47 protein-coding genes, 1 pseudogene and 1 riboswitch (2 of these 49 cut by a window edge) are annotated in these 57,671 nt (G+C 66.4%); of the genes and pseudogenes, 22 read left to right on the top strand and 26 right to left on the bottom strand.

The window, feature by feature from the left end:
• Nucleotides 1–330 carry the 5' portion of a follicular epithelium yolk protein subunit gene (locus GGR61_RS06245; RefSeq protein WP_184620818.1) on the bottom strand. Its footprint begins 528 nt before the window's first position, so 330 of the gene's 858 nt are visible here — the first part of the coding sequence; it begins with the start codon at nt 328–330; the stop codon falls past the left edge of the window.
• A 569-nt stretch (nt 331–899) separates the two neighbouring features.
• On the opposite strand from GGR61_RS06245, the pseudogene tagK reads away from it, so the two are divergent.
• Nucleotides 900–1,600: pseudogene (gene tagK, locus GGR61_RS06240) on the top strand (transcriptional regulator TagK).
• Between the two features lie 144 nt (nt 1,601–1,744).
• Here the strand turns inward: tagK and GGR61_RS06235 are convergent.
• The 4 genes from GGR61_RS06235 to GGR61_RS06220 all read right to left on the bottom strand — a co-directional run bounded on the left by GGR61_RS06235 (nt 1,745) and on the right by GGR61_RS06220 (nt 7,347).
• Nucleotides 1,745–2,191 carry a universal stress protein gene (locus tag GGR61_RS06235; protein ID WP_184620816.1) on the bottom strand — a complete coding sequence of 149 codons (447 nt, stop codon included), beginning with the start codon at nt 2,189–2,191 and terminating at the stop codon, nt 1,745–1,747.
• A 106-nt stretch (nt 2,192–2,297) separates the two neighbouring features.
• On the bottom strand, nt 2,298–2,879 hold the full coding sequence (locus GGR61_RS06230) for a sugar O-acetyltransferase (RefSeq protein WP_184620815.1): 582 nt from the start codon (nt 2,877–2,879) through the stop codon (nt 2,298–2,300).
• A 396-nt stretch (nt 2,880–3,275) separates the two neighbouring features.
• Nucleotides 3,276–5,462 (bottom strand): DNA helicase II, encoded by a 2,187-nt coding sequence (gene uvrD, locus GGR61_RS06225; protein ID WP_184620814.1) that lies wholly within the window; start codon nt 5,460–5,462, stop codon nt 3,276–3,278.
• A 496-nt stretch (nt 5,463–5,958) separates the two neighbouring features.
• Nucleotides 5,959–7,347: an FAD/NAD(P)-binding protein gene (locus GGR61_RS06220; RefSeq protein WP_184620813.1), complete on the bottom strand. Its 1,389-nt coding sequence runs from the start codon at nt 7,345–7,347 to the stop codon at nt 5,959–5,961.
• A 162-nt stretch (nt 7,348–7,509) separates the two neighbouring features.
• On the opposite strand from GGR61_RS06220, the gene GGR61_RS06215 reads away from it, so the two are divergent.
• Nucleotides 7,510–7,905: a VOC family protein gene (locus GGR61_RS06215; protein ID WP_184620812.1), complete on the top strand. Its 396-nt coding sequence runs from the start codon at nt 7,510–7,512 to the stop codon at nt 7,903–7,905.
• A gap of 10 nt (nt 7,906–7,915) precedes the next feature.
• Here the strand turns inward: GGR61_RS06215 and cls are convergent, their stop codons facing one another.
• On the bottom strand, nt 7,916–9,334 hold the full coding sequence (gene cls, locus GGR61_RS06210) for a cardiolipin synthase (protein WP_184406506.1): 1,419 nt from the start codon (nt 9,332–9,334) through the stop codon (nt 7,916–7,918).
• Nucleotides 9,335–9,347: 13 nt separating this feature from the next.
• Nucleotides 9,348–10,658 carry a LysR family transcriptional regulator gene (locus GGR61_RS06205; protein WP_184406507.1) on the bottom strand — a complete coding sequence of 437 codons (1,311 nt, stop codon included), beginning with the start codon at nt 10,656–10,658 and terminating at the stop codon, nt 9,348–9,350.
• 101 nt (nt 10,659–10,759) lie between these two features.
• Between GGR61_RS06205 and GGR61_RS06200 the strand changes: the two genes are divergently transcribed.
• The 3 genes from GGR61_RS06200 (at nt 10,760) to GGR61_RS06190 (ending at nt 14,047) form a co-directional block, all read left to right on the top strand.
• Nucleotides 10,760–11,431 carry a 4-carboxy-4-hydroxy-2-oxoadipate aldolase/oxaloacetate decarboxylase gene (locus GGR61_RS06200; protein ID WP_184406508.1) on the top strand — a complete coding sequence of 224 codons (672 nt, stop codon included), beginning with the start codon at nt 10,760–10,762 and terminating at the stop codon, nt 11,429–11,431.
• On the top strand, nt 11,424–12,479 hold the full coding sequence (locus tag GGR61_RS06195) for a 4-oxalomesaconate tautomerase (protein ID WP_184620811.1): 1,056 nt from the start codon (nt 11,424–11,426) through the stop codon (nt 12,477–12,479). The genes GGR61_RS06200 and GGR61_RS06195 overlap by 8 nt, the downstream gene beginning before the upstream one ends.
• Before the next feature lie 545 nt (nt 12,480–13,024).
• Nucleotides 13,025–14,047 (top strand): amidohydrolase family protein, encoded by a 1,023-nt coding sequence (locus tag GGR61_RS06190; RefSeq protein ID WP_184620810.1) that lies wholly within the window; start codon nt 13,025–13,027, stop codon nt 14,045–14,047.
• A gap of 635 nt (nt 14,048–14,682) precedes the next feature.
• Here the strand turns inward: GGR61_RS06190 and rpmG are convergent.
• From rpmG to GGR61_RS06175, 3 genes are all read right to left on the bottom strand, one after another.
• Nucleotides 14,683–14,850, bottom strand: a complete 168-nt coding sequence (rpmG, locus tag GGR61_RS06185; RefSeq protein WP_002809462.1) for a 50S ribosomal protein L33 — start codon at nt 14,848–14,850, stop codon at nt 14,683–14,685.
• Between the two features lie 13 nt (nt 14,851–14,863).
• Nucleotides 14,864–15,100 (bottom strand): 50S ribosomal protein L28, encoded by a 237-nt coding sequence (rpmB, locus tag GGR61_RS06180; RefSeq protein WP_002809459.1) that lies wholly within the window; start codon nt 15,098–15,100, stop codon nt 14,864–14,866.
• Between the two features lie 201 nt (nt 15,101–15,301).
• Nucleotides 15,302–18,487 (bottom strand): CusA/CzcA family heavy metal efflux RND transporter, encoded by a 3,186-nt coding sequence (locus GGR61_RS06175; protein WP_184620809.1) that lies wholly within the window; start codon nt 18,485–18,487, stop codon nt 15,302–15,304.
• 143 nt (nt 18,488–18,630) lie between these two features.
• Here GGR61_RS06175 and GGR61_RS06170 point away from each other — a divergent pair, with 143 nt between their 5' ends.
• Nucleotides 18,631–18,789 (top strand): hypothetical protein, encoded by a 159-nt coding sequence (locus GGR61_RS06170; protein WP_184620964.1) that lies wholly within the window; start codon nt 18,631–18,633, stop codon nt 18,787–18,789.
• 259 nt (nt 18,790–19,048) lie between these two features.
• Here GGR61_RS06170 and GGR61_RS06165 read toward each other — a convergent pair whose 3' ends face one another.
• The 5 genes from GGR61_RS06165 to rsmG all read right to left on the bottom strand — a co-directional run bounded on the left by GGR61_RS06165 (nt 19,049) and on the right by rsmG (nt 25,900).
• A complete protein-coding gene (locus tag GGR61_RS06165; protein WP_184620808.1) occupies nt 19,049–20,311 on the bottom strand; it encodes an efflux RND transporter periplasmic adaptor subunit in 1,263 nt (420 codons plus the stop codon).
• 209 nt (nt 20,312–20,520) lie between these two features.
• Nucleotides 20,521–21,792 carry a TolC family protein gene (locus tag GGR61_RS06160; RefSeq protein WP_184620807.1) on the bottom strand — a complete coding sequence of 424 codons (1,272 nt, stop codon included), beginning with the start codon at nt 21,790–21,792 and terminating at the stop codon, nt 20,521–20,523.
• Nucleotides 21,793–21,847: 55 nt separating this feature from the next.
• On the bottom strand, nt 21,848–22,231 hold the full coding sequence (locus tag GGR61_RS06155) for a hypothetical protein (protein ID WP_184406514.1): 384 nt from the start codon (nt 22,229–22,231) through the stop codon (nt 21,848–21,850).
• Between the two features lie 800 nt (nt 22,232–23,031).
• A complete protein-coding gene (locus tag GGR61_RS06150; RefSeq protein WP_184620806.1) occupies nt 23,032–24,858 on the bottom strand; it encodes a DUF885 family protein in 1,827 nt (608 codons plus the stop codon).
• Between the two features lie 400 nt (nt 24,859–25,258).
• Complete coding sequence (rsmG, locus tag GGR61_RS06145; RefSeq protein WP_184620805.1) at nt 25,259–25,900, bottom strand: 16S rRNA (guanine(527)-N(7))-methyltransferase RsmG; 642 nt, start codon at nt 25,898–25,900, stop codon at nt 25,259–25,261.
• A 301-nt stretch (nt 25,901–26,201) separates the two neighbouring features.
• Here rsmG and GGR61_RS06140 point away from each other — a divergent pair, with 301 nt between their 5' ends.
• Nucleotides 26,202–27,830 (top strand): alkaline phosphatase D family protein, encoded by a 1,629-nt coding sequence (locus GGR61_RS06140; protein WP_184620804.1) that lies wholly within the window; start codon nt 26,202–26,204, stop codon nt 27,828–27,830.
• A gap of 272 nt (nt 27,831–28,102) precedes the next feature.
• Entirely contained in the window at nt 28,103–29,674 is a 1,572-nt protein-coding gene (locus GGR61_RS06135; RefSeq protein WP_184620803.1) for an alkaline phosphatase D family protein, read from the top strand.
• Between the two features lie 270 nt (nt 29,675–29,944).
• On the opposite strand, the gene GGR61_RS06130 is transcribed toward GGR61_RS06135, so the two are convergent.
• Complete coding sequence (locus GGR61_RS06130) at nt 29,945–30,541, bottom strand: 4'-phosphopantetheinyl transferase superfamily protein (RefSeq protein WP_184620802.1); 597 nt, start codon at nt 30,539–30,541, stop codon at nt 29,945–29,947.
• 126 nt (nt 30,542–30,667) lie between these two features.
• On the opposite strand from GGR61_RS06130, the gene GGR61_RS06125 reads away from it, so the two are divergent.
• A complete protein-coding gene (locus GGR61_RS06125) occupies nt 30,668–30,919 on the top strand; it encodes a GlsB/YeaQ/YmgE family stress response membrane protein (protein ID WP_101364965.1) in 252 nt (83 codons plus the stop codon).
• Between the two features lie 53 nt (nt 30,920–30,972).
• On the opposite strand, the gene GGR61_RS06120 is transcribed toward GGR61_RS06125, so the two are convergent.
• The 5 genes from GGR61_RS06120 to GGR61_RS06100 all read right to left on the bottom strand — a co-directional run bounded on the left by GGR61_RS06120 (nt 30,973) and on the right by GGR61_RS06100 (nt 35,859).
• Entirely contained in the window at nt 30,973–31,410 is a 438-nt protein-coding gene (locus tag GGR61_RS06120) for a GFA family protein (protein WP_184620801.1), read from the bottom strand.
• Nucleotides 31,407–32,186, bottom strand: coding sequence for an exodeoxyribonuclease III (xth, locus tag GGR61_RS06115; protein ID WP_184620800.1), 780 nt, complete (start codon nt 32,184–32,186; stop codon nt 31,407–31,409). Before xth ends, GGR61_RS06120 begins: the two co-directional genes overlap by 4 nt.
• 166 nt (nt 32,187–32,352) lie before the next feature.
• Nucleotides 32,353–34,080: a cation acetate symporter gene (locus GGR61_RS06110; protein ID WP_184620799.1), complete on the bottom strand. Its 1,728-nt coding sequence runs from the start codon at nt 34,078–34,080 to the stop codon at nt 32,353–32,355.
• Entirely contained in the window at nt 34,077–34,394 is a 318-nt protein-coding gene (locus GGR61_RS06105) for a DUF485 domain-containing protein (RefSeq protein ID WP_184406523.1), read from the bottom strand. Before GGR61_RS06105 ends, GGR61_RS06110 begins: the two co-directional genes overlap by 4 nt.
• A 76-nt stretch (nt 34,395–34,470) precedes the next feature.
• A complete protein-coding gene (locus GGR61_RS06100) occupies nt 34,471–35,859 on the bottom strand; it encodes a DcaP family trimeric outer membrane transporter (RefSeq protein WP_184406524.1) in 1,389 nt (462 codons plus the stop codon).
• 295 nt (nt 35,860–36,154) lie between these two features.
• Here GGR61_RS06100 and acs point away from each other — a divergent pair, with 295 nt between their 5' ends.
• Both acs and GGR61_RS06090 read left to right on the top strand, forming a co-directional pair.
• Entirely contained in the window at nt 36,155–38,098 is a 1,944-nt protein-coding gene (gene acs / locus GGR61_RS06095) for an acetate--CoA ligase (protein ID WP_184406525.1), read from the top strand.
• Between the two features lie 258 nt (nt 38,099–38,356).
• Nucleotides 38,357–39,025, top strand: coding sequence for a response regulator transcription factor (locus GGR61_RS06090; protein WP_016901792.1), 669 nt, complete (start codon nt 38,357–38,359; stop codon nt 39,023–39,025).
• Between the two features lie 295 nt (nt 39,026–39,320).
• Here the strand turns inward: GGR61_RS06090 and GGR61_RS06085 are convergent, their stop codons facing one another.
• Nucleotides 39,321–39,656 carry a hypothetical protein gene (locus tag GGR61_RS06085; protein ID WP_260287019.1) on the bottom strand — a complete coding sequence of 112 codons (336 nt, stop codon included), beginning with the start codon at nt 39,654–39,656 and terminating at the stop codon, nt 39,321–39,323.
• Between the two features lie 529 nt (nt 39,657–40,185).
• Here GGR61_RS06085 and GGR61_RS06080 point away from each other — a divergent pair.
• The 7 genes from GGR61_RS06080 to GGR61_RS06050 all read left to right on the top strand — a co-directional run bounded on the left by GGR61_RS06080 (nt 40,186) and on the right by GGR61_RS06050 (nt 46,846).
• Nucleotides 40,186–40,749, top strand: a complete 564-nt coding sequence (locus GGR61_RS06080) for a TlpA disulfide reductase family protein (RefSeq protein WP_184620953.1) — start codon at nt 40,186–40,188, stop codon at nt 40,747–40,749.
• A 3-nt stretch (nt 40,750–40,752) separates the two neighbouring features.
• Entirely contained in the window at nt 40,753–40,956 is a 204-nt protein-coding gene (locus GGR61_RS06075) for a hypothetical protein (RefSeq protein ID WP_184406527.1), read from the top strand.
• Nucleotides 40,957–41,475: 519 nt separating this feature from the next.
• Nucleotides 41,476–42,483, top strand: a complete 1,008-nt coding sequence (locus GGR61_RS06070) for an aldo/keto reductase (protein WP_326520230.1) — start codon at nt 41,476–41,478, stop codon at nt 42,481–42,483.
• Nucleotides 42,480–43,352: an amidohydrolase family protein gene (locus tag GGR61_RS06065; protein ID WP_184406529.1), complete on the top strand. Its 873-nt coding sequence runs from the start codon at nt 42,480–42,482 to the stop codon at nt 43,350–43,352. The genes GGR61_RS06070 and GGR61_RS06065 overlap by 4 nt, the downstream gene beginning before the upstream one ends.
• Complete coding sequence (locus tag GGR61_RS06060; RefSeq protein WP_184406530.1) at nt 43,349–44,119, top strand: SDR family oxidoreductase; 771 nt, start codon at nt 43,349–43,351, stop codon at nt 44,117–44,119. Before GGR61_RS06065 ends, GGR61_RS06060 begins: the two co-directional genes overlap by 4 nt.
• A gap of 160 nt (nt 44,120–44,279) precedes the next feature.
• Nucleotides 44,280–45,137 carry a fumarylacetoacetate hydrolase family protein gene (locus GGR61_RS06055; RefSeq protein ID WP_184406531.1) on the top strand — a complete coding sequence of 286 codons (858 nt, stop codon included), beginning with the start codon at nt 44,280–44,282 and terminating at the stop codon, nt 45,135–45,137.
• A gap of 386 nt (nt 45,138–45,523) precedes the next feature.
• Nucleotides 45,524–46,846: an L-fuconate dehydratase gene (locus GGR61_RS06050; protein ID WP_184620797.1), complete on the top strand. Its 1,323-nt coding sequence runs from the start codon at nt 45,524–45,526 to the stop codon at nt 46,844–46,846.
• A 151-nt stretch (nt 46,847–46,997) separates the two neighbouring features.
• Here the strand turns inward: GGR61_RS06050 and GGR61_RS06045 are convergent, their stop codons facing one another.
• Nucleotides 46,998–47,357 (bottom strand): L-fucose mutarotase, encoded by a 360-nt coding sequence (locus GGR61_RS06045; protein ID WP_184620796.1) that lies wholly within the window; start codon nt 47,355–47,357, stop codon nt 46,998–47,000.
• 2 nt (nt 47,358–47,359) lie between these two features.
• Nucleotides 47,360–48,658, bottom strand: a complete 1,299-nt coding sequence (gene fucP / locus GGR61_RS06040; RefSeq protein WP_184620795.1) for an L-fucose:H+ symporter permease — start codon at nt 48,656–48,658, stop codon at nt 47,360–47,362.
• A 181-nt stretch (nt 48,659–48,839) separates the two neighbouring features.
• On the opposite strand from fucP, the gene GGR61_RS06035 reads away from it, so the two are divergent.
• The 4 genes from GGR61_RS06035 (at nt 48,840) to GGR61_RS06020 (ending at nt 53,350) form a co-directional block, all read left to right on the top strand.
• Entirely contained in the window at nt 48,840–49,589 is a 750-nt protein-coding gene (locus GGR61_RS06035; protein WP_184620794.1) for a helix-turn-helix domain-containing protein, read from the top strand.
• Nucleotides 49,590–49,689: 100 nt separating this feature from the next.
• The gene (locus tag GGR61_RS06030) at nt 49,690–50,817 is read left to right on the top strand and encodes a helix-turn-helix domain-containing protein (protein ID WP_184620952.1); all 1,128 of its coding nucleotides are present in this window, start codon (nt 49,690–49,692) and stop codon (nt 50,815–50,817) included.
• A gap of 143 nt (nt 50,818–50,960) precedes the next feature.
• On the top strand, nt 50,961–52,427 hold the full coding sequence (locus tag GGR61_RS06025; protein ID WP_184620951.1) for a S41 family peptidase: 1,467 nt from the start codon (nt 50,961–50,963) through the stop codon (nt 52,425–52,427).
• A 164-nt stretch (nt 52,428–52,591) separates the two neighbouring features.
• A riboswitch (yybP-ykoY riboswitch) is annotated at nt 52,592–52,719 on the top strand.
• A gap of 46 nt (nt 52,720–52,765) precedes the next feature.
• On the top strand, nt 52,766–53,350 hold the full coding sequence (locus tag GGR61_RS06020; RefSeq protein WP_184620793.1) for a manganese efflux pump MntP family protein: 585 nt from the start codon (nt 52,766–52,768) through the stop codon (nt 53,348–53,350).
• A gap of 334 nt (nt 53,351–53,684) precedes the next feature.
• Here GGR61_RS06020 and GGR61_RS06015 read toward each other — a convergent pair whose 3' ends face one another.
• Nucleotides 53,685–57,134, bottom strand: coding sequence for a PAS domain-containing hybrid sensor histidine kinase/response regulator (locus GGR61_RS06015; protein ID WP_184620792.1), 3,450 nt, complete (start codon nt 57,132–57,134; stop codon nt 53,685–53,687).
• A gap of 505 nt (nt 57,135–57,639) precedes the next feature.
• Nucleotides 57,640–57,671: the final stretch of an NdvB protein gene (locus GGR61_RS06010; protein ID WP_184620791.1), read on the bottom strand. 2,368 nt of this gene lie beyond the right edge of the window; the window shows 32 of its 2,400 coding nt (coding positions 2,369–2,400); its start codon lies beyond the right edge, outside the window; the stop codon is at nt 57,640–57,642.

Raw genomic sequence — 57,671 nt, 5'->3', positions numbered from 1 at the left:
CACACTGCTGAAGTTCTCGAATATCTGGGAAGCGACTACCGCCGGCTCCGAGGTGACCCCAAGCACCGTAGCGCTGACGACGGAGAACAGCGTCTGCACCTGCGGCCAGCCGTAGGTTTGATAGAGATCACCCCACGGGGTTGGGCTGCAGACGTAGGCGTCGTCGGGAGCCTCGCCGAAGTACGTGGCAATGGCGCTCTTCAATGCAGCATCCTGAATATTGAATGCGGTTCTCTCGGCATCGCTGATCACGTGCTGGATGGTTCCGGTCGCGACGACACTCGATGAACTCGCAGCTGGCCCGGCATTGATTCCGACTGAAATTGCCATTTCTTTCTCCTGGTTGGATACCGCCTACTGTCACTGCATCCATGCGGCGGTATAGCCATGGACACCCGATCGTGCAGCCGTTGGTGCTTGGGTGATGGAAGGCGCACGCGCAGTAGCCGTCACCTGCGCATGCCGTTAAACAGGTCTGCCTCTGCCAGATGCTGGTAGACGGACGCATCGCCGATCGGGCAACCCCACAGCTCCCCAACGGTTCGTCCGTCTTGCTATTCGTCGATCTTCTTGACTATCTGCCTCTGATACAGCTCGCGCTCTTTTCGCGCTTGAGTCCCTTGCCCGGTTCCGCTTGCAGGCGATGAACTTCTGAGGGTCCACCACACCCGGCGTCCAATTTCGGATTGCCAGTTACCCGGGTGCACGGCTCTGCCCGCTTGCTGATGACATTGGATGCTGCCGGCTTGGTGGCCGGCAGCCACGTGCGAGGTCGGCCAATCCGCGCCAACCGCACATAAGGACAGAGGTAGCAGACGGTGCGATGACGCTTCCTCAAAACTGCGATGAAGTGTAGAGACGCCCCGCTGGACCACCCGACCAATCGTCTCAATCGCCCGATGTGTGATGGAGCGCAGAGTTGGTACAGGAGCCGTGATGGGTTTGACCCGCTTTTCCCGGTTGATCGTGGGACAGGCCCCGAGACGTGGGCCGCAGGCGGCAGCACATGAGCATGACCGACTACAGCGCTATCGTTGCGCAACCGCGCTCCTCAACCGGTGAGACGCACACGCAGCTGATGATCGATTTGCTGTCGTACATCCAGCAGCACATCGGCGAAACAGAGTTGGGCACCGCGTCCCTGCTGCGCGCATTCTCCCTATCGCGCGCGTCGTTGTACCGCTTGTTCCAGTCGCGCGGCGGCGTGGCCAGCTATCTCCGCGAGCAGCGCCTGTGCGCCGCGTACCGCTATCTGCAGGCCTACCCGCAGTGCAGCCTGACTTGGCTGCTGTACGAAACGGGATTCGCGTCGGAGCGGCAGTTTCAACGCTGCTTTCAACAGCGCTTCGGCATGCCGCCGATGCACTGGCGCCGCCACTGCCGCGCGGCGCTGCAGACGCAGGTACCGCGTCGCGCGCACTCGGTGCCCATGGAGCGCTTCATGCGCGAGCTCGGCCAGGATGCGCAACGCGATCACGCACCGGTCAGGCTGGGCACATTGCCGGTGCATCTCGCGCCGCTGGTGCCGACCGAATCGCTGCGGCGTCTCGGTCACCCGCCACGCGCGCAACGCGGGGGGCTGGAGTGCGCCGAGCGCTGACAATCCGTGGCAACTGCACGTTGGCATGGTCGCGTGCAGTGCTCGGGGACGCGATGCACACGTGCATGTCGGCGCGCTGGCGTTGCTGCCGACAACGCCGCAGCGCACCTGTGGCCGCACGCTCTGCCTGCCTGCCTGCCGCGCTCAGCGGATCACCAACACCGGAATCGCACTGTGCGTGAGCACTTCCACGGTCTGGCTGCCGAGTAGCATGCGGCGCACCCCGCGACGGCCATGCGAGGTCATGACGATCAGATCGCTGTTGCATTCATCGGCGGTTTGCACGATGCCTTCGGCGGCAAAGCGGTCCAGCACATGGTGCGAGGCCGCTTTCAGATTGGCGGCAGCGGCCAGTTCCAGCGCCGGGCGCAGGATCTTTTCGGCAGCCGCTTCACGTTCCTTGCGGTACTCGGGACTGGTTTCGTACCCCACGCTCCAGCCCATCGCGTCATACATGCCCATCGCCCACGGCTCGGACACGGTGACGATATCCACCTTGGCACCGGTCGTCTTGGCCAGTTCCAGGCCCTGGAACAACCCGCGATGCGACAGCTCGGAGGCGTCGATGGCGATCAGGATACGTTTGTACATGGTGACCTCCCGGAGTGGCCGGCGGCATCGCCGACGATGACAGCCTGCCCGGACACCGCCGCGCAGGCCTTGATGCGGATCAATGCGTTGCCGACATCGCGCGCGCTCAGTCGGTCGGTGCTGCGTCGGGATCGTTGCGTTGGGTCCGCACGCGAGCGGGATTGCCCAGCGCGGTCGCACCGGCCGGCACATCGCGGGTGACCACCGCACCGGCGCCGATCAGCGCATCGTCGCCGATACTCACGCCCGGCAGGATGATCGCACCGCCGCCGATCCACACGTTGCGTCCCACGTGAATGGGGCGGCCAAACTCCAGCCCGCTGGCGCGGCCGGCCGCATCGCGCGGATGATCGGCGGCATAGAACTGCACCGCCGGCCCCACCTGTGTGCCCTCGCCGATGCTGACTTCGCAGATATCCAGAATCACGCAGTTGAAGTTGAGAAACACGCCCGCGCCCAGACGGATGTTGTAGCCGTAGTCGCAATGGAAGGGCGGGCGAATCACCGCGCCTTCGCCAACTGCAGCCAGTCGCTCGACCAGCAGCGCGTGTCGCTGTGCGGGCGGCTGCGCGAGGGTCGCGTTATACCGCGCCATCCAGTCGGCGGCAGCGGCCTGATCGGCCTGTAGCTCTACATCGGCAGCGTTGTAGAGCTCACCGGCCAGCATTTTCTGTTTTTCCGTGCGCATGCGGCTGCGCTCCCTTGCGTATTCAATTCGTCGCAGGGTGTCACGGATGAGACGACGAATGCATCAGGCGGTGCACCAATGGCCTGGAGCGCGGCGATGTCGCTGAGTCGATCCTGTTGCTGGTTGGTCGCGCACACGTCGCAACTCGCTAACCTCGGCAGCGGCATGACGGCCTTCCCCGTATGCGGGGGAAGGTGCCTGCGGGGCGGATGGGGGCGACCCATTATGAGGGCCCTCATCCGGCGCTGCGCGCCACCTTCTCCCGCTTGCGGGAGAAGGAATCGGCACGTTCCCGCTTGCGGAGAAGAATCTGCGAGCTCCCGCTTGCGGAGAAGGAATCGGCCGAGGTCCTGTCCATCGTCTCTGCGCCTGGTGGCGCGGCCATCAGCTGCGTCGCTACACCACCGTCAGATTGGCGTACGCCATCACCAGCCACTTGGCGCCGACTTCGTCGAACTGCACCTGCACGCGCGCATGTGCACCGGCGCCCTCATAGTCCACGACCACACCGCCGCCGAAGGTGGGATGTTCGACATTGGCGCCGAGCTTGATCGGTGCGGCTTCGACCACGCCGTGCACCGGGCCGCCGCGTGCCGCGCCCAGCGAGGCGGTGCGCGAGACCTGCACCTTCGGGCGCACCTCATGCAGCAGGTCGCGCGGAATTTCGCGCAGGAAGCGCGAGGGCACGTTGTAGTTGTCCTGGCCGTGGATGCGCCGCGATTCGGCGTAGCACAGCACCAGTTTCTGCCGCGCGCGGGTGATGCCCACGTACGCGAGGCGACGCTCTTCTTCCAGCCGGCCGCTTTCTTCCAGCGAGCGCGCACTCGGGAACAGGCCATCTTCCAGCCCGACCAGGAACACGATGGGAAATTCCAGGCCCTTGGCCGAATGCAGCGTCATCAGCTGCACGCCTTCTTCGCCCGCCTGCGCCTGGCCTTCGCCGGCTTCCAGCGAGGCGTAGGCGAGGAAGGCGACCAGCTCGGTCATGCCCTGGCTGTCTTCATCGTCCGGGCGGGTGAAGCGCGAGGCCACCGAGACCAGTTCGTCCAGGTTCTCGGTGCGCGATTCCGAATCCAGCCCGCTGCGGCTTTCCTTGGCCCAATGCTCGCGCAAGCCCGAGCGCATCAGCACATGGTCGATGCGTTCGGCCAGTTCCATCTGCGCGGTTTCGGCATGCAGCTGGCCAACCAGGCTCAGGAACGTGGCCAGTGCATTGCGGGCGCGCGCCGCCAGGGTATTTTCCTGCGTGCACAGCATTGCCGCTTCCCATAGCGACAATGCATTGGCGCGTGCCAGGCGGCGCACTTCGTCCAGGGTGCGATCGCCGATGCCGCGCGTGGGCGTGTTGACCGCGCGCTCGAACGCGGCATCGTCGCTGCGGTTACTGAGCAGGCGCAGGTAGGCCAGCGCATCCTTGATTTCGGCGCGCTCGAAAAAGCGCATGCCACCGTACACACGGTACGGCAGCTGCTCGGAAATCAGCGCTTCTTCCAGCGCGCGCGATTGCGCATTGCTGCGATAGAGCACGGCCACCTCACCGTAGCTGCCGCCATCGCGCACCCACTGGCGCGCGCGCTCGACTACATAGCGGGCTTCGTCGACTTCGTTATAGGCCGCATACAGATCGATCGGATCGCCGTCACCGGAATCGGTCCACAGCTGCTTGCCGATGCGGTCGGGGTTATGCGCGATCACCGCATTGGCCGCGCCCAGGATATTGGCGCTGGAGCGATAGTTCTGCTCCAGCCGAACGGTCTGCGCGCCGGGGAAGTCCTTCAGGAAGCGCTGTACGTTCTCGACCTTGGCACCGCGCCAGCCATAGATGGCCTGGTCGTCGTCGCCCACCACGAACACATGCCCGGTCTCGCCGGCCAGCACGCGCACGAAGGCGTACTGGATGGCGTTGGTGTCCTGGAATTCGTCGACCAGGATCTCGCGGAAGCGTGAACGGTAATGCGCCAGCAAGGCCGGGGTGTCGCGCAGCAGTTCGTGCGCGCGCAGCAGCAACTCGGCGAAATCCAGCAGGCCGGAGCGGTCGCAGCGTTCCTGGTAGGCCGCATACACCTGCCGGCGCACCTCGTTCCAGTCGTCGTTGGGCTCGGGCTGGATGTGCTGCGGACGGCGGCCTTCGTCCTTCTGTTCGTTGATCCACCAGCTCATCTGCTTGGGCGGATACTTGCTCTCGTCCAGCTCCAGCGACTGCACCACGCGCTTGACCAGCCGCAGCTGGTCGTCGCTGTCCATGACCTGGAAGCCTTCCGGCAGCCGCGCGTCCTGCCAGTGCAGGCGCAGCAACCGATGGGCAAGCCCATGGAAGGTGCCGATCCACATCCCGCGACTGCCGTTGCGCAGCTGCAGGTCGGTGCGGTGGCGCATCTCGCCGGCGGCCTTGTTGGTGAAGGTCACCGCGAAGATGCCGTGGTTGGGCACGCCCTGGACTTCGTTGAGCCAGGCGATGCGATGGATCAGCACGCGCGTCTTGCCGGAGCCGGCGCCGGCCAGCACGAGGTAATGCCCCGGCGGTGCGGAAACGGCCTCGCGCTGGGCGGGGTTCAAATGATCGAGCAAATGAGAGACATCCACCGCCGCATTTTACCGGTTGTGGCGTCGCTGCGGCTGAGATTGCGATGAAGCGGTTGGGGATGGCTGTCCCCATCCGCCCTTCGGGCACCTTCCCCCGCACGCGGGAGAAGGCAGGACGTTGGTTGCCCTGCCGCCTGCGAGAGAAGGCAGGACGTTGGTTGCCCTGCCGCCTGCGGGAGAAGGCAGGACGTTGGTTGCTCTGCCGTCTGCGAGAGAGGACAGGACGTTGGTGCTCTGGCGCCTGCGAGAGAAGCCAGGACGTTGGTCGTTTTCCCGCCGGCAAGAGCGCGCAGGCCAATGCTCGCGGTGGCAGAAGAGCCCCTCTCCCGCCTGCGGGAGAGGGGTTGGGGTGAGGGCACGACGCATGGCGAGCCATCCGAGGCTTCGCTCGCACCCTCACCGGGCGCTAGGCGTCGCCGTCGCCCCTGAAAGAGCCAATGTCGCGGCCGTGGAAGGCAGCAAAGCTCCTTTTCCGGTCCCGACACGCCTATCAGCGCTACAGCCGCAGCAACAGATCGCGCGCAATCGCCGCTGCCTGTTCGCGCAACTCCGGCACCGCCAGGCTCTCCCACAGCGCACCGATACGCAGGCTGCCGATCACCCGCAGGCGCGGGTTGGCATGGCCGTCGGCGCCGATCAGGCTGGCATCGGCAGCGGTATCCACGCCGATGCCGTGCGGGCCGGCCATTGCAATGCCCTGCCCCAGCAACTGCTGCAGCAACGGGTTACGCATTGCCTGCACACGCATTTCCACGCCCGTGGCATTGACCAGGGTCTGTACATCCAGCTGCAATGCATGCCCGGCACTGGCAGCGCCCGCGCTCACACGCACGCACGCACCCACCTCGAAGGCCACATCCAGCCGCGCGCGATGTAACTGCAGTTGCCCGCGCGCCTGCATCGCCTGCAACTGCGCATGCACCGGCGCGGCAATGCGATGCCGATGCACATCCCAATAGCGCACCACATGCCGCAGGAAACGGCGCTGATCGGCCACCGACAAGGTCTGCCACAAGGGTTGACTCAACGGCCGGATGCGTTCCATCACGCTCTGCCACGGCAGCCCCTGCGCCAGCGCCACGCGGGCGTGCTGGCGCAACGCGCGCATGCGAGCACGCAACGGCAGCGCAAGCAGCGGTTGCGGGTCGAAGTCTGCGGCGGCGCCATGCGCATGCGGCAACGGCAACAGCCCATGCCGCGACACCACATGCACCGCACCGCGATGGGCCTGCACGGCCAGCGTCACCACCGTGTCGGCCATGCTCAGCCCCGAACCGACGATGCACACCACCGCCTCCTGCGGCAATGCCGCCACCGCTGCGGTATCCCAGGCTTCCACCCGCTGCGCGTTCGTCAGACCGGTGGCGCCGCGCAGCGGCAACGGCCGTAGCGCATTGCCCACCGCCAGCACCACGCTGGCGGCCTGCAGCGTCCGGCCATCGTCCAGCTGCAGCGCCATGCCGGCCGCCGTGGGTTGCAAGGTCTGCACCCGCGCGGCATGCACCGTCAAACTGGCGGGGCTCTGCGCTGCGGCGGCCTGCAAACGATCGCGCAGATAAGGCGCGTAATGCCGGCGCCCGACGAACTGTCGCGGCAGCTGCGCGTCATCCACCCCCGGGCAACATGCGTGCGCGCGCAGGTAGTCGACAAAATCATGCGGCGCATCCACCAGCGCACTCATGCGCGCGGCCGGAACGTTGAGCAGGTGCTCGGGCCGCGCGGTGGAGTACGCCACGCCTTCGCCCAGCACCGGATGCGGCTCGATCAGCACGATCCGCAGCGGCGTGGCGGCCTGACGCAACACCTGCAGCGCCACCAGCACACCGGATGCGCCACCGCCGACGATGGCGATCGCTGCATCGCCGGGATCACGCAATTGGTTCATCGGGGCATTGTAGGCGATGGCCGCACCGCACCCATTGCTCGCCCCTCGCTGCGCAGGCGTCGCCAGCGGCAGCCCAGCTCGGACCGGTGCCCGCGCACCCAGCGCCGGAAGCGCTTACGATCAGCCGCGCACGCTCGGCAAACGCCTCGGGAGGTTCACTGGATGTCCATCGCATTGGTCAGGCTCATCCTCTATGTCCGCAACGTCGCTGCGGTCAAGGCCTTCTACCAGACCCACTTCGCGCTTGCCGTCATCGAGGAGATCACCGATCAGTGGGTGGTCCTGGCGGCGGGCCAGATCGAGCTGGCGTTGCACCTGATGGGCGACAGATACCGGCAGCAGGCGTCGTCGCCGGGAGCCGATACGCTGCGATCGGCGGCTGGCTCCACCACGAAGCTGGTGTTTGCGATCACCTCCGATCTTGCCGTCCATCGCGAGCACCTGCGCAGCGCAGGCATCGCGGTGGGCGAACTCAAGCGTTACCCCGGCTTTGCTTACCAGATGTACGACGGCCGCGACCCGGAGGGAAACGTCTTCCAGGTGATGCGCCTGGACTGACCGCAGGCAGCTACATCAACGCATCGGCCAGCCGCGCGATCCCTTCGCGACTGCGTCGCCAGGCCGGGCGACGCTGCCACTGCGCCAGATCCAGCTGACGCGCGTTGGCCAGATAGTCCTGTTCGATGTCCCGCAACCGCTGCACCACAGTGCGGTCGTAGCACACCATGCCGATCTCGGCGTTGAGCGCGAACGAACGGATATCCAGATTGATCGAGCCCACCAGCGCAATGTCCTCATCCATGCTCAGGTGCTTGGCATGCAGGAAATGCGGGCGGTACAGCGCAATCTTCACGCCACAGCGCAACAGCTCGTCGAAATACGCATCCTGTGCCCACGCCGCCAGACGCTGGTTGTTGCGCTCGGACAGGATCAGCTGCACATCCACGCCCGACACCGCGGCGATGCGCAAGGCGCTCAGCAAGGCTTCGTCCGGTACGAAGTACGGCGTCACCAGCACCACCTTGCGTCGTGCCAGATGGATCACCGCATTGATCGCATCGCGCGCGTTTTCGAACGGATACGCCGGCCCGCTGGGCAGCAGCTGGGTGGCGATGTTGGCCTCGCACACCGGCGCATCCGGCCAGACATCCAGCCGCGTCCCGGTTTCGATGAACCAGTCGCTGGCGAACACCGCTTCCAGATGATTGACCACCGGCCCGCGCACGCGCGCCACCAGTTCGCGATTGGGCACGCCGTCGATGAAGCCGGCGTCGGCCAGGTTCTGCGAGCCGACAAAGCCCACCTGGTTGTCGACCACCGCAATCTTGCGGTGATTGCGCAGATCCATGCGCCCGCTGCGACGCCAACGCAGACCACCGGGCAGCACGGCCAGCACCTCGATGCCATCGGCTTGCAGGCGCTTGCGATAGCGCCGCAGGCCGCGCTTGGCGCCCACCGCATCGAGCAGCACGCGGCAACGCACGCCGCGCGCGCTTGCCCGCTGCAGCGCCGCCACCACCGCATCGCCCACTGCATCGTCGAACATCAGGTAGTACAACAGGTGCACGCGTTTTTCGGCCGCATCGATCGCGACGATCAGGGCCTGCAGCGACTGTACGTAGTCGTCGAGCAATTCCACCGCATTGCCCAGGGTCGGCATGAAGTCGCCCTGTCGTTCGATCAGCGGCACCACCTCGGCGCTGCTGGTATCGGCCTGCGGCGTCCAGCGCAGCGCATGCAGGGGCAGTTGCTGTTCGCGGATCACCTGTGAGGCGGTGGCCTGCCGCTCCACGCGCAGCCGCGACACCCAGGGTTGGCCGAGCAACAGATACAGCGGCAACCCGATCACCGGCACAAAGCCGATCAGCAACAGCCAGCTGCGCGCCGCGCCGGGCGTGGTGCGGCTGGGAATCCATAGCAGCGCGGCCAGGCGGATCGCCCAGTCCAGTGCCAGCAGCCAGGTGCCTTGCGACCAGTTGGGCAGCATCAGCGCTCCATTCTCATGAGGAAGCCGATTCTGACCCGGCTGCGTGCAAACGCAACGGCGCGGTGCCCACCGGCTGGATGCAATGGCGAAACGGGCCGGCGTCTGCCGCCGCAGGAAGCACGCGCTCGGCGCACACCTGACGCAGCGTCTGCACGAAGGCGGTCTGCGCGCGCGTGGGGTGCCAGTCGCTGCGCGTGGTCATGCCGATCTGCCGACGCAAGCGCGGCCCGGCGCTGCCGATCTCGCGCAGCAGGCCGGCGCGGCGCTCGAACAGGAACTGGTCGCGCGACATCAGGGTCAGCCAGTCGTCTTCCAGCAACAGGCCGCGCACGGTCAGCTCGGCGCCGCATTCGATGCGCAGCGGCGGCGGCTCCAGCTGCCGATCGCGGAACATGCGTTCCCAGCGCTCGCGCACCGGCGTGCCCGCCGCGGCCATCACCCATGGGTAATCGAGCAGCTGCGCAAACGCGTACGCCTTGCCGGCCAAGGGGTGCCCGCTGCGCGCCACGATCACCGGCTCATCGTCGAACAGCGGCTCCTGCAGCACGTCGCGCACCGGCAGCGGGTCGCGTAACGCACCGATCAGCAGGTCCAGCCCGCCCTCGCGCAGATGCGCCAGCAACTCCGCATACGGGCCTTCGACCACGCTGATGCTGGCGGCCGGGTGCGCACGCGCAAACCGCGCCAACGCCTGGGGCAACAGGATTGCCCGCGCCAGCGGCATCACCCCCACCACCACCCGCCCGGCAGCGTGCGAGCGCAGGACGGCCACTTCATCGAGCGCCGCGCGCACCTCCGCCAGCGCCAACCGCACCTGCCGCAACAGCCGCTCTGCCACCGGCGTGGGCTGCATCGCCTTGCCGCGGCGCATGGTCAGCGGCACCTCGATCACATCGGCCAGCGCCTGCACCGCGCGGTAGACTGCCGGCTGCGACACGCCCAGCTGCACCCCGGCCAGCGAATAACTGCCCGCCACGTCCACCGCCACCAGCGCCTGCAGCTGGCCCAACGACACCCGTCGCTCCAGGCCGGGGCGCGCTGGCAGCCGCAGCGCACGTCGCGCCACCCGGATGCCACGGCCCAGATGCGCCAGGGCGCGCTCGATCCGCGGCACCACCAGCTGGGTGGCCTCGGTGGCCGCCATACCTCCGGGCTGGCGCTCGAACAGCCGCACGCCCAGTTGCTGCTCCAGGCGCGCCACCGCCTGGGTCAAGGCCGGCTGCGACAGATTCACCTGCGGCGCGGCCGCGCTGATGCTGCCCAGCCGGTGCACCACGACCAGGGCATACAGATGACGAAGGTTGGGCTCGGGCATCGACGGCATGCTCTAACTATAAGCAAAACCAATACGCATACCTCAAATAAATGTTGAGCCGATTGACTCTCGCCACTCAGACTCGGCGCAGCACTAACGAGGATGGATGGATGAGCCAGGTCGTCACCCAGGTTGCACGCACGCCGATCGCCCTCGTTGACGGGCTGGCACAGGCCGGCGTGGCCACCGTGCACGAGGCGCAGGGCCGCTGCGGTCTGCTGCATCACCGGCTGCGCCCGATCTACGCCGGCTGCCGCATCGCCGGCACCGCCGTCACCGTGTCGATACCGCCGGGCGACAACTGGATGATGCATGTGGCCATCGAACAGCTGCAGCCCGGCGACGTGCTGGTGGTGGCACCCACCAGCGACTGCTGCGACGGCTACTTCGGCGATCTGCTCGCCACCTCGGCGCAGGCGCGCGGCTGCCGCGGGCTGATCATCGATGCCGGCGTGCGCGACGTGCGCGACCTCACCGCCATGCAGTTCCCTGCCTGGAGCCGCGCCATCTGCGCGCAGGGCACCATCAAGGAGACGCTGGGCTCGGTCAACGTGCCGCTGGTCTGCGCCGGGCAGCTGATCCAGCCCGGCGATGTGGTGGTGGCCGACGACGATGGCGTGTGCGTGGTGCCGCGCGCCGCGGCGGCCGAGGTGCTGGCCGAAGCGCAGGCCCGCGAAGCGCGCGAACTGATCAAGCGCGAACGTCTGGCGCGCGGCGAACTGGGCCTGGATATCTACGCCATGCGCGAGCGCCTGGCGGCCAAGGGCCTGCGCTATGTCTGAGCAGGTGCGCGCGATGTGGATGCGCGGCGGCACCTCCAAGGGCGGCTTTTTTCTGGCCGACGACTTGCCCGCCGACACTGGCGCACGCGATGCATGGCTGCTGCGCGCCTACGGCTCGCCGGACCTGCGCCAGATCGACGGCATGGGCGGCGCCGACCCGCTCACCTCCAAGGTCGCGGTGGTGTCGCGCTCCACACGCAGCGATGCCGATGTGGACTATTTGTTCTTGCAGGTGGCAGTCGAACAGGCGCAGGTCAGCGATGCGCAAAATTGCGGCAACATGCTGGCCGGCGTGGCGCCCTTCGCGCTGGAGCGCGGCCTGCTGCCCACGCACGATGGGCAGACCGAAGTGCGCATCTTCATGCGCAACACCGGCACCCTGGCAACGGCCACCGTGTGCACGCCCGGCGGCCGGGTCACGTATGCGGGCGACGCGCGCATCGACGGCGTGCCGGGCACGGCCGCGCCCATTGCCTTGGCATTCGCCGAGACCGCGGGTTCTTCCTGCGGCGCGCTGTTGCCGACCGGGCGCGCCGTGGACACGCTCGATGGCGTGGCGGTGACGCTGATCGACAACGGCATGCCGTGCGTGGTGATGCGCGCCAGCGATGTCGGGATCAGCGGGTATGAAGACCGCGCCACGCTGGATGCCGATAAGCTTCTCAAGGCGCGGCTGGAATCCATTCGCCTGCAGGCCGGCCCCTTGATGCGGTTGGGCGATGTCGGCGCCGCGACAGTGCCGAAGATGATGCTGGTGGCTGCACCGCGCAACGGTGGCGCGATCAGCGTGCGCTCGTTTATCCCGCACCGCTGCCATGCATCCATCGGGGTGCTGGGTGCGGTCACGGTCGCCACCGCCTGCCTGCTACCGGAGTCGCCGGCGCACGCACTGGCGCAGCTGCCGGGCGGCAGCATCCAGCCGCTGGAGGTGGAGCACCCCACTGGCACGACCGGCTGCGTCATCGAATGCGATGCACATGGCGCGGTGGTGCGCGCTGCGGTGGTCAGGACTGCACGCAAACTGTTCGATGGGGTGTTGTTTGCATAAGTGCCACTGCCAGTATCGGGTTGCGTTGGCGGCACCAGGCCGGTCTGAGCAGGATGATTGTGGTTTGCGCACTACGCACGTGCGATCGTCGATACGCTGCTCGGTGTGGTCTGCGTCGTCATGCAAGCGCGTGTGTTTCCGACGCTACCAATCGAGCATTGGCGCAACCTCCCGCTGCATATCGGCAACGCCTTGCCGGCTTGGACCCTGTCAGGCGGGTTCGCGGCAGACGGGGAACAGGACCTGCAGCAGATCAGATGCCGGGCGCGCTTCTACGTGGTGGGCGCACTGGGCTGTCTGGGCTGCAGCTTGAGACGGGTCACGATGCACCTGCGGTACGCACGTCCCGATGTGTCGTGGTCGGACGTCCGCGCACCGCGCGAAACACGTTTCGCAGATGCGGTCATGGATGACGATGGCGCACGCACTCAGCGACCGCATGCGGCTGGCGGCCGCACATGCCCAGCGGCAGCCACTGTTACGCGCGGCATGCCTTCACCCGACTGTATCTGCAGATTTCGATTCGCACCTCAACGAGCATCGCCATGATCATCGATTGCCACGGCCACTACACCACCGCACCCGCTGCACACGATGCGTTTCGCAAGGCGCAGATTGCGCATTACAACGACGCAAGCCTGGCAGCGCCGGTGTATCCGCACATCTCCGACGACCAGCTGCGCGAAAGCGTCGAGCAGCATCAATTGCGCCTGCTGCGCGAGCGCGGTGCGGACATGACGATCTTTTCGCCGCGTGCCAGCACCATGGCGCACCACATCGGCGACGAAGCGGTGAGCCAGGTGTGGACGCGGCATTGCAACGACCTCATCGGCCGCGTGGTGCAGCTGTATCCGCAGACCTTTATCGGTGTGTGCCAGCTACCGCAGTCGCCCGGCGTGTCTATCGCACACTCGGTCGAGGAGCTGGAACGCTGCGTCACCGAGCTCGGGTTTGTCGGCTGCAACCTCAATCCCGATCCGTCCGGCGGCCACTGGACCGGCCTGCCACTGACCGACCGCGCCTGGTACCCGTTCTTCGAAAAAATGGTCGAGCTGGATGTGCCGGCCATGGTGCACGTGTCGGGCAGTTGCAACGCCAATTTCCACGCCACCGGCGCGCACTACCTCAACGCCGACACCACCGCGTTCATGCAATTTCTGGAAGGCGATCTGTTCGCCGACTTTCCGGAGTTGCGCTTCATCATCCCGCATGGCGGTGGCGCCGTTCCGTATCACTGGGGCCGCTTCCGCGGCCTGGCCGACATGCTCGGCAAGCCGCCGCTGTCCACGCACGTGATGCGCAACGTGTTCTTCGATACCTGCGTGTATCACCAGCCCGGGATCGACCTGCTGTTTGAGGTCATCGACATCGACAACATCCTGTTCGGCTCGGAAATGGTCGGCGCAGTGCGCGGCATCGACCCGCAGACGGGGCACCATTTCGACGACACCAAGCGCTATATCGACGCATTGGCGATCTCCGATGCAGACAAGCGCAAGGTGTTCGAAGGCAACGCGCGCCGCGTCTATCCACGCCTGGACGCGCAATTGCGCGCACGTGGGATGTAGCGGTGCTGCCTTCTCCCACCGGGAGAGGGTTCCCGCAGGGGCGAATGAGGGGCGCCCCAGAGAGGTGTCGCCACCTGCGCTGTCAAACGCGTCGCCACGCGCCTTCAGAAGTGAAACAGCGACTGCTTCGCCTCGAACTGCCAGCTATGGAAGGTGTGTTCAATCGTAAGAACGAGGTCTCGCTGCCTTCTCCCACCGGGAGAAGGTGCCCCGCAGGGGCGGATGAGGGGCGCCTCAGAGAGGTGTCGCCGCCTGCGCTGTCAAACGCGTCGCCACGCGCCTTCAGAAGTGAAACAGCGACTGCTTCGCCTCGAACTGCCAGCTACGGAAGGTGTGTTCAATCGGAAGAACGAGGTCTTGCTGCCTTCTCCCACCGGGAGAAGGTGCCCCGCAGGGGCGGATGAGGGGACGTGCAAAGTCTCTGGTACTCAAACTACCGCGAGTGGCTTTGCCCCGTACCCTCACCCCTACCCCTCTCCCGCAGGAAGAGAGGGTGCAGTTCGCCGAAGCGTATTGGCCCAGGAAGTTTGCGGATCACAACCTTGGTTGCGATAAAACCCGCAACACACCCCACAAACGCAAACACCCGCCTTTCGGCGGGTGTTTGCTTGGATGCAGATCGCGTAATCGGTGGATTACTTGATCTTGCCTTCCTTGTACATCACGTGCTTACGCACGACGGGGTCGTACTTCATCATTTCCATCTTCCCCGGAGTGTTTTTCTTGTTCTTATCCGTGGTGTAGAAGTGGCCGGTAGCGGCCGAGGAAATCATACGAATCTTGTCACGCTTGCCTTTTGCCATGACTGCTTACTCCTCAGACCTTTTCGCCGCGCGCACGCAGCTCTTTCAGAACGGCATCAATCCCGTTCTTGTCGATGGTGCGCAATGCATGCGCGGAAACACGGAGCTTCACCCAGCGGTTTTCGCTGGCGACCCAGAAACGGCGCTCGTGCAGGTTGGGCAGGAAGCGACGACGGGTTCTGTTGTTTGCGTGGGAGACGTTGTTACCCGTCTGCACACGCTTGCCGGACACTTGGCATACGCGGGACATTACGCACCTCGATAAATGAATTGCCACCCATAGCCTGGGGAGCGGCGGCCCCGACAGCGCTAGGCTGCCACGCAACGTTGGGAATCAAGAACTTACGCTGGAACCGGCCGGCAACCCCATCGCGCTGGGTGCCGCCATCCGGAGCGATCCGGGCACAGCGAGCCGCGCATTATGCATGGCTTTCCCATATGCCGCAAGCACTTAGCCCGCACGGCCACGCCCTGCCCGCTCGCGGTGCAGCCAGCGATACAGCACCGGCAGCACCAGCAAGGTGAGCAAGGTGGACGAGACGATGCCGCCAATCACCACCGTGGCCAGCGGCCGCTGCACTTCGGCACCGGCACCGACGTTGAAGGCCATCGGCACAAAGCCCAGTGCCGCCACCAGCGCCGTCATCAGCACCGGACGCAGACGGCTCAGCGCGCCCTCGCGCAGCGCCTGCTCCAGCGGCATGCCCCCTGCGCGCAGACTGCGCACGAAGGCGATCATCACCAGCCCGTTGAGCACCGCCACGCCCGACAACGCGATGAACCCTACGCCGGCGGAGATCGACAAGGCCAGGCCACGTAGCGCCAGTGCCACCACGCCGCCGGTCAGTGCCAGCGGCACGCCGCTGAACACCACCAGTGCATCGCGCCACGAGCCGAACGACCAGTACAGCAGCGCGAAGATCAGCAATAGCGTGCCCGGCACCACCCAGGCCAGGCGCTGGCCGGCGGAGATCAGTTGCTCGAAGGTGCCGCCGTAGCCGATCCAGTAGCCGGTGGGCAGCACCACCTCGGCCTGCACGCGCTGCTGCACCTCGGCGACGAATCCGCCCAGGTCGCGATCGCGCACGTTGGCGGTGATCACGATGCGGCGCTTGCCGTCTTCGCGATTGATCTGGTTGGGCCCGAGCACGCTTTCGATCTTCGCCACCTCGCGCAACGGCACCGTGGTCGGCGCGCCGCTGCGCCAGCCAGCTGTGCGGCTGGACTCATCCGCATCGACGCGCTCGCCATCGCCGCGCAGCGGAATCGGCAGATCGGCCAATGCGGTCGGGTCCTGACGCAAGCCTTCCGGCAGCCGCACCACGATGTCGAAGCGGCGGTCGCCTTCGAACAACTGCCCGGCGGCCTGCCCGCCGACGGCCGCCGACACGGTGTCCTGCACCACGCCGGGATTGAGCCCGTAACCGGCCAGCGCAGCGCGATCGGGCAGCACCGCCAGCATCGGCAGGCCGGTGGACTGTTCCAGACTCACGTCGGCCGCACCCGGCACCGTGCTGGCGATCTCCTCTACGCGTCTGCCCACTTGCACCAGGGTGTCCAGATCGTCGCCGTAGACCTTGATCGCCACATCCGCACGTACGCCGGAAATCAGCTCGTTCATGCGCATCTGGATCGGCTGGGTGAACTCGTAGTTGTTGCCGGGCAATTGCTTCACCGCAGCCTCGATCTCGGCCACCAGCTGCGCCTTGGGCTTGCGCGGATCCGGCCATCGCTCGCGCGGATGCATGATCAGGAACGTGTCGGCCACCGACGGCGGCATTGGATCGGTGGCCACTTCGGCGGTGCCGAGCTTACCGAACACACGCGCCACTTCCGGAAACTGCTTGATGCGTTTTTCCAGCGTGGATTGCATGGTGATGGCCTGTTCCAGACTGGTGCCGGGGATGCGCAAGGCATGCAGCGCGATATCGCCTTCGTCCAGGTTCGGAATGAACTCGCTGCCCAGCCGGGTCGCCAGTATCGCGCACAGCACCACTGCCACAACCGCGCCAATACCGACCAAACGGCCGTGCCGCAGCGCGCGATCCAGCATGGGCGCATACACGCGCCGCGCCCAACGCATCGCACGGTTCTCGTGCTCGGCGACCTTGCCACCGAGCAACAACGCGATCGCCGCCGGTACGAAGGTCAGCGACAACAACATCGCACCGGTCAGCGCCAGCACTACGGTGATCGCCATCGGATGGAACATCTTGCCTTCGATGCCGGTGAGCGCGAACACCGGCAGATACACCGCAGTGATGATGCCCAGGCCGAACAGGCTGGGACGGATCACCTCTGCCGTGGCTTCGGCAGTGAGTTCGAAGCGCTCATCGCGTTCGAGTACTCGCCCCAGGCGCAATTGCGCTTCGCCGAAGCGGCGCAAACAGTTCTCCACGATAATCACCGCACCATCGACGATCAGCCCGAAATCCAGCGCACCCAGGCTCATCAGGTTGCCCGACACGCCACCGCGCACCATACCGGTGAGGGTGAACAACATCGCCAACGGAATCACCGCCGCAGTGATCAAGGCCGCGCGCACATTGCCCAGCAGCAGGAACAGCACCACGATCACCAGCAGCGCGCCTTCGATCAGGTTCTTGGCGACGGTGACGATGGTGCGATCCACCAGCGCAGTGCGGTCGTACACCGGCACCGCCTGCACGCCGGCCGGCAAGCTGGCGTTGGCCAGTTCCAGGCGCTGCGCTGCGGCCTGCGCCACGGTGCGGCTATTGGCGCCAACCAGCATGAACACCGTGCCGAGCACCACTTCGGTGCCGTCCTGCGTGGCCGCACCGGTGCGCAGCTCACGGCCCTCGCCGACCTGCGCCACATCGCGCACCCGGATCGGTACACCCTCGCGCCGATCCAGCACGATCGCGCCGATCTGCGCGATGCCATCCACCTGCCCCGGCACGCGCACAAGAAACTGCTGCCCGTTGCGTTCGATATACCCCGCACCGATGTTGCGGTTATTGGCTTCCACCGCATGGGCCACATCGTCGAGCGTGAAGCCCAGCGCGACCAGGCGCGCCGGATCCGGGGTGATATGGATTTGCCGCGCATAGCCGCCGATGGTGTTGACCTCGGTCACGCCGGGCACATTGCGCAGCTGTGGCCGCACCACCCAATCCTGCAAGGTGCGCAGATCGGTCGCCGTCCACGCACTGCCATCGGGCTTGCGTGCATTCGGCTTGGCTTCCACCGTGTACATGAAGATCTCGCCCAGGCCGGTGGCAATCGGCCCCAGTTGCGGCTCAAGCTCGGCCGGCAACTGCGACTTGACCTGCTGCAAACGCTCGGCCACCTGCTGCCGCGCGAAGTACAGATCGGTGCCGTCGGCGAAGACAGCAGTCACCTGCGACAGCCCATAGCGCGACAACGAGCGCGTGGACTCCAGGCCCGGCAGCCCCGCCAACACCGTCTCCAGCGGGAACGTCACCCGCTGCTCGGACTCCAACGGCGAATACCCCGGTGCGGCGGTATTGACCTGCACCTGCACATTGGTGATATCCGGCGTCGCGTCGATCGGCAGCCGCGAAAAACTCCACGCCCCGATCGCAATCAACACCCCCGTCAACGCAAGCATCAACCAGCGTTGCACGATCGCAAAACGGACGATGTTGGTCAGCATGACAGGCCCCTCCGTGCAGACCTGGCACCGCACTGCGCCGGGCGCCACCCTCGTGGTGCCACCGACCGACAGCGCCGCCTCCCTATCGCGGTGCGACGCAGCACGCCAAACAAACACCCATCCGCATACCAGCACCAAGGCTGTTGCTGTTGCTGTTGCTGTTGCTGTTGCTGTTGCTGTTGCTGTTGCTTTTGCTGGTGCTGGTGCTGGTGCTGTTTGCTTTCGGGGCCCCATACCGCAGCGGCGAGGCCGGCAGATACAACCCGCAGGGCGGCGCGCATGGATGCGCGACGTTTTTGTAAGGGACATGGATGTCCCTTACAAAAATTTCTGCCGGACTTGCGGACCCGCAGTGCCGCAGGCGCGGAGGGCGCGAGGACAGGGTGTGCTTTCTTTTGGTTACTTTTCTTTGCACAAGCAAAGAAAAGTAACTCGCGCCCGACAGGGCGTGAAAGCCTTCGCCCTAGCCTGAAAGGGCGCGAAAGCCTTGGATCTGGCATGCATCCCCGTCTCCGACACACGCTCCCACTCGAAAACGCAATGACCTCTACCCCAACGCGATCAATGATCATGCGAGGCTCCCGACTTCTCGATGTCGGCCTTGACCAGATAGCTCTGCTCCACCACCACCGCATCCCCCACCGCCACACCCGACACCACCTCCACCTGCTGCGCATCGCGCGCGCCCAGCGTCACCGGCCGCACCTCGTACACATCGCCCACCCGCACGAACACCACCTCCCAGTCGCGGAATCGTTGCAACGCCCCTACCGGCACCACCATCGCTGCCGGCTGCTGCGCCACCGTCACCCGCGCCTTCACCGCCGACCCCGGCCGCCAAAGTCCATCGCTGTTGCGCAATACCGCGCGCGCCACCGTGCTCTGACTCGCCGTGGCCGTGCCGGGCAACACGCGTTCCAAGGTGGTCTGCGCCGCCACGCCATCGCTGATGCGCGTCACCGTCACCGGTGCGCCCGCGGTGATGTGCCCGGCATCGGCGCCGAAGATGTGCAGGTCCACCCACAAGGTCGACAGATCGGCGATCTCGAACAGCGTCTGCCCTTCGCCCGCGTTGCTGCCCAGGCTGGCGGTGCGGGCCAGCACGGTGCCGCTGATCGGCGCACTGACCGAGTACGTGGTCAGGCTCAGATTGCTCTCCACCGTGGCCAAGACCTGACCGGCACGCACCTGGTCGCCGACGTTGACGCGCAAGCTGCGCACCGGCCCGGGAAAGCGCGCGGTGGCCTGCGCCTGCGCACCTTCTGCCGGCGTCAGCAGGCCTTGCACTTCGTGCTGGTCGGCAATGCTGCCGGCACCCACTGGCGCGACCCGAATCCCGGCATCCTGCGCGATCTTCGCCGCGATGGTGGTGCGTCCTTCATAGCTGGGATAGGCCCAGCGATGCGACTTGCCCTGCACCGTCGCGCGGACCTCCACGTCGAACGAATGCGGCTCGCCCACCGTGCTGTCGGCCAGCAGGCTGCCGTCGTCGCGCGCGCGCAAGCGATGCACTTCGTTGACGCCGCCAAGCCGGGTCAAACGCACTTCGACACTGCCCGCGCTCGGCGGCAAGGGCTTGCCGTCGCGATACAGCCAGGCTTGATAGGTCGGTGGCGTGCCGTCTTCGGCAATCGCCAGTTCCACGCTGTCGCCATCCTGGCTGAGCAGGCGCCCGCCGTGCGTGCCTTTTTCGGCCTCTTCGCCATGTGCGCCGGCGTCGCCCTCGGCGCCAGGCGTTGCGTGGTCATGCGATTCCTCGCCGTTGCGGCCGCAGCCGCTCAGCAGCAGCGCCAGCAACAGCGGCGCGATCAGTAAACGTGTCATCGAAGGGAATCCTGGTTGGCGCCGACGCGAAGCGTCGGGCGAACGAACGAAGGAGGTATGCGCCGGATGCTTTAGATGCGCAGTAGGCGCGAGCCCCGCCTGGCGACTACTGGATGTGGACGTGTTTGCGAGCGCAGATACCGATACCGGCGCAGCGGATCCGGGCGGACGCGGGCAGGCAGGGCGAAAACGCGCAGCGGACGTAGCACTCATGGCCCCACCTGCGCAGCGCTGTCGACCACAAACGGCTGGCCGGTCAGGCGCTGGATCTCGATCAGTGCGGTCTGCGCTTCCAGCGCCGCCGCCAGCTGCTGCTGGCGTGCATCGCTGCGCTGCGCCTGCAGCTGCGCCCAATCCAGATAACTGGTCGCACCGGCGCGGTAGGCGCGTTCGGCGGCCGCATCGGCACGCGCCAGTGCGGGCAACACGTCGCTGCGCATGCGCGCCACTTCCAGCTGTGCGGCGCGATAGCGGCCGTGCGCATCGGCCAGCGTGGTGTAGAGCACCAGCGCCTGCGATTGCCGCTCGATGTCCAGCAACGAAAGCTCCGCTTCGGCAGCGTGGATTTCCGGTTGCGCGCGTGCGGCGCTGCCCAGGGCCAGCGAGACGCTGCCGAGCAACGCAGTGGCGTCGTTGCCCTCGAGCCGGCGCACGCCCACCTGCCAATCCAGGTCCGGGCGCGCCTGGCTGCGTGCCAGCCGCAGCCGCGCCTCGCGCACGCGCTGCTCGCCATTCAAGCGCGCCAGTTCGGGGGTGGCATCGAGCAGCTGCGCCAGCACCTCGAATTCGGGAATCGCCGGCAGTTGCAGCGGGTCGCCGGTGACATCGCCGAAGTCCGGCGTGCGCTGCCCCCACAGCACCGCCAGCTGGCGGCGTGCGGCCAGCAGCTCCTGCTGTGCGCGGTCGCGCTCCAGTTCCGCGCACGCCTGCAAGGCTTGCGCGGTAAGCACGACCGACTCGGGCGAGGCGCCGGCCTGCAGTCGCTGGCGCGCGGCACTGACGGTGCGCTGGCGCTGGGCCAGGGTTTCCAGTGCCACCGCATGCCGTTGCGCGGCCATGCCGATGGCCAGATAGCGCCGCGCCACCTCGGCCAGCACGTCCAGGCGCGCCAGCGCGCGTTGCGGTGCCAGTGCGTCGATGCGTGCCTGGGCCAGGGTGCGGCGTGCGTCCAGTTTGCCGCCGCGTTCCAGCACCCCGGCCAGGGTGACGGTGAGTTCGGCCTGGTCCAGCGCGCGGGTCGGGCCGCTGCCGAACACATTTTCCAGTTCGGCACCGATGCGCAACGGCGGACGCAGCGCGTTGCGCTCGGCATCGGCGGCAAGGACCGCGCGTTGGCCATCGGCCAGGCGCAGGTCGGGATGCTGCCGGGCGACGCGCGCAATGGCGTCGTCCAGGGTCAGCACGGGTTTGGGCGGTACGTCCTGCGCCATGGCGCACGGCACGACCGCGAAGACGGCAAGCGCCGTCAGTCGCAACCACATGAGGGTGTCTCCGGAATCGGGATCGATGGACAGGCCGGCAGCTGCCGGCGATGCATCAGGCCGCGATCGGGGGACGCAATCCGGTCTCGCTCAGGTGCGAGCGGTAGGCGATCGGTAGCGTGGCTGGCTGCGCCTGCGCGCAGGCAGGCAGCGGCCCCCAGGCCAGCGCCGACAGCATCGCCGGGCTATGCCCATGGCAATAGCCGCTGTGCATCAGCGCATGCAGCAAACCGGCGCCGTCACGCTCGCCGGCATCGCGCTCGTCCGCGCCGTCGTGACCGTGTGGCGCGGTGTCTTCCAGATGCGCCTGGTCGTGGGCGAGCGCGTGCACATCGCCCAGGGCACAGGCCACCGGTGCGACCAGTACGCCCATGACCAGCACCGCCAACGCCATCAGGCGCAGCAACGGGTGCAACAGGCGGGCGCGGCGAAGCAACATGGGCGCAGCGTATCGGGGCCGGGGTGGTTACACAATCGCATGCACGGCGTAGCGTCGTTCACAGATGATCCCTCCGCACTGCCCTCGCTCCATGACACCCGAAACTTCGAGTCCGCAGCGTCGTTCAGATGCAATCAACTACTTGGGGCAAAAGCACTAGTCGGTCGAGGGCGCGGTGCCCTCGCCGCTTGCGGGACACGCCGTGAATCCATCCCTGGAGGCTCGGTGGCGGCATCCATGCCGCCACACGGTCCCACAAGCGGCGAGGACACCGCACCAGAGAGTTAGTCGGTGGCTTTTTAAAGCCATGCACACAGACCAACTCGACTGGTCCTTGCCCGCTCAGCGTCGCGGGACCTTACGCGGCATGGATGACGCGTAAGAGCTTACAGGGACGTACTTGCAGCGTGTCCCGCGATGGTGGGCGGGCAAGGGCCCTGCAGCAAACGCAAAGAACTCAAGTGCGCGATGCTCTCGCAGCTCGCGGGACACGCCGTGAACCCCTCCCTGGGGGCTCGGTGACGGCATCCATGCCGCCACACGGTCCCGCAATCGGTGAGGACACCGCGCCAGACAGTTGTAGGTTGCCTTGTTCAAAAGCATGAACACCGACCATACCGACTGGTCCTTGCCCGCCCACCGTCGCGGGCTCTTACGCGGCATGGATGCCGCGTAAGAGCCCACACGGACGTACTTGCGGCGTGTCGCGCGATGGTGGGCGGGGCAAGGAGCACGCAGCCAAACCAAAGACCAGCCGCTCCAAAGGTGGCTCTGTCAGCCGCTCCAAATGCCCCACGGCATCACGGCGCCGCGTTGCGCACCGGCTTGGCGTCGGCCGGGCGCGCCTTGCTGTCGGCGATAAACGCGCGCACCTGCTGCTCCAGCACCGGCAAGGTCACCGAGCCCTGCTTGAGCACCGCGTCGTGGAAGGCCTTGATGTCGAAGCGCTCGCCCAGCTCCTGTTCGGCCTCGGCACGCAGCTTGACGATGGTGATCTCCCCCAGTTTGTAGCTCAGCGCCTGGCCCGGCCAGGAAATGTAGCGATCCACCTCGGTGGTGACCTCGTGCTCGCTCAGCGCGGTGCGGTCGCGCAGGTAGGCCAGCGCTTGCTCGCGGCTCCAGCCGTCGTGGTGCACGCCGGTGTCGATCACCAGCCGGCAGGCACGCCACATTTCGTAGGTGAGCCGGCCGAACTCTTCGTACGGGGTCTCGTAGATGCCCATTTCCTGGCCGAGCTTTTCGGTGTACAGCGCCCAGCCTTCGCCATAGGCGGAGATGTAGTTTTCGCGGCGGAACGCCGGTTGGTCGCCCTGCTCCAGCGCCAGCGAGCCCTGCAGCGAATGCCCGGGCGAAGACTCGTGCAAGGTCAGCGCCGGCAGGTTGTACAACGGCCGCGATGGCAGGTTGTAGGTGTTGACCCAGTACGTGGTGGCGCCACCGCGTCCGGCGGTCCAGAACGGGGCGATATCGTCCGGCACCGGCTTGATGGTGAAGCGCCCGCGCGGCAGCGTGCCGATGAACTTGCCGACCTGCCCGTCCACCCGCTTGGAGATCCACGCGGCGCGATCGAGCAATTCCTGCGGGGTCTTGGCGTAGAACTGCGGGTCGGTGCGCAGGAAGCTCAGGAACTGCGCGAAGCTGCCCTTGAAGCCGACCTGCCGGATGATCGCGTCCATCTGCGCCTGGATGCGCGCCACCTCGTCCAGGCCAATCTTGTGGATCTGCTCCGGGGTCAGCTCCAGCGTGGTGTATTCGCGGATCTGCTGGCGATAGAACGCCTTGCCGTCGGGCAGCGCTTCGGCCGCAAGCGTGGTGCGCGCCTTGGGCATGTACTCGTTGCGGAAGAAGCCCAGCAGCTTGGTGTAGGCCGGCAACACCGCAGTGCTCAGCGCGGCCTTGGCCTGTGCGCGCAGTTGCGCCTGTTCGGCGGCCGGGATCTGCGCCGGCAGCTGCTTGAACGGTGCGTAGAAGCTGGACTCGGTGGGGTCTTTGACCTCGGCCACGGTGGCGATGGAAACGTCGCGGCCAGCCAGCACCGCACGCGGCACGCTGAAACCGCGCGCCAGGCCGGCACGCATGTTGGCGGTCTGCTGGTCGAAGTAGCGCGGCACGTCGTTCAAGCGCGCGATATAGGCGCGATACTCGGCGGCGGTTCTCATCGGCCGCTGCGCCATGAAGCCCAGGTTGGACCAGAACGAGCTGTCCGAATTGAACGGCATTTCGTACAGGCGCAGGCGCACTTCGGCGGCGAGGTTCTCCACCTGCGGGCGGTAGATCGCGTAGTTGACCTGGTTGGCAGGCGACAGCTGTTTCGGGTCGACGCCGTCGAGCTGCTTGAGCACGCCATCCCATACCGCCAGCCGCGCCTGCTGCGCCGCCGGGCCGACATCGGGCAGATGGGTGTTGTCGCCGGTGGTGTCGCTGTCTTCGTCGGCCTGGCCGGTCTCGGCCTGGCGCCAGCTCCATTCCTTTTCGTAGATGGCGCGAAAGCGTGCATCGGCCGGGCGTTCGGCGGTCAGCGTGGCTGGCGGCGTAGCCGGTCCAGGTGCGGCGGCCTGCGCCGAGGTGGCGACGAAGCTGGCGCCCAGCAGGGCGAGCGAGAGTGCGGCGGCGAGGGGAGATGTCACGTGCGGGCTGCCTGCGATCGGATCGAACGCACAATCATGGCAGCGTGCGCGGCGGATGCCATGGGCCGGAAGTCCCAGCAGGGATTGGGGATTGGAGGTAGGAGGTAGGCGCCTTCGAAGGTCGCAACCTCTCTTGCCAAGCGGACCGGCGCCGCCCCGGGGCATTACACCGCCATGTGATCTGCCCCCTCTCCCGCCTGCGGGAGAGGCTTGGGGTGAGGGTACCGCCTGTCGCGCTGCCCCCATCCGCCCTGCGGGCACCTTCCTCCGCGGGCGGGGGAAGGAATCTGCGCCGCGCGGCCTTTCCCTCAATGCACGCGACCGGCGCCCACCGACACGGCAACACACAGACGTCGATCAAACCCTGCGGCAGTTCACTGGGCGACAGGCAAGCCGCAGCTCACCCCGCCTTGCGCACCACCACCAGATGCCGTTCGCCATCCAGGCCCGGCACCTGCAGCGGATGCACCTCGGCCACCGTCCAGCCGGCCGGCAATGCGGCGATCTCTTCGTGGGGATACACGCCCTTCATCGCCAACAGAGTGCCGCCTGGACGCAACAGGTGACCACCGACGGCGATGATGCCGGCCAGCGTGTCCAGCGCACGCGCGGTGAGATGGTCGTAGGCGGCCGGTTCGTCCAGCGCTTCGGCGCGCGACTCGGCCACGCGTGCGTTACCCAGCGCCAGGTGACGCAGTGCCTCGCGCAGGAAGCGCGCCTTCTTGCCGTTGCTTTCCACCAGGGTCACCTGCAGCTGCGGACGGGTGATCGCCAGCGGGATGCCGGGCAGGCCGGGGCCGGTGCCCAGATCGGCGAGCGTGCCACTGGCGATGTACGGCTGCATGGCCAGCGAATCGAGCAGATGGCGGGTCACCATCTCGCGCGGGTCGCGCACGGCGGTGAGGTTGTAGGTCTTGTTCCAACGCACCAGCAGCGTCAAATAGCGCAACAACGGCGCGGCGAAGTCCGCATCCAGGGATTGGGCCTGCAGGCCATGCGCCAGTGCGGCGGCTACGTCGGGGGGAAGTGCGGCATCGTTCATGGCGCGATTATCGCAGTTGGTGTGCCGTGCAGGCGCACGCACGTGTATGGCGCATGCGGCGCTCCGGACCGACCACACCCACCGTTGGTGGCGTTGCCTGATCGTTTGATCGTTTGGCTGCCCGATTGTCCGATTGCCCGTCGGCAAGCATCACCGACCGCTGCGACAGCTGCCGCCTCACCACCGTAGCGTCTTTCGAAGATCGCGCCATCTGCGTCGCCAGCGACACTACTGCCACTGCCATCGAACGGACATCCGCCCGTCGCATTATGGTCGCGTCCGCTAGATTGCCTTTGTGCCCATGTCCTTGATCGACTCGTCTTCCGTATCGCCGCTGCCCGGCCCCGACAACGCAACAACCTTGGTGGATCACGGCCGCCGCCGCATTTTGCTCGCCGGTACGGGCCTGGCAGCGGCCGGGCTGCTCAGCCCGTTCGCACGTGCCAGCGGCAGCCCGGACCCGTTCACGCTGGGCGTGGCCGCTGGCGACCCGCTGCCCGACGGCTTTGTCATCTGGACCCGGCTGGCGCCGCGCCCGCTGGACCCGGATGGACGCGGTGGGCTGACCGCACCGGTGCGTGTGCGCTGGCAGGTGGCCAGCGACCCGGGCATGCGCAGCATCGTGCGCCAGGGCGAAACCAGCGCCAGCCCGGCCTGGGGCCATGCGGTGCATGTGGAGGTCGCCGGCCTGGCCGCCGATCGTCCGTACTGGTACTGCTTCCAGGCGCTGGGCGCGCGTAGCGCCATCGGCAGCGCGCGCACCTTGCCGGCAGCGCATCACATACCGGATGCCGCGCGGCTGGGCTTTGTGTCGTGCTCGCACTGGGAACTGGGCTATTTCAGCGCTTACCGCCACCTGGCCGCAGAGCAGCCGGACCTGGTGTTTTTCCTCGGCGATTACATCTACGAATACAGCAACCATGGCGAGGCGGCGAACAAGATCGTGCGCCCGCACGGCAGCGGCGAATGCCTGGACCTGGCCGGCTATCGCAACCGCTATGCGCTGTATCGCACTGATCCCGACCTGCAGGCGCTGCACGCCGGCAGCGCCTGCGTGGCGACCTGGGACGACCACGAGGTGCAGAACGACTACGCCAACCGCTGGTCGCAGGATCCGTCGATTCCGGTCGACACCTTCCTGGCCCGCCGCGCAGCCGCGTATCGCGCGTTTTACGAGCACTTCCCGCTGCGCGCGCGCAATCGGCCGCATGGCGCCGACATGCGCATCTACCGCGCGCTAGACTACGGCCAGCTGGCGCGTTTCTACGTGCTCGATGGCCGCCAGTACCGCAGCGAGCAACCCTGCCCGCAGGCCAACGGCTGGCGCGGCGGCCACGTGGTGGACGACAGTTGCCGCGAACGCACCGACCCGCGCCGCACCATGCTCGGCTGGGAACAGGAGCGCTGGCTGCATGGCGCCTTCGCGCAATCCCCGGCGCGCTGGAACGTGATCGCGCAGGATCTATTGGTGGCACCGATGAACCAGCACGGCCGCGACGGCGTGCTCGGGCAGTGGACCGACGGCTGGGACGGCTACCCGGCCACGCGTACGCGCATGCTCGATGCGATCGCCAAGACCCGGCTACGCAACCCGGTGTTCTGGGGCGGCGACATCCACTCGTACTGGGTCACCGACCTCAAGGCCGATCCGGCCGACCCGGCTTCGCCGACGCTGGCCACCGAATTCGTCGGCAGCTCGATCACCTCCGACGGCCAGAGCAACGCCGAGCTGCAACAGACCATGGCGCTCAATCCGCACGTGCACTACGCCGAAGGCGAAACCCGCGGCTATGTCTCGGTGACGCTGACGCCGGGCCGGATGGAAACGCGCCTGCAAGGCATCTCCGACCGCCGCGACCGTGATGCAACCGTCTCGACGTTGAAACGCTTCGTGGTCGAAGACGGCAAGGCCGGGGCGGTGGAGGCATAAGACGCGTGCGCCGGGCTGAGGCGGTCAGCAGCAACTGCAGGCGCCGACCCATCCGCCACACCGCGCCCGGGTAACTCCCACGCTGGTCGCAGCATGCGTGAAGCGTCCTTCCCCCGCCATTGCCACGCACCTGATTCATCCTATGTGCCGCGCACTGCGGCGACTGCTGCCTTGCAACCCGCGATCCACTGCGCCACGCAGCGCAATGGACACCTGCCGGTAAGACAGCGGCGCTATACCTGGACATCGCCGCCAGCTCGTCGAGGATGCCCATGACCGTCTCCGATCCCGCCCGCCGCCGCGTGTTGCAAGGTCTGGGCGCCGGACTGTTGCTGCCGGCCACCGCCGGTTGGTCCACACGCAGTCTGGCCGCGCCGTCCGGGCGGCCGCTCATCACCGACGGCGTGCAGAGCGGCGATGTACTGGATGGCCGGGCGATGCTGTGGAGCCGCTGCGATCGGCCGGCGCGGCTGCGGGTGGAGTGGGATACGCGCCCGAGCCTGCGCCAGGCGCGTCGCGTGGACGGGCCGATGGCGGTGCCGGCGCACGACTTCACTGCGCGGGTGGACCTGACTGCATTGCCGCGCGATCAGGACATCTTCTATCGGGTGCGCTTTGAAGATGCCGACAGCGGCGTGTTGAGCGCGCCGGTGCTTGGGCATCTGCGCAGCGCCCCGCACGCGCGTGGTGATGTGCGCTTTGTCTGGAGCGGCGACACCGTCGGGCAGGGCTTCGGCATCAATCCGGACATCGGCGGCATGCGCATCTACAGCGCGATGCGCGCGCGCAACCCGCACTTCTTCCTGCACAGCGGCGACACCATCTACGCCGATGGCCCGGTGCCGGCCGAACTGATCGTCGAAGAAGGCAAACGCTGGCGCAACCTCACCACGGCCGCAAAAAGCAAAGTGGCCGAAACGCTGGACGAATTTCGCGGCAATTACCGCTACAACCTGCTCGACGACCACCTGCGCCGGTTCAACGCCGACGTCGCGCAGATCTGGCAATGGGACGACCACGAAACCACCAACAACTGGTCGCCGGGCAAGCAACTGGACGAACGCTATCGGGTGCGCGATATCGACGTGCTGGCCCGGCGTGCACGCCAGGCGTTTCTGGAATACGCACCGATGCGCGGCGTACGCGCCGATGGCGACGGGCGCATCTACCGCAAGATCGGCTACGGCCCGCTGCTGGATGTGTTCGTGCTGGACATGCGCAGTTATCGGGGCGCCAACAGCGACAACCTGCAGCCGCAGCCAGGTGCGGACACTGCATTTCTCGGCACGCAGCAATTGGCGTGGCTGCAACGCGAACTGGCCGGCTCACGCGCGCAGTGGAAGGTGATCGCCGCCGACATGCCGATCGGCCTGCAGGTACCCGATGGACAGGACGCCGCAGGCCACGCGCGTTGGGAGGCGATCGCCAATGGCGATCCGGGCGTGCCACGTGGCCGCGAGCAGGAAATCGCCACGTTGCTGCGCTTCATCAGCACCGCGCGCATCCGCAACACGGTGTGGCTGACCGCCGATGTGCACTATTGCGCTGCCCATTACTACCACCCGGATCGCGCGATGTTTCAGCAGTTCGAGCCGTTCTGGGAATTCGTCGCCGGCCCGCTCAATGCCGGCAGCTTCGGCCCGAATGCGCTGGATGCCACCTTCGGCCCGCGCGTGGTGTTCCAGAAAGCGCCGCCAGCGCAGAACACCTCGCCGTTGGCCGGGTTCCAGTTCTTCGGCGAAGTGGAGATCGACGGCGGCAGCGGCGTGCTGACCGTGACCTTGCGCGATCTGGACGGCGTGGCCCAGTTCCGCCAGCCACTGCTGCCGCATGCAACGGCATAGCGAAAACGCGAACCGCCATCGCAAGCGCACACCCCGGCTGCATGCCGTTGTGCGCGCATGGCTGTCGTGGCCTCTGGCATCGCCACGTCAAGGCATGCACCACGCCTGCACCGGTGACGAACGCAGCATTGCCTGGCCGCTTCTGGAGTGGCTCCCAACACGAAGCGACGTGCAGCCAGGTCGGAGGGCAAAGAAACGCAGTCCGCGCGGTACAGGCAGATCCCGGGCAGCGACCGCACTGGCGACCAATGCAGTCTTCGCCTGCGGCCCTCAGCCGACTGCCAGCGGATAAAACGCCAATGCCGCGCGGCAATCCGGTGCGGCCCACCATTCGTGCACCTGCCAGAGCGCAGCCTGGCCTAGCTCCGGGTCGCACCATTGCAAGTGCAATGCACCGTCGGGCCCGACGGCATAGGCCAGCCGATGCAAGCCAAACGACAGGCCGTGGCCGTACGCCTTGAGCAAGGCTTCCTTGGCGCACCACAGGCGGAAGAACACCGCCTGCTGTGCGTCCGGCTCCAGCGTGGCGAGCAACGCGATTTCATCGGCGTGGAAAAAGCGCTGCGCGATCTCCAGCAGGCGCGGGCGGGCGCGAATCCGCTCCAGATCCACCCCCAGCCGCACGCCTTCGCCAAGCCCGACCAGCAGATAGTCGCCGCTGTGGCTCCAGCCGGCGTCGTGCTGCGGCAAGGCCGGCTGCAGGGAGGGTCGCCCGCGCGCATCGCGCTGCACAGGCAGCTGTTCCGGCGCGATGCCCAACGCGGGGCCGAGCAGTTGCCGCGCCTGCGGTTCGCCGCGCTCGCCATGCCGATGCGGGCGCAGCCACAACTGCACCGGGCCGATCCGCCAGCTCGTGTGCGCTGTCACGCCGCCTGCACCAAGCCGAACCATCGCCAGCGTGCCGAACCGCACGCGACGGCTGCTTCACGCCGGCCTGCGTTGAATGGCGCCCATGCACCACTCCCGGTGCACTGACATGAGGAGATCGACAACATGGGCATCATCATCTGGTTGATCGTCGGCGGCATCGTGGGTTGGCTTGCCAGCATCATCATGCGTCGCGACGCACAGCAAGGCATCATCCTCAATATCGTGGTCGGCATCGTCGGCGCGCTGATCGCGGGCTTCCTGTTCGGCGGCGGCATCAACCAGGCCATCACGTTGTGGACCTTCGTGTGGTCGCTGGTGGGTGCGGTGATCCTGCTGGCAATCGTCAATCTGTTCACGCGTGGTCGCTTGCGCTGATCCAAGCGCACGGCGGGTCACACAACGCCCGGGCTTGCCCGGGCGTTGTCGTTTCAGCCATCGGCCGGAATCCGGTCGGCCGGATGGTGGACACCGTCTTCCACCGGCACGGCGATGTTCAACGCATACGGATTGACGCCATCCAGGCAACCGACGTTATAGCCGTATTCGTTGGGGTTGGACCGGCGTCGGTGATGGGTATAGATACCGCACACGCTGCAGAAATAATGTGCGGCGGCATGCGTATTGAACTGATACAGCTGCAGCACGTCTTCGCCCTGCAGCACATGCAGGCCATCGAGCGCGACCGAGGCAACGATGGCACCGCGTCGGCGGCACATCGAGCAATCGCAGCGGCGTGGATCGAGCAGGCCGTGCGGCAGCTCCAGATCGATCTGCACCGCGCCGCAGTGACAACTCAACCGATGCACAAGCCCGAGCGTCACCTCGCCTATCTTGTGCGTGCTACGCCGCAGATGCCGCTCGCTCATGCACTCGCCTCTGCCAAACGCACCCATGCCGGCGCATGATCGCTGGGACGCTCCCAGGTACGCGGCTCGCGATCGATACCCGCTTCCACTGCACGGCCGCGCAAGGCCTCCGACACCAGGGTCAGGTCGATGCGCAGGCCCAGATTGCGCCGGAACCCGGCCTGGCGATAATCCCACCAGCTGAACTGCTCGGCAGCGTCGTGATGCAGGCGGAACGCATCGTGCAGACCCAGCGCCAGCAGTTTTTCCAATGCCGCGCGCTCTGCGGTGGAGGTAAGGATATGGTGCTCGTTCCATACCGTGGCGTCGTGCACATCGCGCGCGTCCGGGGCGATGTTGAAATCACCCAGCACCACCAGCTGCGGATACCGCTGCAGTTCCTGCGCCAGCCAGTCGTGCACCGCAGCGAGCCAACGTAGCTTGTAGGCGTACTTGTCGGTACCGACGTCCTGGCCATTGACCACGTACAGATTGACGATGCGCACCCCATCGACGGTGGCCGCGATCACGCGCTGCTGCACGTCGTCGAAACCGGGGATGCCCATCTGCACGTCCAGCGCGGGCGAACGCGACAGGATCGCCACGCCGTTGTAGGTCTTCTGCCCGCAGAACACGCTGCGATAGCCCAGCGCGGCCAGCGCCGCATCGGGAAACTTGTGGTCTTCCAGCTTGGTTTCCTGGATGCCGACCACGTCCGGCATGAACGCCGCCAGCCACTGTTGCAGATGCGGCAGGCGCACGTTGAGCGAATTGACGTTCCAGGAGGCAATTTTCATGGCGCGGACCGTGGTTCAAACCGCCAATGGTAACGCGCCACCCCAGGCACGGCGCGGCAATCCTGTCCTGGACCACCTGGTCAGCACGCTCCGGCGCGGTGCCCACAACGCAACACGCCGGCACATGGCCGGCGTGTTGCGATCGCATCCGCGATGGATCGCTACCTCAGTGACCCGATGCACCGCTGGCACCCAGGCCGGTTTCGGCACGGATCTGCTGGGCCTTGAACGCGGCGCGTTCATTGGCCGCCTGCGGGCTGCGATCCAGGACCGAGAACAGCCAGATGCCGACAAAGCCAATCGTCATCGAGAACAGTGCCGGCGAGGTGTACGGGAACGGCGCCGAACCGGCCGCGTTACCCAGCGTGTCCACCCACACCGACGGCGACAGCACCGTGAGCACCAGCGAGGAGATCAGGCCCAGGAAGCCGCCGACCACCGCGCCACGCGTGGTGCAGTTCTTCCACAGCAAGGACAGGATCAGCACCGGGAAGTTGGCCGAGGCGGCGATGGCGAACGCCAGCGACACCATGAAGGCCACGTTCTGCTTCTCGAACACGATGCCCAGCAGCACCGCGATCACGCCCAGCACCAGGGTGGTGGCACGCGAGACTTTCAGCTCGGAACCCGGCGCCGGATTGCCCTTCTTGATCACCGTGGCGTACAGGTCGTGCGACACCGCCGAGGCACCGGACAGGGTCAAACCTGCGACCACCGCCAGGATGGTGGCGAAGGCCACCGCCGAGATGAAGCCCATGAACACGTTGCCGCCCACTGCATTGCCGACCAGCACCGCCGCCATGTTGGCCGCGCCCTTGCCGCCGTGGATGGTGCCGGTGGCGACATCGGCGAACTGCGGGTTGGTCAGCACCAGTGCGATCGCGCCGAAGCCGATGATGAAGATCAGGATGTAGAAGTAGCCGATCCAGGTGGTGGCCCACAGCACCGACTTGCGTGCCTGCTTGGCATCGGGAACGGTGAAGAAGCGCATCAGGATGTGCGGCAGGCCGGCGGTACCGAACATCAGCGCCATACCGAAGGAGATCGCCGAGATCGGGTCCTTCACGAAACCGCCCGGCCCCATGATCGCAAGGCCCGCCTTGGCGGCGTCTTCAGGCGATGCCCCGCCATTGGCGGCGATTGCCGTCTTCACCCGCACGCCCTCGGCAAACAGCGCTTCGAAGCTGAAGTTGAAGTGCCACATGATCGCCACGGCCATGAAGGTCACGCCGGTCAACAGCAACACCGCCTTGATGATCTGCACCCACGTTGTGGCGGTCATGCCGCCGAACAGCACGTAGACCATCATCAGCACGCCGACCAGGGTCACTGCCACCCAGTAGTCCAGGCCGAACAGCAACTTGATCAGCGCACCGGCACCGACCATCTGTGCGATCAGATAGAACAGCACCACCACCAGCGTGCCCGATGCGGCAAAACTGCGGATCGCCGTCGGCGCGAAGCGGTAGCCGGCCACGTCGGCGAAGGTGTACTTGCCGAGGTTGCGCAGCCGTTCGGCCATCAGGAAGGTCAGGATCGGCCAGCCGACCAGAAAGCCGATCGCATAGATCAGGCCGTCGTAGCCGTTGGCCATCACCGCTGCGGTAATGCCCAGGAACGAGGCCGCCGACATGAAGTCGCCGGCGATCGCCAGGCCGTTCTGGAAGCCGGTGATGCCGCCGCCGGCGGTGTAGAAGTCAGAGGCCGATTTGGTCTTGGCCGCCGCCCATTTGGTGATCCACAAGGTGCCCAGCACGAAGAAGCCGAACATGCCGATCGCCACCCAGTTGGTGGGCTGCTTGTCGACCTGGCCCATGTCGCCACCGGCGGCCAGTGCGAGGCCTGCCGGCAGCAGGCCGGCCACAATCAGGAGAAGGCGCGAAGTCTTGCTCATTTGCGGGCTTCCTCCAGGATCTGCGCGGTCAGCTGGTCGTAGGTGTTGTTGGCGCGACGCACGTAGATGGCGGTGATGATGATGGTGAACACCATCACCCCGATCGCGATCGGAATGCCGACCGAGGTCACGCCATCGCCGATCGGCTTGGCCAGGAACGCCTTGTCGAAAGCGATCAGGCCGATGTAGCCGTAATAGGCCAGCAGCATCAGGGCGGTGAGTGTCCAGCCCAGCACGTTGCGCTGGCGCTTGAGTGCGTGGTACTTCGGATTGGCATCGATCTTGGCGATCAGTGCGTCATTCGAGACGGTCATTGTCTGTCTCCTGGTAGAGCGAAAGTGGCGATGCCTGTCCCGCCGCAGCGGGATGCATCGCCGGCGGCAACATTAGTTAGAAGGTGTACTTGGTGGTGAACTGCAGGCGCGAGATGTCGCCGCTGTCGCCGTTTTCGATCTCGCGACGTCCGAACATCAACTCCGCACCCACATCGACCTTGGGCAACGGCGAGTAGAAGATGTTGGCGCGCACGCTCTGCTGCGAGGTCGTCGCAAGCTGGCCGGAGTTGACCGCATCACGGTCGTAGTCGACGCGCGAGTACATGATCGTGCTGCGCAATTTGGAGGTGTAGTCGTGCCGCCATGCCAACCAGCCTGCCACGGTGCTGATGGTCTGGATCTTGCCGTCCACATCGATCTCCACGTCCGGGCCGTTGCCCAGGCCCAGATAGCGACCAAGGCCTTCGCCGTAGCTGAGCTGATAACGCAGATCGTTTTTCGAGTTGATGATCCAGCGACCGCCGCCGGCAATGGCGCCGCCGAAATCGGTGTCGTTGGTCAAGGCGCTGCGCGTGCGGTACTGGCGTGCAATGGCCGACAGACCGAATGTGCCCCAATCGCCCTTCCAGTTGTAGCGGGCGGTCAGGTCCGGCATCGCGCCATGATCCGAGGCCAGGATGGTGTTGCCACCCTGGTACGGCGTGGTCAGCGTCTCGGGATTTTCGGCCGACACGCTGAAGGCACCACGGGTGTAGCGGATCTGGGTCTGGCGACTGAACAGCGCGCCGTCGGTCGGCCCGACGATGTCGGCCGCCTCGGGCAGGATCGAGGCATCGATGAAGTTGGACCAGGTCTGGCCGGCCAGCCAGTTGTTCCAGCTCACGTAGGCGTGGCGCAAGGTGCTGCCGTACAGGTTGTTGACCTGGTTGGCCAGCGCATTGCCGAAGAAATCCATTTCGATGAAGCCGGTGAGCTTGTCGCCGTTTTCGGTGACGGTATCCACGCCCAGGCCGAAGCGCGAGAACTTGGCGTGGAAGTCGGTGTCGGTGCTCGAAGGCGAGCCACCGACCGGGGTCTGCACCGGGATGTACAGATAACGTCCCACCGCACCCTCGGCCAATTGGCCGTCCCCGGTGCGGGTGGTCAGGAAGTCGGCCTTGATGAAACCGCTGTAGCGGAACGTGGTGCCAGGCACCGCGTTGGGCGTGATGCTGGTCAGCTGGATCGGCTTTTTGCCGGCCGGCAGCGCAGGCGCAGCGGCGACCGGTGCCTGCACCTGTGCAGCGCGCACCTCGGTGACCTGGGTCTGGGTCTGGGCAATCTGGCCCTGCTGTTGCTGTTGCGCGGAGACCAGCAGCTGGACCTGACGCTCCAACTCGGCAATACGCGCTTCCAGCGCCTTTTCCTTGGGCGTTTGCGCAAACGCCACGCCCGGCAGAATGCTGGCGACAAACAAGGCAGCCGCCAACGGATGGCGCACCAACGATGCAGTACGGTGTTTCATGGACCCCTCTCCCCGATGAACGCTTCGCGCTAGATGGCGATGCTGTGCGGAGCGTGAGGCAGTCCACGCGTGTGAGCCTATTGTCCTTTGGTCGAAGCTGCAGCGCAGCATTGGACAATCGCCACCGATCGCCGCATCAGGCCTGCAATGATTTTGCGGCACGGCCGCCTGGCGGTTACGACCATCGTCTAAGTCGTCGTTGGCCGCCGGGACAGAATGGATGCGGCACACTGACTGTCTACCGAGGGCGGCCGTCGCGCCCTCTTCCGACAAGTTCATCGCAAGTGAGGGTGCCATGGCTGATCTTTATCCCGTCGATCCCGCGTTCGCCGCCGATGCGCGCGTCACGCGCGAGCAGTACGCAGCGCTGTACCGCGAATCGATCGAACACCCCGAGCAGTTCTGGGGCAAGGCCGCGCAGCGGCTGGACTGGTTCAAGCAACCCACCCAGGTCAAGGACGTCAGCTACGCGCTGGACGACTTCCGTATCCGCTGGTTCGGCGATGGCGAGCTCAACGCCAGCGTCAATTGCCTGGACCGCCAGCTGGCCACGCGCGGCGACAAGACCGCGCTGCTGTTCGAACCCGACAGCCCCGACGCCGCGTCCTACCCGGTCACCTACCGCGCGTTGTACGAGCGCGTGTGCAAGCTCGGCAATGCGCTGCGCAATCTCGGCGTCAAGAAAGGCGACCGGGTCACCATCTATCTGCCGATGATCGTCGATGCGGCCGTGGCCATGCTTGCCTGCGCGCGCATCGGTGCGGTGCACTCGGTGGTGTTCGGCGGCTTCGCCGCCAACTCGATCGCCGACCGCGTGATCGACTGCCAGAGCAAGCTGATCATCACCGCCGACGAAGGCCTGCGCGGTGGCAAGAAGATTCCGCTCAAGGCCAACGTGGATGCGGCGCTGAAAATTCCCGGCACCACCACCGTGGAAACGGTGCTGGTGGTGCGGCATACCGGCGGCGCGGTGGAGATGCAGGCGCCGCGCGATCGCTGGTTCCATGATGTGGTCGACGGTCAGCCGGCCGAATGCGAACCCGAGCGCATGAACGCGGAAGATCCGTTGTTCATCCTCTACACCTCCGGTTCCACCGGCAAGCCCAAGGGCGTGCTGCATACCACCGCCGGCTACCTGCTGTTTGCCAGCTACACGCACGAAGTGGTGTTCGACCTGCGCGAGGACGACATCTACTGGTGCACCGCCGACGTGGGTTGGGTCACCGGCCACAGCTACATCGTCTACGGTCCGCTCGCCAACGGCGCCACAGCAGTGATGTTCGAAGGCGTGCCGAACTACCCGACCGTGTCGCGCTTCTGGGAAGTGATCGACAAGCACCAGGTCAGCATCTTCTACACCGCGCCCACCGCGATCCGCGCACTGATGCGCGACGGCTCAGCGCCGGTCAAGCAGACCTCGCGCAAGAGCCTGCGCCTGCTCGGCAGCGTCGGCGAGCCGATCAATCCGGAGGCCTGGCGCTGGTACTACGAAGTGGTCGGCGACAGCCGCTGCCCGATCGTGGACACCTGGTGGCAGACCGAAACCGGCGGCATCCTGATCTCGCCGCTGGCCGGCGCGGTCGATCTCAAGCCCGGCTCGGCAACGCTGCCGTTCTTCGGCGTGCAACCGGCGCTGGTCGATGCCGAAGGCAAGATCCTGGAAGGCGCCACCGAAGGCAACCTGGTGCTGCTGGACTCCTGGCCGGGCCAGATGCGCTCGGTCTATGGCGACCATCAGCGGTTCATCGACACCTATTTCCGCACCTACCCGGGCAGCTACTTCACCGGTGACGGCTGCCGCCGCGATGCCGATGGCTATTACTGGATCACCGGCCGCGTGGACGACGTGATCAACGTCTCCGGCCACCGCATCGGCACCGCCGAAGTGGAAAGCGCGCTGGTCTCGCACCCGAAGGTCGCCGAAGCGGCGGTGGTCGGCTTCCCGCACGATGTCAAGGGCCAGGGCATCTATGCCTACGTGACCTTGATCGCCGGCGAGACGCCGAGCGAGGAACTGCACAAGGAACTGGTGAGCTGGGTGCGCAAGGAGATCGGCCCGATCGCCTCCCCGGATCACCTGCAGTGGGCACCGGGCCTGCCGAAGACCCGCTCGGGCAAGATCATGCGCCGCATCCTGCGCAAGATCGCCGAAAACGCCCCCGACCAGCTCGGCGACACCTCGACCCTGGCCGATCCGTCGGTGGTGGATTCGTTGGTGAGCGAACGGTTGACGCGCTGACGCGCGTCGGGAATGGGGAATCGGGAGTGGGGAATCGTTAGGGCGGTTCCCTGAGCAGCGGAGAGTGAATCGTCGGGATTGGGGTTTCGTAAAAGCGATCCCCCGGCCCATTCCTCACCACTCCGGACCTTTGATTTTTCAAACCCGTCACACCGATTTCGCCGTTGCCTCGCTGTCGTCATTTTGCTGTTGCTTGCCGTGCCCGTCGCTGTTGCCTTTGCGATTCCCGATTCCCCACTCCCGATTCCCGGCCCCTCAATGACCACCCTGCTGATCGCCGACGACCATCCCCTGTTCCGTGAGGCCTTGCGCGGGGCAGTGCAGCGCGTGATGCCGGGGGTGCAGTTGTTCGAGGCCGACACGGTGGACGCCTTGTACACCCTGGCCGATGCGCAACCGGATGCCGATCTGTTGTTGATGGATCTCAACATGCCCGGCGCGCAGGGTTTCAGTGCGTTGGTGCACATGCGTTCGTTGCATCCGCAGTTGCCGGTGGTGGTGGTGTCGGCACGCGAAGAACCCACGGTGATGCGGCGTGCGATCGACCATGGCGCGTTCGGGTTCATTCCCAAGTCCGCCGATTCGGACACCATCGGCCGCGCGCTGGCCACGGTGCTCGATGGCGAGCGCTGGATTCCGGCCGAAGCGCAGAACCTGCCGCCGACCGACAGCGAAGAACGCGAAGTGGGCCAGCGCCTGCGCGATCTCACCCCGCAACAATTCCGCGTGCTGCAGATGCTCGGCGCGGGGCGACTCAACAAGCAGATCGCCTACGATCTGGGCGTGTCCGAGGCCACCATCAAGGCGCACGTCACCGCGATCCTGCGCAAGCTTGGCGTCACCAACCGCACCCAGGCGGTGCTGATGGCCGGCAAGCTCGCCATCGATGCCGACGGCATCGTGCTGCCACCGCCCGAAGAAGACTGAGCGCGACAGGCAGCACGGCTGCCTAAATCGCATCGCAGCCGGGGCACGCTGCGTCTGCATCGCATCGGCCGTGTCGTCAGGGAGCTGGTCCGCATTGATCCGGCAACTGTGTGCAACCGGTTGTCATTCGCTTCGCGTCAGCGTTGCATACGAACACGATGCGATCGGCATCGCCCGCACGCGATGGGCAACCGCTCGCCTGGCCGCTGCTTGCCGCGTTTCATCGGCCGCCCTGCGTCGGCACGGGCGATCGCCGCAGCCAAGCGCCACACATGGGCGAGTCCACGCACGGCAATCAGCGCAGTGGCTGGCCGGAGCAGACCTTGGACGCGCTTTGCGGGGGCGGCACCTGCCAGATCGCGTTCCCGGTGTCGTCCTCGCCTTCGTAGATCGCATAGCGCCCATCGTCCTGACGGTGCATGGTCGGGCTGAAGGTAATGAAATCCATGCGCTCGTCGTCGGGGCCAACGAAATGCATCTCGCCCCCGCACACGAAATTGGAACCCGGCTGCGGACCGAGTGCCGCGCAGGTGATTTGCGAGGTTTCCGCACGCACCACGCGACTCACGTGCGGCCTGACCAGTCCGCGGTCGGCGGCGTCGCAGAAGTAAGCGGCAATGACGGTGCGCATCTCACGCTGCGATGGCATCCACGACGGACAGCTATAGGCATCGGCAGTGCAGCTCGGGACAGCGCCATTACGCTCGGCACGGTCAGGCGCAGCAGCAGAGGCAGTTTGCAACACTGTCAGCATCAGGCATGCGGCCGCAGCCAGCAGGGAGAGATGAGAAGGCATCGGGATGCGTGAATTCCCGCGGGCGACGCACCTTACCGCAGTCAGACACTGCCCTGACTGACCGAACATCCGGCAGGGACGTGCATGCCACGCAGGACGTTGCACGGCACCGCACATGAGCACGCTGCACGTCTACACACACAACGCACTGCTGACCGGTCGGCAACCCTGCGCAAACCCGGCATATCGGCCGCTCCATCGCTGGCAAGCCCAAGCGCGGGGGTGTGATCGCATCCACAACCACACACCGCCCAGCATCGCAGTTGTCGATATCACCATTGACCATCCGCTGATGCCTGGGCAAGGCTCGGGTTCCAACGCGGCTTCTGGAGCTGGCATGGCGCGACGTGTTCCCTGGCTCTGGATCGGCTTGCTGGTGGCGTGCGCACTGATTGCGGTGCTGGCATGGCAGAACAAACAGCTGCGTACCCAGCAGCAATGGTTGCAGACCCGCGTCAGCGCGCCGTACGACGGCATGTATGTGCCACGCATCGAGGTGACCGATACCCAAGGCCAACGCCGCACGCTCGGTGTCCCGCAAGGGCCGGCGCAGGTGCTGTTCTTTTTCACCACGACCTGCCCGTATTGCCAGCGCTCTGCACCCACGGTGGTGCACGCAGCGCGGCAATTGCAGGCCAACGCGGCTGGTCGCCCGCAGTTGCTGGGCGTATGCCAATGCGATGCGACACAGGCCGCACGCTATGCGCATGTGCACGGCTTCGATTTCCCGGTGGTCACGTTGACCGATCGTCGCGCGTTGATGCTGTTCCGCGCGCGCAACGTGCCGCTGCTGCTGGCCATCGATGGGCAGGGGCGCGTGCGCCATTCCCATCTTGGCGTTTTCGATACCACGGAGCGGGTGCAGGACCTGGTCGCCGCATTGCGCCGCACGGATGCGCCAGCGGCTTTTGCAACGGTGAAGGAGTGATCCATGAAGAAGCGTTTGGGGACCTTGCGCAGTGCGTTGATGGCGGCGACCTTTCTGGCCAGTACCGGTTTCGGTGCGTTCCAGGTGATGGCAGTCGATAACGCACAACCGAAGACCGAATCGTGCAGTGCGTGGGCCTGCAAGGCCGAATGCCCGGAGTTTGGAGGCGACCTGGGACAGGGCAACGTCTGCTATTGCTGCGGATGAGTGACCGGCGGGGCTGTCAGGGCCCCGCTTTCTGCTGGTACCGCGGCAGGCGGCAAACCGTGCGCACGGCCGCGCGCAATCCCCCGGGTGTGCACTGCCGGGGCGCCGGACAGGCGCAGCAGGGCGACAGGCGCAGGAATCGCCGAATCGGTGTGTGCTGAACGCCGAACGGCTGCATGCGCGGCCGGGTCGCGTTTCCATCGCAGCCGTCCCGGCGATCAACCGACCATCGCCGCATACGGAGTGTGGCGTGCACGCACGCCGAACGACCGTGGTGGCCAAGCACGTGCACGCGTTGGCTGACAGATGGATCCACCCCTTCGACGCAAACCGCGTAGCGCGCCGCTGAACCAATGCCTTTCGTAATGCTGCACTGCAGCGTGATCTGTTCACTTATGATTGCCATATTCATATGCGAACAGCCATCCGCTGGCTGGTGGACGTCGCGATGCCCAGCTATTGCCTTCCAGATCCCGCCCAGGCCTGCGCCGCTGCGATCCAGTCTGCAGAGCGTGGCGCGTGAGCGTGACGCGGCGACGTGTGGGCAGCACCCGCGTGCAGCTCTCGGCGCTGGGCTTTGGCGCCGCCCCGATCGGCAACCTGTATACCGAGGTCGATGAGGGCCAGGCGCTGGCAGCGGTGACCGGCGCGTTCGAGGCCGGTCTCCGTCATTTCGATACCGCGCCCTACTACGGCTACGGACTGAGCGAGGCGCGGGTGGGCCGTGGCCTGGCCGGCGTGCCGCGTGCGGACTACACGCTGTCGACCAAGGTCGGCCGCTGCCTCTATGACGACGCGCAGGCCGCCGCAGGGCGCGAGGGCTTTGCAGTGGCAGGCCGCCGCGCCGCCTTCGACTACAGCGCAGACGGCGTGCGGCGTGCGTTCGCTTCCAGCCTGGAGCGTCTGGGTACCGACTACATCGACGTGCTGCTGCTGCATGACATCGGTGCGCTCACCCACGGCGACAACCACGCCAACGTGCTGCGCCAGGCCTTGGAGGAGGCCTTGCCGGCAATGGCGGAGCTGAAGGCAGTCGGTGCCTGCGGGGCGATCGGGCTGGGCGTCAACGAGCAGGACGTGGCGCTGGAGGTGCTGCCACGGTTTCCGCTCGACTGCGTGATGCTGGCCGGCCGCTACACGCTGCTGGAACAGCACGGCGCGCGCGCATTGCTCGACCAGGCGCAGCAGCGCAACGTGGCGATCCTGTCGGCCGGCCCGTACAGCTCGGGCCTGCTCAGCGACGCGCGCGGCCCCGGTGCGACCTACAACTACGCCCCGGTCGATACCGCCACCCTGCAGCACGCGCAGCGCTTGTATGCGGCCTGTGCGGCATTCGATGTGGATATCGGCGCGGCGGCACTGCAGTTCCCGCTGGCGCATCCGGCAGTGGTCACCGTCGTGGCCGGCATGCGCAGCGTGGCCGAAGTGCAGTCGGCCACCGAACGCCTGCATGCGGCGATTCCACCGGCGCTATGGCAACGCTTGCGCGATGACGGCCTGCTCGCTGCGGAGCTGCCCACGCCATGAGCCGGGTCGACGCGCACCTGCATTTCTGGCAACTGGCCCGTGGCGATTACCACTGGCTCACACCCGCGCTGGCGCCGTTGTACCGCGACTTCGCCCCCGCCGACATCGGCGATGCACTGGACGCTGCCGGCGTCGAGAGCGTGGTGGTGGTGCAGGCCGCCGCGACCGAGGCCGAAACCCGCTATCTGTTCGATCTGGCGCGCACCGATGCGCGGATTGCCGGCGTGGTCGGCTGGGTCGATTTCGCCGCGCCCGATGCCGCCGCGCGCATCGACGCGCTGGTGCGTGACGGCGGCGGTGTGCTCAAGGGCCTGCGCCCGATGGTGCAGGACATCGCCGACGTGCAATGGCTGGCCAGCGCCGCGCTGGATGCCGCATTCGACGCCCTGCTTGCGCACGATCTGGCCTTCGACGCCTTGATCCGCAGCGCGCATATGCCGGCACTGCAAACGCGCCTGAAGCGCCATCCGGGCTTGCGCGTGGTCATCGATCACGGCGGCAAACCACAGATCGCCGCCGGCGAATTCGTCGCGTGGGCGGCCGGCATGGCCGCGCTGGCGCAGCATCCCAATGTGCACTGCAAACTCTCCGGCCTGCTCACCGAAGCGGCGCGCGGCGCCGGCGCGCAAGCGCTGGAACCGTATGTCGCGCATCTGATCGCGCGCTTCGGCCCGCAACGGCTGCTGTGGGGCAGCGACTGGCCGGTGCTGACCCAGCGCGCCGACTACGCGCAGTGGCTGGACATCGCAGAGCACCTGGTTACCACCCACGCCGACGGTCACGCTGCGGCGATCTTCGGCGACAACGCACGCAACTTCTATCGTCTGCCAAGGCCGGCGGCCCCCACCTACGGAACCTCTTCGGTATGACTGTCTCGCTCTCCACCACTCCCAACGACCGCCTGCGCGGCAAGCGCTGCCTGATCACCGCGGCCGGCGCCGGCATCGGCCGCGAAAGCGCGCTGGCCTGCGCACGCGCCGGTGCGCAGGTGATCGCCACCGATATCGACGCCGCTGCCTTGCACGCGCTGGCGGCCGACTCGGAGGCCATCACCACCCAGCTGCTCGATGTCACCGACGCTGACGCGATCGCCGCACTGGTCGCCGCGCACGGTCCGTTCGATGTGTTGTTCAACTGCGCCGGCTTCGTGCATCAGGGCAGCATTCTCGATTGCGACGAGCCGGCCTGGCGCCGCTCGTTCTCGATCAACGTCGATGCGATGTACTACACCTGCAAGGCGGTATTGCCAGGCATGCTCGAACGCGGCCGCGGCAGCATCATCAACATGTCGTCGGTGGCGTCCAGCATCAAGGGCGTGCCGAACCGTTTCGTCTACGGCGTGACCAAGGCGGCGGTGATCGGATTGAGCAAAGCCATCGCCGCCGATTACGTGGCCCAGGGCGTGCGCTGCAATGCGATCTGCCCGGGCACCATCAAGACGCCGTCGCTGGGCCAACGCGTCAAGGCGCTGGGTGGCGACGAGCAGGCGGTGTGGAAGAGCTTCACCGACCGCCAGCCGATGGGCCGCCTGGGCGACCCACGCGAGATCGCGCAGCTGGTGGTGTATCTGGCCTCGGACGAAGCGTCGTTCACCACCGGCCAGACCCACATCATCGATGGCGGCTGGTCCAACTGAGGGCGGAAGCGCATCACCGTGCCGCCCACCGCACCGTGGGCGCGACCACGGCCAGATGCGACCTGTCTCGCTCGATCCTGAGCACGCCGCCCACATCCACCCGATGCACGCGCGCTAGGTTGGCTAGCCGCTGCATTCCTCACCTGCAAAGGAAGACCGCATGAAACTCGTACGCGTTGGCGCACCCGGCCAGGAACGTCCCGGCCTGATCGATGGCGAAGGCCGCATCCGCGATTTGAGCGGCGTGATCGACGATGTGGCTGGCGAGCACATCACCAACGCCGGCCTGGACAGACTGCGCGCACTGGATGTGTCCACGCTGCCGCTGATCGACGGCCAGGTGCGCTATGGCGCGGCCGTGGGGCAGATCGGCAAGTTCATCTGCGTGGGTCTGAACTACGCCGACCACGCCGCCGAAACCGGTGCTGCGGTGCCGGACATGCCGATCCTGTTTATGAAGGCCACCACGGCGGTGACCGGTCCCAACGACACCGTGATCATTCCGCGTGGCTCGGTGAAGAGCGACTGGGAAGTGGAACTGGGCGTGGTGATCGGCGATATCGCACGCGATGTGTCGGTGGACGAGGCGTTGAACCATGTGGCCGGCTACGCGGTGATCAACGATCTGTCCGAGCGCGAATTCCAGCTCGAGCACGGCGGCCAGTGGGTCAAGGGCAAGAGCGCCGACACCTTCGGCCCGATCGGCCCGTGGCTGGTCACCCGCGATGAGGTGCCGGATCCGCAGAACCTGTCGATGTGGCTGGAGGTCAATGGCCACCGTTACCAGAACGGCAGCACCCGCACGATGGTGTTCGGCGTGGCCGAACTGGTCAGCCACATCAGCCGCTACATGACGCTGATGCCGGGCGATGTGATCAGCACCGGCACTCCGCCGGGCGTGGGCCTGGGTCAGAAGCCGCCGGTGTATCTGAAGCCGGGCGACGTGATGGAGCTGGAGATCGAAGGGCTGGGTCGTCAGCGCCAGCCGGTGGTCGCGCATCCGCGCGATACGGCTTGAAGCCTCTCTGTCGGCACGTTTCTGCTCAGCAAGAAACGCGATCTCGATAAGGGTAGCGACACGCCCGCCGGGCGCAGCTTGAAACCCCTCTCCCGCGTGCGGGAGGGGCTGGGATGAGGGCAGCGCTCCTGACGCGGTATGTGCAGATTTTCTACGGAGTGTCGGGTGCGTTGAATCTCCAAGCGCTGCACCAAGTCGATGCAGAAGCACGGTCAAGCCTGCAGTGATTCGTTGGTCCGTCTTGCAAGCGCCTGCATCGCGGCAGCGTTTCAACACATCCGGCGCTTCGCGCTCGTCCCGTCTCTCCCTCTCCCGACGCGAGAGGGGCCCTAGCCGCACTTTCATTGCCGTTTTTCCATTTCCCGTTTCCATCGCCCAGGACTCTCATGCGTACCATCATCGCCCTCGACACCCACGACGTCCGCTTCCCCACCTCGCGCGAGCTCGATGGGTCGGACGCGATGAATCCGGATCCGGATTACTCGGCTGCCTACGTCGTGTTGCGCACCGATGCACCGGATGATCTGACCGGCTACGGCCTGGTGTTCACCATCGGCCGCGGCAACGATGTGCAGACCGCTGCGGTGGCCGCACTGGCCGAACACGTGGTCGGCCTGTCGGTCGATGAGGTCATCGGCGACCTGGGCGCGTTCGCGCGCCGGCTCACCAACGACTCGCAACTGCGCTGGCTGGGCCCGGAAAAGGGCGTGATGCACATGGCCATCGGCGCGGTGATCAACGCCGCCTGGGATCTGGCCGCGCGCGCCGCAGAAAAACCGTTGTGGCGCTATATCGCCGAGCTCACGCCCGAGCAATTGGTCGACACCATCGACTTCCGCTACCTCACCGACGCGCTCACCCGCGACGAAGCGCTGGCCATGTTGCGCGCCGCGCAGCCGCAGCGCGCGCAACGCATCGCCACCCTGATCGAACAGGGCTACCCCGCCTACACCACCTCGCCCGGCTGGCTCGGCTATTCCGACGAAAAACTGGTGCGCCTGGCCAAGGAAGCGGTGGCCGATGGCTTCCGCACCATCAAGCTCAAGGTCGGCGCCGACGTGCAGGACGATATCCGCCGTTGCCGCCTGGCGCGTGCAGCGATCGGCCCGGACATCGCGATGGCGGTGGACGCCAATCAGCGCTGGGACGTCGGCCCGGCGATCGACTGGATGCGCCAGCTGGCCGAATTCGACATTGCCTGGATCGAAGAACCCACCAGCCCGGACGATGTGCTTGGTCACGCCGCGATCCGCCAGGGCATCGCCCCGGTGCCGGTCTCCACCGGCGAACACACTCAGAACCGGGTGGTGTTCAAGCAATTGCTGCAGGCCGGCGCGGTGGACCTGATCCAGATCGATGCCGCCCGCGTGGGTGGCGTCAACGAAAACCTCGCCATTTTATTGCTCGCCGCCAAGTTCAACATCCGCGTGTTCCCGCATGCTGGCGGCGTTGGCTTGTGCGAGCTGGTGCAACACCTTGCGATGGCCGACTTCGTCGCCATCACCGGCAAGATGGAAGACCGCGCCATCGAATTTGTCGACCATTTGCATCAGCATTTCGTCGCGCCGGTGCAGATCCGGCATGGCCGCTATCTGGCACCGGACGCGGCAGGTTTTTCTGCGCAGATGCACACCGCCTCGATCACGGAGTTCCGCTATCCGGATGGTCGGTTCTGGGTGGAGGATCTGGCGGCTGCTACGCGGGGGTGAGGGGCGCCCCTCATCCGCCCTGCGGGTCCCTTCTCCCGTGAACGGGAGAAGGGAGACATCGGCCGATCCGCGCGAGTGCTGCATTCCAGATGCGTTTTTCCCTTCTCCCGCCTGCGGGAGAAGGTGCCCGCAGGGCGGATGAGGGAAACACTCACCCCTGCGCCGCGACCGCCTTACTCAACGCAAAAATCCGCCCAGCCTCCCGCCACTTCTCCCCCGGCGCACTGCCTGGCAGCGGCTTCTGAAACCGCCACATCAGCTGCTCCCACGCCTGAATCCGGGGGTCGGCCGCATCGCGCGCCGCCTTGGCCGTCGGATCGTAGTCCTCGCCGACCTCCATCAACATCACCAACCGATCGCCACTGCGAAAGATCTCCAGCTCCAGGATCCCCGCCTGGCGTAACGACGCCACCACTTCCGGCCAGACCTCGGTAGGTTGATGCCAACGCTCGTACTCGGCGATCAGTTGCGGATCGTCGTGCAGATCCAGCACATAGCACAGACGCCGCATGCTCACGCTCCCGCCGCGATGGGCGCCGCGCGCCGCGCATTCAATGCAAAGACCAGGATCACCACAAAGCACGCACCCGGCACCACCATCGCCCAGTGGATGCCGGCCATGTCCGATAGCGCGCCCATCACTGCAGTGAGCAATGCGCCCCCGATGATCGACATCACCAGCAACGAGGAACCCAGCTTGCGGGCATCGTCATGCATGCCGTCCAGACCCAGCGCGAAGATGGTCGGGAACATCACCGACATGAAAATGCTTGCGGCCACCAATGCGTACAGGCCGGTCCACCCCGGCAGTGCAATGGCCACTGCACACAGCACCAGATTGATCGCGGCAAAACTCGCCAGCAATTTGGCCGGCGCCAGATAGCGCAACAGCGCAGTGCCGATAAAGCGGCCGGCCATGAACAGCACCAGCGAGATGGTCAGATACGTGGCCGCGGTTTTTTCCGGCGTGCCCGGCACCGCGTCCTGGAGGTAGCGGATCAGGAAGCTCCAGATGCCGACCTGCGCGCCCACATAGAAGAACTGCGCCACCACCGCGAACACGAACTGGCGATTGCCCAGCAGCTGGCCAAAGCGCGCGCGCTTGGGTGCTGCCGCGCCGCTACCGGTCTCGCCGGCAGGAAACCGCACCAGCGCGATCAGGATCGCCCACAGCACCACGACTGCGCCGATCACCAGGTACGGCATCTGCACCGCTGCCGATTCGGTGGCGAAGAACGCAGTGCGTGCGGCCGGCGTCATCGCCGCCAGCTCGGCCGGGGTGTGCTCCACGCCGGAGAAGATGAAGTGCTGGCCGACCAGCACGCCAGTGATCGAGCCCAACGGGTTGAACGCCTGGGCAAGATTCAACCGCCGCGCAGCGCCCTCCGCCGGGCCGAGCACGGTCACCAGCGGATTGGCCGTGGTTTCCAGAAACGCCAGGCCGCTGGCGATCACGAACAACGCCAGCAGGAACAGCCAATAGGTCTGCACCTGCGCGGCCGGATAGAACAGAAACGCACCGCACGCATACAGCAGCAGGCCCAGCACCACGGCGGCCTTGTAGCTGTAGCGGCGCATGAACATCGCCGCCGGCATCGCGAACACGAAATAGCCCAGATAGAACGCGCTCTGGACCAGCCCTGCCTGCAGGTCGGTCAGCTCGAAGGCCTTCTTGAACTGCTTGATCAGGATGTCGTTGAGGTTGTTGGCCATGCCCCACAAAAAGAACAGGCTGACGATCAACAACAAGGGGACCATGGCGGTACGCGCCAGGTTGCCGCGCGGTGACGCGGCACTGTCACTGTGATGCATGCGACCTCTCCCCTCCCAAGGCTGTGGCGCTTGCGTTGCTGTGCGGCGAGCGTACTGCGCGCGCCTGCGCCATGCAAATATAAAATCTTTGTTTATATTTGCACTCGACCGCCCGCGCCGCCCACCTGCCCGCGATGCCTGTACCCTGGCGCGCCGCACCTTGCCTGGAACCCGCAAACGGATGAGCACCGAACCCGCCAAGTACCGCGCGCCGGCCCTGGACAAGGGCCTGGACATCCTCGAACTGCTCGCCCGCCAGGCGCAGCCGATGAGCATGGGCGCGATCTCGCAGGGCATCGGCCGTTCGCGCGGAGAGATCTTCCGCATGCTGCAGGTGCTGGAGGAGCGCGGCTATCTCACCCGCGACGGCGAAGGCGACTACGTGCTGACCAACCGTCTGTTCATGCTCGGCATGCAGCAGCCGCCCGTGCAGAGCATCAGCGAAGCGGCGTTGCCGGTGATGCGGCGGCTGGCCGATGCCATCTATCAGCCCTGCCACCTGGTGGCGCCGTCGGGCGACCAGATCGTGGTGATCGCGCAGATGGATGTGCCCAGCGATCTGGGCCTGGTGGTGCGCCCGGGCCATCGCCGCCCGTTGACCCATTCCAGCTCCGGCCTGGTGCTGTTCGCCTTCCAGCAGCCGGACGTGCAGGCGCGCTGGCTGGACATGCTCGATGCCAGCGAGGTGTCGTTCGAGCGTGCGCAGTTCCTGGCCGCCGCCGCACGGGCACGCAGCGATGGCTACGCCATGCAGCCCAGCGAAGCGGTGGTGGGGGTGGTCGATCTGACCGCACCGATCCTGCAACGCGGCAGCGCAACCTACACGCTCACCGTGCCGTTCATCGCACGCCGCCCGGAGCTGGTCGGCCCGCAGGCGGCCTTGCGGGCGCTGTGTGCGGCCACGCAAGAGATCTCCAGCGCACTGCACTGAGCAGCGCCTCGGGCGCATGCCAGGCGCGTTGCACGCCGGATCGCCCCTATACTCGACGCGATCGACCACGCGGGATCGCATGTCCAGCATCACGTTCGGGATGTGGAGCACCATCCTGCTGCTGGGCAGCGCACACGGCGTGCTTGGCGCCGGCCTGTTGCTGCTGGCCCCGGCCAACCGCATCGCCAACCGCTGCCTGGCCGCCCTGCTGCTGGTGGTGGTGGCCCTGATCACGCCGTACACGCTGGGCTACGCCGGCGCCTACGATGCCTATCCCGGCCTGACCTACGCGCCGCTGTCCTGGGAGCTGGCCATCGGGCCACTGGTGTGGCTCTACGTGCGCCAACTGGCACGCCAGCACCTGCCACCGCGCTGGGCGCTGCATCTGTTGCCGGCGCTGCTGCAGGGCGGCTACTACACCTGGCTGTTCACCTGGCCGCTGCGACGCAAGTGGGCCTGGAACGCCGCCGTCCACGTCCCCTGGATCGCCCCGCTGCAGGATGCCCTGGTCCTGGCATCGCTGACGGTGTATCTGGTCCTGGCCTGGCGCGAGTACCTGGCCTATCAACGTTGGCTGGAGCACCACAGCGGCGCGCGCGAGGAACTGCGGCTACCGTGGCTGCGCGGCTTCCTGCTGGCCGCCTGCTTGCTGCTGCTGTTGCGGCTCGGCTTCACCGCCAGCGACCGGCTGTGGCGGCGACTGTCCTACTTCGACGAGTTTCCGCGTTACCTGGCCACCGTCGCCCTGGTCTATTACCTCGGGCTGGAAGGCTGGCGACATGCCCGAGCGCACTACCCGCCGCGCGATGCGCCGCTGGTGCTGGACCCGCCGACGCCGGCTTCCGACCCGGCAGCGTCTGCTGCCCCGCAGCCTGCGGCCCCGGAGAAGGACTGGCAGGCGCTGGGGCAACGCGTGGCCGCGGATGTCGCTGCGCACGGCTGGTGGCGCGAGCCGGACCTCAGCCTGCCCGAGCTGGCGCGCCGCATGGGCACCAACAGCAATTATCTGTCGCGTGCGCTCAACGAGGGCCTGGGGCAGACCTTCAGCGCCTTCGTCAACGCGCTGCGCATTGCCGAGGCGCAGCGTTTACTGGCTGGCGACCAGGACATTCTCCCCATCGCGCTGGCAGTGGGCTTCGGCTCCAAGGCCAGCTTCAACCGGGTGTTTCGTGCGCACTTCGGTTGCACGCCCAGCGACTACCGGCGCGCGCAACGTCGCACATCCTGAAAATCGCATGGCCATTGGGCATTTGAGTCGCCCGCCGCGATGCAGCGGCCGATGCTGGCGGCTCTTGCCCAGGAGTTGCCATGTCCCATTGCATCCGCCCGCTCCCGTCGCTGTTGTGGCTCGTGCTGCTCTGGCCCACGTGCATGGTGTGGGCCGCCCCGCCAGCGCCGCCACCGTTGACCCGCGACAGTCCACTCGCAGGCCCGGCGCTGCTGGCCGATATCGATGTACTGCAACATGCCTATGGCGCACTGCATCCGGGCCTGTACCGCTACGCCACCGAACAGCAGCTCGCGCAACGCTTCGCTGAGCTGCGCGCCGAACTGGCACACGGCGCCACCCTCGGCCAGGCCTACCTGGCCATCTCGCGCCTGACCGCCAGCGTGCGCTGCGGCCACAGCTTCCCGAATGTCGTCAATCAACCCGAGCCGATCCAGCACGCGTTGTTCCCCGGCGACCGGCTGCTCCCGTTTCACTTTCGTTGGCTGCAGGGCCGCATGGTCGTCAGCCGGAATGGCTCGGACCAGCCCGGCCTGCTGCCCGGGACCGAGGTGCTGTCGATCGATGGCGTTGCCGCCTCGCAGATTCTGGCGGCCTTGATGACAGTGGCGCGCGCCGACGGCAGCAACGACGCCAAACGCATGGCCCAGATGGAGGTGCAGGGCTTTGCACGCATCGAGGCATTCGATGTGTATCTGCCGCTGCTGTTTCCGCAGATTTCCGCCAACCCGGTGCTGCAGGTGCGCATGCCCGGAGCAACCGCGCAACGCGCGCTACGGGTGCACGGCATCGACGCGGCGCAGCGCAACGCGATGGCGCCCCAGCGTGCACGCGACAGCGCAGCGCCGGCATGGACGCTGGCGATGGACTCGGCCGATCTGGCGATTCTGCGCATGCCGGACTGGGCGCTCTATGACAGCCGCTGGGATTGGCAGGCCTTTCTGGCAAGCAGCTTCGCGCGCCTGGCCGAGCACCGGGTGCCTGCGTTGGTGATCGATCTGCGTGGCAACGAGGGCGGACTGGACGTGGGCAGCGTGCTGCTGGGCTATCTGGCTGCAGGCGAGATCGCGGTGCCGCCGATGCGCAATCTGGTGCGTTACCGGCGCTTGCCCGCTGCGTTGGCGCCGTATGTCACCACCTGGGATGGCTCCTTCCGCGACTGGGGCACGCGTGCCGTGGCCTACAACGCGCGCTTCTACACGCTCGACTCCCCGCGCGGCACCGCAGCGCAGCCCTACCTGCCACTGCGCACGCCGCACTTCGACGGCCGGGTGTTCGTGTTGACCAGCGCCGAAAACAGCTCGGCCACCTTCGCGTTTGCCAATCAACTGCAGCGCAACGGCCTGGCCACACTGGTCGGCCAGCCCACCGGCGGCAACCTGCGCGGCATCAACGGCAGTGCGTTTTTCTTCTTGCACCTGCCCAACTCGCGGATCGAGGTGGATCTGCCGCTGGTCGGGCAGTTTGCCACCAGCGCACAACCCGACCGCGGCGTGCTGCCGGACGTGCCGGTGCAGATCACCGTGCAGGATCTGCAGGACGGCCGGGATGTGGAAATGGAGACCGTTCGCGCCCTGCTGGGTCGCCAGCAGGCGCAGCCGACACGATGACAGCACAACCATCGCGCCGTGGGCTCACTCATGTTTTGCCAACCGTTGTACTGCGGCTGCAGCCCCGCGAACGGCTGCTGCATAGCAACGGCTATAAAGATCAGACCGGCCTTCGCGTGCGGGCAAAACGCCCGAAAGCGGGTTTTGCGTTGTTACACTGCGCGCCCCTTGGGGAGTAGCCTGCTTTCGTTTATCGAAAGCGCCTGCATCAACATACTCGGCCGCAGCGCCGTGGTGCAGGCAACCAATCGTGGTTTGGCGAGACCAGCGGTATGCGCGCACGACAACGGTTGGCGCTGGCGCATGCCGTTGTGTCCGTGCCCAACCCGAGAATGTCGATGTCTCCTTTTTCCATTGTGTTGATCGGTTTTGCGATGTCGACCGATGCGTTTGCCGCAGCCATCGGCAAGGGCGCGGCGATGCGCAAACCGCAGTGGCGCGATGCGCTGCGCGCCGGATTGATCTTCGGCAGCATCGAGGCCATTACCCCGGTGATCGGCTGGCTGCTGGGGCGCGCCGCATCCAGTTACGTGTCCACCTACGATCACTGGATTGCGTTCGTGCTGCTCGGCGCGCTGGGCACGCACATGATCGTGGCCGGCCTGCGCAACGCGCCGGACGATGTCGAGCACGCCGCCGCTGAAACGCCGAAACGGCACGGTTTGCTGGCCCTGGCCACGACCGGTTTTGCCACCAGCATCGATGCGATGGCGGTCGGCGTGAGCCTGGCGTTTCTCGACGTGCATATCGGCGTGGTGGCGGTGGTGGTCGGGCTGTGCACCTTCAGCATGGTCACCGCAGGCGTCATGCTGGGCCGCGTGCTCGGCAACCTGATCGGCAAGCGCGCCGAGATCCTTGGTGGCGTGATCCTGGTGATCGTTGGCAGCGTGATCCTGTACGAACACCTGAGCGGTGCGGCATAAGTTGCAACTGTCGCCAGCGCGCTGGCGCGGCCGATAACGAACGCACTGTGCGCCGTTGCGCCTGCACGCTCGGTGGTTGCGGCCTGCCGCGCGCCGGGTATTGGTGCTCTGCTGCAAGCCATGCGTGGTGCAGATCGGCTGCGATTGCGCCGTTGCTTCCACAGCCACTTGCCCGTCGAGGTGCTCGGTCGATCAGGTGTGCGCACCGATCGAAGACTGGGGACCGCACGCGTCGAGCCTCCTGGCCCTCTGCTACGCGCAGTAGGCCTTCAGTGGCACGCTATCGCCGCGGTGTCTGCACATGCTTGCCGTGATGCATGCCAGTCAACATCCATCAGCGCTTTTTCGCATCGTGATGCGCACTCAGGAACGCACGTAGCGAGGCCGGCTTCACCGGCTTGGTCAGCAGGCGATAGCCACGCGCACGCGCCAGTTGTTTGAGCTCGTCGCGGCCATCGGCCGTGAGCAAGGCGCCGGCAATTGGCGCCGGTGCGGCGGCCTGCACGGCATCGAGCGTGTCCAGGCCATCGAGCCGGTCGTGCAGGTGATAGTCCACCAGCATCAGGTCCGGTTTCTCGAGTGCGCGCTCCAGCGCCTGGTCCACGGTGCTGGCAGTAATCACCTCCACCTGCCAGCGGCCGAGCAGCGCGCGCATGCCGTCGAGAATTTCGCGGTCATTGTCCACGCATAGCACCCGCAAGCCGGCCAAGGAGTCGCCGCTGGGCAAGGCACGCGCTGCCGGTGCCGGCAGCACCGGCGGCAGCGGGACTGCCGCCACGCGCGGCAACAGGATCGAGAACATGCTGCCGCAGCCGACCTGGCTGCGTGCGCTCAGGTCGTGATCGAGCAGGCGCGAGATGCGTTGGCAGATCGACAAGCCCAGCCCGAGGCCCTGCTCGCCCCAGTCGAATGGCTGCTGATAGCGGCGAAATTCTTCGAAGATCTGCCGCATGTGATGCTCGGGAATGCCCGGACCGGTGTCCCATACCTGCAGCTCCACGTGGTCGCCGCGCCCGCGCATGCCCAACACGATGCGGCCCTGCCGCGTGTAGCGCAACGCATTGGCCAGGAAGTTCTGCATCACCCGGCGTAGCAGCCGGCGGTCGCTGCGCACCCACAGCGGGCGGCAATGCACGTGCAGCTGCAGGCCGCGGCTGGAAGCCACCGGCGCATATTGCGCGGCCAGTTCGTGCATCAGCGCGCTGGCATCGAAGTCCTCGACCGTGGGCCGCAAGCCGCCGGCATCCAGCCGCGAGACGTCGAGCAGGCCATCGAGCAGCTCTTCGGCCGCACGCAACGAGGCATCCACACGCTCGGCCAGGTGACGTTGTTCCTCGTTGTTCTGATGGCTCTCGCGCAAGGCCGAGGCGAACAGCCGCGCGGCATTGAGCGGCTGCAACACGTCGTGGCTGATCGCGGCCAGGAAACGCGTCTTGGACTGCTGCGCCAGCTCGGCCTCGCGCGAACGATCGGCCACGCGTTGTTCCAGGTTTTCGTTGGCATCCAGCAGCGCGCGTTCGGCACGTTTGTAATCGGTGATGTCGTTGTAACTGGTGACGTAGCCGCCGCCGGGCAGCGCCTGGCCGCGCATTTCGATCACCTTGCCGTCGCTGCGGGTGCGCTCGAACACATGCGGCGAGCCGGCACGCATGTGGCGGATGCGGCGATCGATCTGACCTTCGACATCGCCCTCGCCCAGCTCGCCACGTTCGGCGTTGTAGCGGATCAGATCGGCGACCGGGCGGCCGACATACAACATGCCATCCGGATAGCCGAACAGCTGCTGATAGCGCCGGTTCCACGCGGTCAGGCGCATCTCCGGGTCGACCACGCTGACCGCCGCGCTGATGTTTTCCAGCGTGGTGGAGAGGATCTCGCGGTTGAAGCGCAGTTCCTGGCCGGCTTCGTCCAGCACCGCCACCACTTCGCCCAGCTCCATGCCCGAGCCGCGCAACAGGCTGGTCAGCACCAGCCGCGCGGAGGCGGCGCCAATCGACGCCGCCAGCAGGCGCTCGGTGAATTGCACCCAGACGCGATCGGCCACCACGGTGGGTTGCAGCTCGCGCTCCAGCAGCGACGCCTGCTCGACAAACGCGCGATACGCATGTCGCTCGCCCACCACGCGCTCGGCCAGCGCTTGCAGATCGGCCACGCGCACATGGCCGGGCCAGTCGCCGGCCACCGCAGGACGCTGCGCATACGGGTCCAGGAACGGCGCGGCGCGCAGGCGTTCGTCCACGCCGGGACGCCACCGCGCCGACAGCAGCATCATCGCGCCCACGTTGATCAGCAGCGACCAGAACGTGCCGTGCGCCAGCGGGTCCCAGCCACGCATGCCGAACAGCTGCTGCGGCTGCAACCAGGCGATGCCGAACGGCCCGTCCAACAGCCACTGCGGCTGCAGCCAGCCCGCACGCGTGGCAGCCGGCAGCAGCAGCGTGTAGATCCAGGTCGCAAAGCCGAGCACCATGCCGGTTTCCACGCCCTTGCGGCTGGCTCCGCGCCAATACAGCCCGCCGATCAGGCCCGGCGCGAACTGCGCCACTGCGGCAAATGCCATCAAGCCATACGCTGCCAGGGTGGTGTCGTTGGCCACGGTGCGGTTGTAGCCGTACGCGATCAACGCCAGCAGCAGGATGGCGACGCGGCGGATCCACAACACCCGCGAGGCCACCGACGCGCGCGCGTCCGCGCTGCCACGACGGCGCAGCAGCACCGGCATCACCAGGTCGTTGCTGACCATGGTGGCCAGCGCGATGCTCGCCACGATCACCATGCCGGTGGCGGCCGAGAACCCGCCCACATAGGCCACCAAGGCCAGCACGGTGTTGCCCTGGCTCAGCGGCAACGCCAGCACCACCGCATCGTCGACCACGCTGCTGCCCTTGCCGAACAGCGCCACGCCGGCCGAGGCGATCGGCACCACCATCGCCGAGATGATCACCAGGTAGGCACCGAACAACCAGCGCGCGCGGCGGATGTCGCCCACATCGCTGCATTCCACCACCGCGACGTGGAACTGGCGCGGCAGGCAGATCACCGCCAGAAAGCTGAGTAGCGTCTGCGAAATGAAGCCCACCGACGGCGTGTGCTGGAACAAGGTGCGCGCCGACTCGGTGATGGGCACCTGGTGGTCGCTCAACCACATCCACGCGAACAGCCCCACTGCCACGATGGCGACCAGCTTGATCACCGACTCCAGCGCAATCGCCAGCATCATGCCGTGATGGTGCTCGGTGGCATCGACCTGGCGGGTGCCGAACAGGGTCGCAAACAACGCCATCAACAGCGCCACATACAACGCCGGATCGGCAAACATGCCGCGCCCGGCGCTGCTATGCCCGGTCAGCACCTCCAGGCTCATCGCCACCGCTTTGTACTGCAGTGCCAGATACGGAACGATGCCGACCAGCGCGATCACCGCCACCAGTGCCGCCAGCCGCCGTGAGCGGCCATAGCGCGAGGAAATGAAATCGGCGATGGACACGGTGTTCTCGGCGCGCGCGATCAGCGCCAGTCGCTCGATGATGCGCCAGCCGAACAGCAACAGCAGCAGCGGGCCCAGGTAGATCGGCAGATAGCCGATGCCGTTGCGCACCGCCGAGCCGACCGCACCGTAGAACGTCCACGACGAGCAGTACACCGCCAGCGCCAGACTGTAGACCGCCGGCCGCAGCCACGGCCGCTCCGGGTACAACGGACGGCGGTCGCCCCACCACGCCACCCCGAACAACAGGGCGGCGTAGCCGACGGAGACCAGCAGCAGGATCCAGCTCGAGACCAAGGGACGTCCTAGGCGGCGCGATGCGAGGCTGGGAGTTTACGCAGTGGTGAACCGCGCGTGGGCGGCAGGACGCTGCCTGCGGAGCAAATGGGCACAGGGGCGCTGCGCGTGGACGCTTGGAGGCGTGGGGTGGGGTCGCTGCCCCCATCCGCCCTTCGGGCACCTTCCCCCGCAGGCGGGGGAAGGACGCGTGGTGAACGCGGACGGAAGCTGGCTGTTGGCAGGGTGGGCTTTGGGCTGTTGGCTGTTGGCTGTTGGCTGTTGGCTGTTGGCTGTTGGCTGTCGGCTGTCGGCTGTTGGCTGTCGGCTGTCGGCTGTCGGCTGTGGGCTGTGGGCTGTGGGCTGTTGGCTGTTGGCTGTTGGCTGTTGGCTATCGGCTGTCGGCTGTCGGCTGTCGGCAACCAACAATCTCAGAATTGCCGGAAACCTCCCCTCTCCCCCCTGGGGGAGAGGGTGCCCGAAGGGCGGGTGAGGGCCGCCAGCGAACCATCATCGAACACAATGCTTACCCCGGCAAACGCACCAACACCCGATACG

Origin of the sequence: Xanthomonas sp. 3058, assembly GCF_014199765.1 — a bacterium.
Lineage (GTDB): Bacteria > Pseudomonadota > Gammaproteobacteria > Xanthomonadales > Xanthomonadaceae > Xanthomonas > Xanthomonas campestris_B.
This window is presented reverse-complemented; position numbering and strand designations above follow the sequence as displayed.

What these genes read in the sequence shown, in the direction of transcription:
- GGR61_RS06235 (WP_184620816.1), bottom strand. Translation starts at nt 2,191, where the DNA reads ATGTACAAACGTATCCTGATCGCCATCGACGCCTCCGAGCTGTCGCAT.
- GGR61_RS06230 (WP_184620815.1), bottom strand. Translation starts at nt 2,879, where the DNA reads ATGCGCACGGAAAAACAGAAAATGCTGGCCGGTGAGCTCTACAACGCT.
- GGR61_RS06220 (WP_184620813.1), bottom strand. Translation starts at nt 7,347, where the DNA reads ATGAACCAATTGCGTGATCCCGGCGATGCAGCGATCGCCATCGTCGGC.
- GGR61_RS06215 (WP_184620812.1), top strand. Translation starts at nt 7,510, where the DNA reads ATGTCCATCGCATTGGTCAGGCTCATCCTCTATGTCCGCAACGTCGCT.
- cls (WP_184406506.1), bottom strand. Translation starts at nt 9,334, where the DNA reads ATGCTGCCCAACTGGTCGCAAGGCACCTGGCTGCTGGCACTGGACTGG.
- GGR61_RS06205 (WP_184406507.1), bottom strand. Translation starts at nt 10,658, where the DNA reads ATGCCGTCGATGCCCGAGCCCAACCTTCGTCATCTGTATGCCCTGGTC.
- GGR61_RS06200 (WP_184406508.1), top strand. Translation starts at nt 10,760, where the DNA reads ATGAGCCAGGTCGTCACCCAGGTTGCACGCACGCCGATCGCCCTCGTT.
- GGR61_RS06195 (WP_184620811.1), top strand. Translation starts at nt 11,424, where the DNA reads ATGTCTGAGCAGGTGCGCGCGATGTGGATGCGCGGCGGCACCTCCAAG.
- GGR61_RS06190 (WP_184620810.1), top strand. Translation starts at nt 13,025, where the DNA reads ATGATCATCGATTGCCACGGCCACTACACCACCGCACCCGCTGCACAC.
- rpmG (WP_002809462.1), bottom strand. Translation starts at nt 14,850, where the DNA reads ATGGCAAAAGGCAAGCGTGACAAGATTCGTATGATTTCCTCGGCCGCT.
- rpmB (WP_002809459.1), bottom strand. Translation starts at nt 15,100, where the DNA reads ATGTCCCGCGTATGCCAAGTGTCCGGCAAGCGTGTGCAGACGGGTAAC.
- GGR61_RS06175 (WP_184620809.1), bottom strand. Translation starts at nt 18,487, where the DNA reads ATGCTGACCAACATCGTCCGTTTTGCGATCGTGCAACGCTGGTTGATG.
- GGR61_RS06165 (WP_184620808.1), bottom strand. Translation starts at nt 20,311, where the DNA reads ATGACACGTTTACTGATCGCGCCGCTGTTGCTGGCGCTGCTGCTGAGC.
- GGR61_RS06160 (WP_184620807.1), bottom strand. Translation starts at nt 21,792, where the DNA reads ATGTGGTTGCGACTGACGGCGCTTGCCGTCTTCGCGGTCGTGCCGTGC.
- GGR61_RS06155 (WP_184406514.1), bottom strand. Translation starts at nt 22,231, where the DNA reads ATGTTGCTTCGCCGCGCCCGCCTGTTGCACCCGTTGCTGCGCCTGATG.
- rsmG (WP_184620805.1), bottom strand. Translation starts at nt 25,900, where the DNA reads ATGAACGATGCCGCACTTCCCCCCGACGTAGCCGCCGCACTGGCGCAT.
- GGR61_RS06140 (WP_184620804.1), top strand. Translation starts at nt 26,202, where the DNA reads ATGTCCTTGATCGACTCGTCTTCCGTATCGCCGCTGCCCGGCCCCGAC.
- GGR61_RS06135 (WP_184620803.1), top strand. Translation starts at nt 28,103, where the DNA reads ATGACCGTCTCCGATCCCGCCCGCCGCCGCGTGTTGCAAGGTCTGGGC.
- GGR61_RS06125 (WP_101364965.1), top strand. Translation starts at nt 30,668, where the DNA reads ATGGGCATCATCATCTGGTTGATCGTCGGCGGCATCGTGGGTTGGCTT.
- GGR61_RS06120 (WP_184620801.1), bottom strand. Translation starts at nt 31,410, where the DNA reads ATGAGCGAGCGGCATCTGCGGCGTAGCACGCACAAGATAGGCGAGGTG.
- xth (WP_184620800.1), bottom strand. Translation starts at nt 32,186, where the DNA reads ATGAAAATTGCCTCCTGGAACGTCAATTCGCTCAACGTGCGCCTGCCG.
- GGR61_RS06110 (WP_184620799.1), bottom strand. Translation starts at nt 34,080, where the DNA reads ATGAGCAAGACTTCGCGCCTTCTCCTGATTGTGGCCGGCCTGCTGCCG.
- GGR61_RS06105 (WP_184406523.1), bottom strand. Translation starts at nt 34,394, where the DNA reads ATGACCGTCTCGAATGACGCACTGATCGCCAAGATCGATGCCAATCCG.
- GGR61_RS06100 (WP_184406524.1), bottom strand. Translation starts at nt 35,859, where the DNA reads ATGAAACACCGTACTGCATCGTTGGTGCGCCATCCGTTGGCGGCTGCC.
- acs (WP_184406525.1), top strand. Translation starts at nt 36,155, where the DNA reads ATGGCTGATCTTTATCCCGTCGATCCCGCGTTCGCCGCCGATGCGCGC.
- GGR61_RS06090 (WP_016901792.1), top strand. Translation starts at nt 38,357, where the DNA reads ATGACCACCCTGCTGATCGCCGACGACCATCCCCTGTTCCGTGAGGCC.
- GGR61_RS06085 (WP_260287019.1), bottom strand. Translation starts at nt 39,656, where the DNA reads ATGCGCACCGTCATTGCCGCTTACTTCTGCGACGCCGCCGACCGCGGA.
- GGR61_RS06075 (WP_184406527.1), top strand. Translation starts at nt 40,753, where the DNA reads ATGAAGAAGCGTTTGGGGACCTTGCGCAGTGCGTTGATGGCGGCGACC.
- GGR61_RS06065 (WP_184406529.1), top strand. Translation starts at nt 42,480, where the DNA reads ATGAGCCGGGTCGACGCGCACCTGCATTTCTGGCAACTGGCCCGTGGC.
- GGR61_RS06060 (WP_184406530.1), top strand. Translation starts at nt 43,349, where the DNA reads ATGACTGTCTCGCTCTCCACCACTCCCAACGACCGCCTGCGCGGCAAG.
- GGR61_RS06055 (WP_184406531.1), top strand. Translation starts at nt 44,280, where the DNA reads ATGAAACTCGTACGCGTTGGCGCACCCGGCCAGGAACGTCCCGGCCTG.
- GGR61_RS06050 (WP_184620797.1), top strand. Translation starts at nt 45,524, where the DNA reads ATGCGTACCATCATCGCCCTCGACACCCACGACGTCCGCTTCCCCACC.
- GGR61_RS06045 (WP_184620796.1), bottom strand. Translation starts at nt 47,357, where the DNA reads ATGCGGCGTCTGTGCTATGTGCTGGATCTGCACGACGATCCGCAACTG.
- fucP (WP_184620795.1), bottom strand. Translation starts at nt 48,658, where the DNA reads ATGCATCACAGTGACAGTGCCGCGTCACCGCGCGGCAACCTGGCGCGT.
- GGR61_RS06035 (WP_184620794.1), top strand. Translation starts at nt 48,840, where the DNA reads ATGAGCACCGAACCCGCCAAGTACCGCGCGCCGGCCCTGGACAAGGGC.
- GGR61_RS06030 (WP_184620952.1), top strand. Translation starts at nt 49,690, where the DNA reads ATGTGGAGCACCATCCTGCTGCTGGGCAGCGCACACGGCGTGCTTGGC.
- GGR61_RS06025 (WP_184620951.1), top strand. Translation starts at nt 50,961, where the DNA reads ATGGTGTGGGCCGCCCCGCCAGCGCCGCCACCGTTGACCCGCGACAGT.
- GGR61_RS06020 (WP_184620793.1), top strand. Translation starts at nt 52,766, where the DNA reads ATGTCTCCTTTTTCCATTGTGTTGATCGGTTTTGCGATGTCGACCGAT.